This is a genomic window from Alteraurantiacibacter aestuarii (assembly GCF_039523595.1).
Lineage (GTDB): Bacteria > Pseudomonadota > Alphaproteobacteria > Sphingomonadales > Sphingomonadaceae > Alteraurantiacibacter > Alteraurantiacibacter aestuarii.
This window is the reverse complement of sequence record NZ_BAAAFP010000002.1, coordinates 501,296-558,966: the sequence shown is the minus strand read 5'-3', so window position 1 is coordinate 558,966 and position 57,671 is coordinate 501,296. Positions and strand designations below refer to the sequence as shown.

47 protein-coding genes and 3 pseudogenes (2 of these 50 running past the window's edge) are annotated in these 57,671 nt (G+C 60.0%); 18 read left to right on the top strand and 32 right to left on the bottom strand.

Annotation, left to right across the window (positions count from 1 at the left end; all coding sequences use genetic code 11):
• The 4 genes from ABDZ98_RS06430 to ABDZ98_RS06415 all read left to right on the top strand — a co-directional run.
• Positions 1–2,131 carry the 3' portion of a G8 domain-containing protein gene (locus ABDZ98_RS06430; RefSeq protein ID WP_160590128.1) on the top strand. Its footprint begins 326 nt before the window's first position, so the window shows 2,131 of its 2,457 coding nt (coding positions 327–2,457); its start codon lies beyond the left edge, outside the window; the stop codon is at positions 2,129–2,131.
• A gap of 377 nt (positions 2,132–2,508) precedes the next feature.
• Entirely contained in the window at positions 2,509–2,826 is a 318-nt protein-coding gene (locus tag ABDZ98_RS06425) for a hypothetical protein (protein ID WP_237437383.1), read from the top strand.
• A 104-nt stretch (positions 2,827–2,930) separates the two neighbouring features.
• Positions 2,931–3,257: a UrcA family protein gene (locus ABDZ98_RS06420; protein WP_160590130.1), complete on the top strand. Its 327-nt coding sequence runs from the start codon at positions 2,931–2,933 to the stop codon at positions 3,255–3,257.
• Between the two features lie 277 nt (positions 3,258–3,534).
• A complete protein-coding gene (locus tag ABDZ98_RS06415; RefSeq protein WP_160590132.1) occupies positions 3,535–5,100 on the top strand; it encodes a sulfotransferase in 1,566 nt (521 codons plus the stop codon).
• A gap of 101 nt (positions 5,101–5,201) precedes the next feature.
• Here ABDZ98_RS06415 and ABDZ98_RS06410 read toward each other — a convergent pair whose 3' ends face one another.
• From ABDZ98_RS06410 to ABDZ98_RS06390, 5 genes are all read right to left on the bottom strand, one after another.
• On the bottom strand, positions 5,202–7,559 hold the full coding sequence (locus ABDZ98_RS06410; RefSeq protein ID WP_237437384.1) for a TonB-dependent receptor: 2,358 nt from the start codon (positions 7,557–7,559) through the stop codon (positions 5,202–5,204).
• 234 nt (positions 7,560–7,793) lie between these two features.
• Entirely contained in the window at positions 7,794–8,798 is a 1,005-nt protein-coding gene (locus tag ABDZ98_RS06405) for a sterol desaturase family protein (protein ID WP_419866759.1), read from the bottom strand.
• Between the two features lie 333 nt (positions 8,799–9,131).
• Positions 9,132–10,058: a Vgb family protein gene (locus tag ABDZ98_RS06400; protein WP_160590138.1), complete on the bottom strand. Its 927-nt coding sequence runs from the start codon at positions 10,056–10,058 to the stop codon at positions 9,132–9,134.
• Positions 10,059–10,089: 31 nt separating this feature from the next.
• Entirely contained in the window at positions 10,090–11,103 is a 1,014-nt protein-coding gene (locus tag ABDZ98_RS06395) for an MBL fold metallo-hydrolase (RefSeq protein WP_160590140.1), read from the bottom strand.
• Between the two features lie 17 nt (positions 11,104–11,120).
• The gene (locus tag ABDZ98_RS06390) at positions 11,121–12,215 is read right to left on the bottom strand and encodes an MBL fold metallo-hydrolase (protein ID WP_160590142.1); all 1,095 of its coding nucleotides are present in this window, start codon (positions 12,213–12,215) and stop codon (positions 11,121–11,123) included.
• Between the two features lie 211 nt (positions 12,216–12,426).
• Between ABDZ98_RS06390 and ABDZ98_RS06385 the strand changes: the two genes are divergently transcribed.
• From ABDZ98_RS06385 to ABDZ98_RS06335, 11 genes are all read left to right on the top strand, one after another.
• A complete protein-coding gene (locus ABDZ98_RS06385; protein ID WP_160590144.1) occupies positions 12,427–13,512 on the top strand; it encodes a putative urea ABC transporter substrate-binding protein in 1,086 nt (361 codons plus the stop codon).
• A 42-nt stretch (positions 13,513–13,554) separates the two neighbouring features.
• Positions 13,555–14,370: an ABC transporter permease gene (locus tag ABDZ98_RS06380; protein WP_160590146.1), complete on the top strand. Its 816-nt coding sequence runs from the start codon at positions 13,555–13,557 to the stop codon at positions 14,368–14,370.
• Positions 14,367–15,185, top strand: a complete 819-nt coding sequence (locus ABDZ98_RS06375) for an ATP-binding cassette domain-containing protein (protein WP_160590148.1) — start codon at positions 14,367–14,369, stop codon at positions 15,183–15,185. Before ABDZ98_RS06380 ends, ABDZ98_RS06375 begins: the two co-directional genes overlap by 4 nt.
• A gap of 13 nt (positions 15,186–15,198) precedes the next feature.
• Positions 15,199–15,708 carry a CopG family ribbon-helix-helix protein gene (locus ABDZ98_RS06370; protein WP_160590150.1) on the top strand — a complete coding sequence of 170 codons (510 nt, stop codon included), beginning with the start codon at positions 15,199–15,201 and terminating at the stop codon, positions 15,706–15,708.
• A gap of 44 nt (positions 15,709–15,752) precedes the next feature.
• On the top strand, positions 15,753–16,526 hold the full coding sequence (locus ABDZ98_RS06365; RefSeq protein ID WP_160590289.1) for an urea amidolyase associated protein UAAP1: 774 nt from the start codon (positions 15,753–15,755) through the stop codon (positions 16,524–16,526).
• A 20-nt stretch (positions 16,527–16,546) separates the two neighbouring features.
• Complete coding sequence (locus ABDZ98_RS06360; RefSeq protein ID WP_160590152.1) at positions 16,547–17,182, top strand: urea amidolyase associated protein UAAP2; 636 nt, start codon at positions 16,547–16,549, stop codon at positions 17,180–17,182.
• Positions 17,179–20,778 carry an urea carboxylase gene (gene uca, locus ABDZ98_RS06355; RefSeq protein ID WP_160590154.1) on the top strand — a complete coding sequence of 1,200 codons (3,600 nt, stop codon included), beginning with the start codon at positions 17,179–17,181 and terminating at the stop codon, positions 20,776–20,778. Before ABDZ98_RS06360 ends, uca begins: the two co-directional genes overlap by 4 nt.
• Positions 20,775–22,541 (top strand): allophanate hydrolase, encoded by a 1,767-nt coding sequence (atzF, locus tag ABDZ98_RS06350; protein WP_160590156.1) that lies wholly within the window; start codon positions 20,775–20,777, stop codon positions 22,539–22,541. Before uca ends, atzF begins: the two co-directional genes overlap by 4 nt.
• Positions 22,542–22,819: 278 nt before the next feature.
• Complete coding sequence (locus ABDZ98_RS06345; protein ID WP_160590158.1) at positions 22,820–23,812, top strand: sterol desaturase family protein; 993 nt, start codon at positions 22,820–22,822, stop codon at positions 23,810–23,812.
• An 85-nt stretch (positions 23,813–23,897) separates the two neighbouring features.
• Positions 23,898–24,596 (top strand): hypothetical protein, encoded by a 699-nt coding sequence (locus ABDZ98_RS06340; RefSeq protein ID WP_160590160.1) that lies wholly within the window; start codon positions 23,898–23,900, stop codon positions 24,594–24,596.
• A gap of 88 nt (positions 24,597–24,684) precedes the next feature.
• A complete protein-coding gene (locus tag ABDZ98_RS06335; protein WP_160590162.1) occupies positions 24,685–25,002 on the top strand; it encodes a 2Fe-2S iron-sulfur cluster-binding protein in 318 nt (105 codons plus the stop codon).
• A gap of 334 nt (positions 25,003–25,336) precedes the next feature.
• Here ABDZ98_RS06335 and ABDZ98_RS06330 read toward each other — a convergent pair whose 3' ends face one another.
• From ABDZ98_RS06330 to ABDZ98_RS06275, 12 genes are all read right to left on the bottom strand, one after another.
• Positions 25,337–26,185 carry an acetoacetate decarboxylase family protein gene (locus ABDZ98_RS06330; protein ID WP_160590164.1) on the bottom strand — a complete coding sequence of 283 codons (849 nt, stop codon included), beginning with the start codon at positions 26,183–26,185 and terminating at the stop codon, positions 25,337–25,339.
• Positions 26,186–26,207: 22 nt separating this feature from the next.
• On the bottom strand, positions 26,208–27,167 hold the full coding sequence (locus ABDZ98_RS06325) for a fumarylacetoacetate hydrolase family protein (protein WP_160590166.1): 960 nt from the start codon (positions 27,165–27,167) through the stop codon (positions 26,208–26,210).
• Between the two features lie 2 nt (positions 27,168–27,169).
• Entirely contained in the window at positions 27,170–27,739 is a 570-nt protein-coding gene (locus ABDZ98_RS06320; RefSeq protein ID WP_337190160.1) for a cupin domain-containing protein, read from the bottom strand.
• A gap of 40 nt (positions 27,740–27,779) precedes the next feature.
• Positions 27,780–28,472 (bottom strand): glutathione S-transferase N-terminal domain-containing protein, encoded by a 693-nt coding sequence (locus tag ABDZ98_RS06315; protein WP_160590167.1) that lies wholly within the window; start codon positions 28,470–28,472, stop codon positions 27,780–27,782.
• Positions 28,473–28,474: 2 nt separating this feature from the next.
• Entirely contained in the window at positions 28,475–29,674 is a 1,200-nt protein-coding gene (locus ABDZ98_RS06310; RefSeq protein WP_160590169.1) for a cytochrome P450, read from the bottom strand.
• Between the two features lie 3 nt (positions 29,675–29,677).
• Positions 29,678–30,133: a hypothetical protein gene (locus tag ABDZ98_RS06305; RefSeq protein ID WP_160590171.1), complete on the bottom strand. Its 456-nt coding sequence runs from the start codon at positions 30,131–30,133 to the stop codon at positions 29,678–29,680.
• 5 nt (positions 30,134–30,138) lie between these two features.
• Positions 30,139–31,296 carry an alpha/beta hydrolase family protein gene (locus tag ABDZ98_RS06300; protein WP_160590173.1) on the bottom strand — a complete coding sequence of 386 codons (1,158 nt, stop codon included), beginning with the start codon at positions 31,294–31,296 and terminating at the stop codon, positions 30,139–30,141.
• A 4-nt stretch (positions 31,297–31,300) separates the two neighbouring features.
• On the bottom strand, positions 31,301–32,203 hold the full coding sequence (locus tag ABDZ98_RS06295; RefSeq protein ID WP_160590175.1) for a VOC family protein: 903 nt from the start codon (positions 32,201–32,203) through the stop codon (positions 31,301–31,303).
• Between the two features lie 18 nt (positions 32,204–32,221).
• Positions 32,222–33,340, bottom strand: a complete 1,119-nt coding sequence (locus ABDZ98_RS06290) for an FAD-dependent oxidoreductase (protein WP_160590176.1) — start codon at positions 33,338–33,340, stop codon at positions 32,222–32,224.
• A gap of 3 nt (positions 33,341–33,343) precedes the next feature.
• Positions 33,344–34,342, bottom strand: a complete 999-nt coding sequence (locus tag ABDZ98_RS06285; RefSeq protein WP_160590178.1) for an MBL fold metallo-hydrolase — start codon at positions 34,340–34,342, stop codon at positions 33,344–33,346.
• A 12-nt stretch (positions 34,343–34,354) separates the two neighbouring features.
• On the bottom strand, positions 34,355–36,934 hold the full coding sequence (locus ABDZ98_RS06280; RefSeq protein WP_160590180.1) for a TonB-dependent receptor domain-containing protein: 2,580 nt from the start codon (positions 36,932–36,934) through the stop codon (positions 34,355–34,357).
• A gap of 105 nt (positions 36,935–37,039) precedes the next feature.
• Complete coding sequence (locus tag ABDZ98_RS06275) at positions 37,040–37,957, bottom strand: LysR family transcriptional regulator (protein WP_160590182.1); 918 nt, start codon at positions 37,955–37,957, stop codon at positions 37,040–37,042.
• A 151-nt stretch (positions 37,958–38,108) separates the two neighbouring features.
• Between ABDZ98_RS06275 and ABDZ98_RS06270 the strand changes: the two genes are divergently transcribed.
• Entirely contained in the window at positions 38,109–38,426 is a 318-nt protein-coding gene (locus tag ABDZ98_RS06270) for a VOC family protein (protein ID WP_343806237.1), read from the top strand.
• A 147-nt stretch (positions 38,427–38,573) separates the two neighbouring features.
• Here ABDZ98_RS06270 and ABDZ98_RS06265 read toward each other — a convergent pair whose 3' ends face one another.
• The 3 genes and pseudogenes from ABDZ98_RS06265 to ABDZ98_RS06255 form a co-directional block, all read right to left on the bottom strand.
• A complete protein-coding gene (locus ABDZ98_RS06265; RefSeq protein WP_160590186.1) occupies positions 38,574–39,059 on the bottom strand; it encodes a hypothetical protein in 486 nt (161 codons plus the stop codon).
• A gap of 155 nt (positions 39,060–39,214) precedes the next feature.
• A pseudogene (locus ABDZ98_RS14990) lies at positions 39,215–39,442 on the bottom strand (IS6 family transposase); the annotation flags it as partial.
• Between the two features lie 396 nt (positions 39,443–39,838).
• Complete coding sequence (locus tag ABDZ98_RS06255; protein ID WP_160590188.1) at positions 39,839–43,870, bottom strand: chemotaxis protein CheB; 4,032 nt, start codon at positions 43,868–43,870, stop codon at positions 39,839–39,841.
• A gap of 266 nt (positions 43,871–44,136) precedes the next feature.
• Between ABDZ98_RS06255 and ABDZ98_RS06250 the strand changes: the two are divergent.
• Positions 44,137–44,530, top strand: a pseudogene (locus ABDZ98_RS06250) (oxidoreductase C-terminal domain-containing protein); the annotation flags it as partial.
• A gap of 383 nt (positions 44,531–44,913) precedes the next feature.
• On the top strand, positions 44,914–47,523 hold the full coding sequence (locus ABDZ98_RS06245; protein WP_160589536.1) for a G8 domain-containing protein: 2,610 nt from the start codon (positions 44,914–44,916) through the stop codon (positions 47,521–47,523).
• Positions 47,524–47,798: 275 nt separating this feature from the next.
• On the opposite strand, the pseudogene ABDZ98_RS14985 reads toward ABDZ98_RS06245, so the two are convergent.
• The 12 genes and pseudogenes from ABDZ98_RS14985 to ABDZ98_RS06190 all read right to left on the bottom strand — a co-directional run.
• Positions 47,799–47,897: pseudogene (locus ABDZ98_RS14985) on the bottom strand (IS6 family transposase); the annotation flags it as partial.
• A 73-nt stretch (positions 47,898–47,970) separates the two neighbouring features.
• The gene (locus ABDZ98_RS06240) at positions 47,971–48,450 is read right to left on the bottom strand and encodes an A24 family peptidase (RefSeq protein ID WP_160589535.1); all 480 of its coding nucleotides are present in this window, start codon (positions 48,448–48,450) and stop codon (positions 47,971–47,973) included.
• 24 nt (positions 48,451–48,474) lie between these two features.
• The gene (locus ABDZ98_RS06235) at positions 48,475–49,218 is read right to left on the bottom strand and encodes a tetratricopeptide repeat protein (RefSeq protein ID WP_160589534.1); all 744 of its coding nucleotides are present in this window, start codon (positions 49,216–49,218) and stop codon (positions 48,475–48,477) included.
• Between the two features lies 1 nt (position 49,219).
• Positions 49,220–50,200, bottom strand: a complete 981-nt coding sequence (locus ABDZ98_RS06230; RefSeq protein ID WP_160589533.1) for a type II secretion system F family protein — start codon at positions 50,198–50,200, stop codon at positions 49,220–49,222.
• Positions 50,201–50,202: 2 nt separating this feature from the next.
• Positions 50,203–51,204 (bottom strand): type II secretion system F family protein, encoded by a 1,002-nt coding sequence (locus tag ABDZ98_RS06225; protein ID WP_160589532.1) that lies wholly within the window; start codon positions 51,202–51,204, stop codon positions 50,203–50,205.
• 4 nt (positions 51,205–51,208) lie between these two features.
• On the bottom strand, positions 51,209–52,597 hold the full coding sequence (locus tag ABDZ98_RS06220; RefSeq protein WP_237437325.1) for a TadA family conjugal transfer-associated ATPase: 1,389 nt from the start codon (positions 52,595–52,597) through the stop codon (positions 51,209–51,211).
• Positions 52,594–53,784 carry a CpaE/TadZ family protein gene (locus ABDZ98_RS06215; protein ID WP_160589531.1) on the bottom strand — a complete coding sequence of 397 codons (1,191 nt, stop codon included), beginning with the start codon at positions 53,782–53,784 and terminating at the stop codon, positions 52,594–52,596. Before ABDZ98_RS06215 ends, ABDZ98_RS06220 begins: the two co-directional genes overlap by 4 nt.
• 7 nt (positions 53,785–53,791) lie before the next feature.
• The gene (locus ABDZ98_RS06210; protein WP_337190135.1) at positions 53,792–54,421 is read right to left on the bottom strand and encodes a TadE/TadG family type IV pilus assembly protein; all 630 of its coding nucleotides are present in this window, start codon (positions 54,419–54,421) and stop codon (positions 53,792–53,794) included.
• The gene (locus tag ABDZ98_RS06205; protein WP_160589529.1) at positions 54,418–54,918 is read right to left on the bottom strand and encodes a TadE/TadG family type IV pilus assembly protein; all 501 of its coding nucleotides are present in this window, start codon (positions 54,916–54,918) and stop codon (positions 54,418–54,420) included. Before ABDZ98_RS06205 ends, ABDZ98_RS06210 begins: the two co-directional genes overlap by 4 nt.
• The gene (locus ABDZ98_RS06200) at positions 54,915–56,432 is read right to left on the bottom strand and encodes a pilus assembly protein TadG-related protein (protein ID WP_160589528.1); all 1,518 of its coding nucleotides are present in this window, start codon (positions 56,430–56,432) and stop codon (positions 54,915–54,917) included. The genes ABDZ98_RS06205 and ABDZ98_RS06200 overlap by 4 nt, the downstream gene beginning before the upstream one ends.
• 25 nt (positions 56,433–56,457) lie before the next feature.
• On the bottom strand, positions 56,458–56,736 hold the full coding sequence (locus ABDZ98_RS06195) for a hypothetical protein (protein WP_160589527.1): 279 nt from the start codon (positions 56,734–56,736) through the stop codon (positions 56,458–56,460).
• Positions 56,726–57,671, bottom strand: the 3' portion of a protein-coding gene (locus tag ABDZ98_RS06190) for a type II and III secretion system protein family protein (protein ID WP_160589526.1). The gene runs 464 nt beyond the window's last position; 946 of the gene's 1,410 nt are visible here — the last part of the coding sequence; its start codon lies beyond the right edge, outside the window; it ends in the stop codon at positions 56,726–56,728. The genes ABDZ98_RS06195 and ABDZ98_RS06190 overlap by 11 nt, the downstream gene beginning before the upstream one ends.

Below are 57,671 nucleotides of genomic sequence, written 5' to 3'. Positions count from 1 at the left end.
GCTGAACCTGCACGGCAACCGTGAAAACAGCTGGAGCAAGCTCGCCCGCACTGCCGAGGCCGGCAGCAGCGAAATCGAGGTGCTCGACGCCAGTGGCTGGCGTGCAGGCGACGAGATCGTCCTTGCCTCAACCGACTTCAATCCCCGCCAGGCCGAGAGGCGCCACATTGCAGCCATCAGCGGCAACAGGCTGACGCTGGATCAGCCTCTCGAATACATGCACTTCGGTGAGATCACCTTCGGCGTGGACGAGCGCGGCGAAGTGGGCCTGCTGACGCGCAACATCCGCATTCAGGCATCGGAGGATTCCGAGAGCAATTACTTCGGCGGGCACATCATGGCGATGGTCGGGTCCGAGATGTACGTCGATGGGGTCGAGCTGACGCGCATGGGCCAGCACATGAACCTGGCGCGCTACCCGATCCACTGGCATCTGATCGGAGAGGGTCAGGGGCAATATGTCCGCAACGCGGCGATCCACGACACCTTCAGCCGCTGCGTGACGGTGCACGGCACCAACAATGTGCAGGTTGAAAACAACGTGACCTTCAACACCGTGGGTCACTGCTTCTTTCTGGAAGACGGGATCGAAACGGGCAACCAGTTCGTCCGCAACCTCGGCATCCAGACCAAGTGTCACCCGACACTGCCGTGCCAGCCGACAAACCTTGTCCTGGCGCATCAGTCCACCGAAGGGCAATCTGCCGAGCATATCCTGATCCCTTCGGACAATACCGTGTCCACTTTCTGGATCACCAATCCTGACAACATCTACCGCGACAACGTGGCCGCGGGGTCGGACCAGATCGGCTTCTGGATGGCCTTTCCCACACATCCGACCGGCCAGTTCGAAGGCACGGAGATCAGCGCCAACACCTGGCCCGGACGGACAAAGGTGCGCGAGTTCAGCGGCAATGTCGCCCACTCCAATTTCGATGGATTCCTGCTCGACCGCGGCCCCGGGCCAGACGGCAGGTTCGGTATCGCCGGACCCAACCTTACCAGCTACGCCGATCCAACCGATACGAACAGCGGGCTGGTGGTTTCGGTGTTCGACAATTTCACCGGCTACAAGAACCGCAACGGCGCCATCTGGGGGCGCGGCGAGTACCACTTGTACACCAATCTGAAACTGGCCGACAACGCCATCGGCTTCACCCATGCGTCCGGTATTCCGGGTATTGCCCCGTTCACCTCACGGGTAGTCGACTCGCTGTTCGTGGGAGAGAGCGCCAATATCGGAAACCCAAGCACGCCCGAGGAAGTGGCCTATGGCCGCAGCCTGCCGGCCGCATCGGCGGACTTCCCGATCCGCGGCTATGAATATTACGATTTCCACCACGAAGTGGTGAACACAACCTTCGTGAACTACGTATCCAACGACCTGCGCGATGCAGGTGCGCTTTCCTACCTGCTGTTCACCAGCTTCGGCATGAGCACCGATAACTCGGTCGAGGGCCTGACATTCGTCAACGCCCAGCCGGTCAGCTTCCCCCCGATCCAGCGCCGCTGGGCGTCCGACTATGGCCGCAGTGCGGCCTACCGAAGCGCGGCGTTCCGTGATCTGGATGGCTCGATCGGCGGCATTCCCGGTGCCTACATCGTTATCGACAACGGCATCGCGTCGGATGAGGAAACTTGCGAAATCAAGGCGAGCTGGAATGCCGCCATCTGCGATGCGGACATCGGCCGGTTCAGCATCGCCGGCAATTTCAGCGGGTTCGAGAGTGGCCCGATTACCGAACCGATCATCCTGCAGCGCAGGGGCAAGCGGTTCGAATATACCGGGGAAACCACGATCGGCTCTGACGCCGAAGTACGGGTCGAGACGTCGCGGGATGCGCTGTCCCTGACCCTGACCGAAATGGATGACGGCTCGTCGGTGATTTTCGAGTTTCCCGGGTTCAACGCCGCCACCGGGGGCGTGGAAAAGCCCAGCCTGGCGGCGCTGCGGGAGGCCAGCGAAACCTCCTGGTTCAAGGATGGCGACACGCTGTGGGCCAAGCTCGTAGTCGACAACGATGCCGGCCTGACGGCTGCAAGCGGGGGCAATGCTCCCCCCGGCTTCGGCGCCCGGGCTCTTCCCGTGGGTGCCCGCCTCGATGTCGGCAAGGAAGGCCTCGGCGGCTGAAGGAACCAGAGCCCCTGCGCAAGCCGGGGGGATGGGGTGACAGGGTGGCAGGAGCACCGGGCGACGGTTTGTGAAAATTCGCCCAGAAATCCGCGTGCCATGCCCGCTGCCGAATATTACGCTTGACCAATTTAGTGTTATCTGTAGCTTCGTCTCCAGGTTCTGGAGAACCATATCAATGGGAGAGTGTCAGCAAATAGCGCGCCTGTTTCAGGCGCGTTGTGAGGAGACTCTCGATGCAGCGCAGTGCAATCTACCGATCCCTTCTCTCGCAAACCCTTCAGCATATGCCCAAAGCGGCGCGAAGCCCTATTCTCCGCAAGCATGGGATAGTGCTGGCTGGCGCGGTCGCGATCTGCAGTGCCGCATCACCCGCATTGGCAGAACGTGAACCCAGCACGAAACTGGTGCGCTGCGGTGAAGAGAGCTGCCTGCAGATTTCCGGTTATCGCGATGATCCGGCATCGATCGTAAGGCTCAACGGCGAAGTCGTGACCGCCGATGGCGGGCAGGACTGGCAAGTTCGCCTGCCGATCGAAACAGTGCGGCAATGGTCCGCCCCCAATGCGCGAACGATCGAAGTCTCCCTGCTTGACCCGGAGACGGCGCAAGTCACCTCTGCCAGCACCAGCCTTCCGATCGGCCTTCTGGGCGATATCTCCAGCCTCGCTTTCCTGGAAGTCAGGTCTCCGTAAGCCCTTTTCTCCTGTAGTTGATCCTTGTCAGCCGACTGGCGCGTGCATATGTGATCCATAGCCGCCGCAGAGCGGTAATAAGTAAAACGCAGGAGAAAACGACGATGAAAGCAGGTCTTTTGGCCTTGGCTGCGTTCGCGATTGCGGCGCCGGCCATGGCAAATACTACGCAAGATCCCTTTGTTCAGGAAAGCGCGATGCTTCGGCTCGACGGGCTCGACCTCGCGACACAAGCGGGGCAACGCAGCCTCGCCATCCGTATGGACGCAGCCGCCCGTGCGGTTTGCGGCGATCGGCTCGAGAATGTGCACCTTTCCCTGGCCGCGAGCGCGCGCCAGTGCCGTGCAGAGGTTCTCGCAGACATCCGCGACCAGATCGAAACCCGGATGGCAGCGAACACCGCGCACGAACAGTTCGCCTCCAACCGCTGAGACCTTCGGCCGGGCAAATGCCCGATTGCAGGTTTGAGCGAGGTTGAAAACTGGCTCTTCAAACTTCCATGGTCCGGCGCAACCCCGCCGGACTATGGACGGTTTTGCCGCTCGCCGCCCGCCATCATAAGCGGGTCCGCGCGGGATATTGCGTTGCCTAACCGGCAAGGCGCAAATATGCTGGGCGAATGGAGCCATTCGCAGCCAGAACGCGGTCGCTGGACCAAGATCACACCCTGAAAATTCACCATCTGCGCAGCTTGCTGGCAAGTGCCTCGTGACGCTTGAAGCGCGAGCGAGGGCTGCACTTGGGCGAGGCGATTTTTCACTGGCAGCGGATACCGCCAAGTCTTTGATTCTTCAGGACAAGGATCAACCAGAGGGCTATTTCCTGTTGGGAATTGCGACTGCCGAGACCGGCCAGATTGGCAAAGCGGTGCCGCTTGTCCAGGCGGCGGCCGTGCGTGGGCCGAAGGCGGAATATCTGGCCCAGCTGGCCAGGCTGCTGATCCTTTTGCGGCGCGATGGCGAAGCCGCCGATGCTGCACGCGAGGCAATGGCGCTGGCGCCCGGCGATGCGCGGACTTTCGATACGATCGGCTGCGTTCTCACCCGGCTTGGTGACCATGAGGGTGCGATCAAGCCCTTTCAATGCGCGGTGGCGGCAGAGCCGGACAACCTCGATTATCGATATAATCTGGCGGCAGCGAGCAGCTATACCGGCCGGGTGGCCGAAGCCGGTGCGCAATATGAGGCCATTCTCGCCGCGGATCCCGGCAATGCGCGGGCGCATTATGCTGTCGCCATTCTGTCTCGCCAGACAGCAGATGCGAACCACGTAACAAGGCTCAAGACCGCCCTTGCCGAGGCCCGCGAACCTGGCGAGGCACTGCGCATCCGCTATGCGCTGGCAAAGGAACTGGAGGACATCGGTGACCCCGAGGCGTTCGGGCACCTGTCTGCCGCCAACAGCGCACACAAGCTCTCGCTCCGATACGATTTTGCCCAGGACGCCGCGATTTTCGACGCGATCGAGACCGTTTTTGCGCAGCGCAACAGTGCTTTGCATCAAGGCGGGGGCAATCCCGATGACGCGCCAATATTCGTGATCGGCATGCCCCGAACAGGCACGACGCTCGTCGACCGGATCCTCTCATCTCACCGCGATGTGGTGTCGGCGGGAGAGTTGCAGGCCATGCCGATTGCCGTGAAGAAGCTGGCGGGAACGCCATCGCGCACTGTCATCGACAGGGAGACGATCATGGCAAGCGCGGCCATCGACCCGGCCGCTATCGGTGACGCCTATCTCGCGCAGGCCCACCATCACCGGCCCCGGGGCACCGCACGCTTTACCGACAAGTTGCCGGCCAATTTCCTGTACGCAGGACACATCGCGCGGGCGCTGCCCAATGCCCGCATCGTATGCCTGCGCCGCAATCCGATGGACACGGTGTGGAGCAACTACAAGAACCTCTTCGCCAGCCGGTCCGCCTATTACGCCTATTCCTATGACCTCATGGATACGGCCCGATATTATGCGCGCTTTAGCCGCCTGATGGGCATGTGGGAGAGGCTGTTTCCAGGCCGCGTGCTGCAGCTGTCCTACGAACAATTGGTGGCCGATCAGGAAGTGCAGACCCGGCGCCTGATCGAACATTGCGGCCTTGGATGGGACGCGGCCTGCCTCGCATTTCATGAGAACGCCGCTGCGGTTGCGACACCCAGCGCCGCGCAGGTCCGCCGCCCGCTGAATGCCGATGGCGTGGGCAAGTGGCGTATCCACGAGGAGGCGCTGGCGCCGATCCGGGACTGGTTTACAGAGCAGGGCATCGCGCTGGACTAGCCGCTGTTTGCGCCGCTGTTTGCACCAATTTTGCACATGAAATGGGGCGCCTGCCGATGTCCGGCAAGCGCCCCGTTCCTGCTCAATGGGTAGTCAGCCTGTCAGAACCTCACGCGCCCTTCGATGCCAACGGTACGCGGAGTAAGCACCGCCTGCCGATAGTAGCGCACCGCCACCCCATCATTCACGCCGATCCGCGACCGGTCATTGGCGACCGACACGACCGCATATTTGTCGAAGATGTTGTTGGCGAACAGGCTGATACTGTAGTCATCCATGTCATAGGTGAGCGATGCGCGGTGGGTGACATAGCTGGGCAGCAGGTCGCCATAGGCACGGTCCCAGCCGATCCGTGAAACCACACTGCCGCGGTAGGTTGTGGTCCAGTTTGCGATCAGGTCGCCATCGGCAAGCGGTGTCATATAGGTCACGCCCAGACTGCCGGAATTCTTGGCAGAGCCCGGCAGGCGGTCACCTGACAAGGCATCAAGCTGGCTGAAGCGGTTGTCGTAATTATTGGGCGTCGTGCGAATGGTGATGATGCCCGGCACGTCCTCGGTCAGGATGGCGTCCGTGTAGGAATAGGTGCCCTGGATCGTCAGCTCGGGCGTGGGGCGCAGCTGGAAAGACGTCTCGAAGCCCTTCGACCTGGCCGAACCGCCATTCACCGTGATGCCCGTGGCACCGTAGAGCGTGGAGGAGTCGACCTGGATGCCCTGCCAGTCGATGTGGAACACGTTGAAGCTGAATGACAGCAGCCGGTCGAACAACTGTCCGCGAATACCCAGTTCGATGTTCTTGGTCGTGTCCGGGCCATACTGCAATTCATCCGGCAGAGCGCAAATGATCTGCTGGCCGGGCGTGATGTCGGCCGGACACGGAGCAACGCGGTTCGGGCCGCCGATGCGATAGCCCTTGCTGTACGTGCCATAGACCATCAGATCCGGTGAGAATTCATATGAGGTGTTGAGCTTCCACACCCAGCCATCCTTCGCCGCATCGCCACCGTTGGCAGGCAGGTCGTACGGGCTGAGCGGGTCACCCAGAACCGGCAGCGCAGCCGCCCCGGCAATGGTCGAGGTGTATTTGAAATAGCGCGCACCGGCAGTGACCTGCCATTCCGGCGTGACCTCCAGCGTGCTTTCACCGAAGATCGCCTTCTCGGTCACCTTGGAAGTGATGTAGCTCACATATTCCAGAGCTTCCGGGTTGGTCGTGGGATCGACCCAGGGATGGTTCGGGATGCGTTCGGCGTAGTCGCTCTGATACTTGTTCTCGTTGTAAAAGCCGCCGAGAACCCAGCTGACCGGCCCGCCATGCGCCGATACGAGGCGCATTTCGGCATTGTTCTGGTCCCGGTTTCTCTGGGAGTCGGTGTAGCCGGCGAAAGCCGGGAACAGCTCATAATCGTAATCAAGATCAAGCAGCAGATCGGTCACGTCGGCGCTGTCGTGGAACTTGACCTTGGTATGGGCGACGGTGGCCACCACATCGAAGATGTCGGCGACATTGGCATTGAGTTCGGCGCTGAAGAGATGCGCGCTGCGCTCCACCGGCTCGATAAAGCGGCTGGCGTTTTCATATCGTCCGGTTCCCAGAACGCCCGCACTGTTCGACTGCGCGCCATCGGTGGTAGTCCGCTGATAGGCATAGGTAAGCAGCAGTTGCAGGTCTTCGGTGGTCTGGAGCAGCATCTGGTTGCGCGAGGTGAAGGTGTGTTCGAAGTTCACATCATCTTCGCGGTGCAGGTTCGCTGCGTAACCGGCATCCGAAATGCTGGTGGGGCCGTCCGGCTGGGGCAGCGATACGCCCGGTTCATTGACCAGCAGCGGATAATCGATGAACCCCGCATTGGAATAATAGCCGGTGGCGGTTCGAAAGGCGATGTGATCGCGCACGATCGGCAGGTTGAGCATGCCGTCAGCCTGAAAGCCGATGTCACCGCTATGTGACATGAAATAGGTGCGGCCATGCGCAGCACCTTCGATATAGTCGGTGTTCGGACGGTTGGGGATATAGCGGATCGCGCCGGCCAGCGTACCCAGGCCATAGAGCGTACCCTGCGGCCCCAGCAGTGTCTCAACGCGAGCGATGTCGATCAGCTTGAAATCGTAATAGAGCGGAACTTCGCCAAGGTAGATGCCCAGCGCGTCATCGTAAATCGCTCCGCCGTCGCCTGTGTCGGATGCGTTCAGGCCGCGCATCACCACTGTGCCGGTCGATCCCGCGCCGGTGTCCGACACCGTCAGGCCGGGGGTGAAGTCGGCAATGTCGCGCAGGTCATCGATGCGCTGGCGATCCATCTCTTCTGAACCGAGCGCGGAAATGTTGATCGGCGTGTCCATCAGCGTCGTGGTGCGCCTTGTGGCCGTGACGAAGATGGCATCATCGGTCACGGCTTCGGTCGTCGCCAGTTCCTGGGCAAAGGCGGGAATGGCGGTGATGGCGCTGGTGAACATAGTCGCCGAGAGCATCCCGAGTCTTAGTTTTGCGCAATTTCTCATTGTCGTTAGTCCCTCATTTAGGTTGAATTCCCCCGCACCTCGGCACGCATGCCGAAGTCTGACGAATTCTATTTGTGGATGCTTTGAGCTGCCCGCTTACCGTTATTCGGGAATTACGCTCTCGTTTATGTATCTGTTGACGCGATCCCGTCTGATTATTTTAATTTGCACTCCTATGGCTGGCACTTCTCAAGTATCGGCCGATGCCGACTTGCTCCTTTTTGCATTGTATTTCTGGATCAGCGGCTGAAACGGGAACAGGAACTGCTCGTAGATTGTCAGCCGCCTGCGCTCATCCTGGCCCACAATCTCGGACTCACCTTCACGATAGGTGCCGAAGATCCGGTCGAGCAGGATCAGCGAGTTACCGTAGTTGCAACGCGTGTCCTCATAGCTCAGCGCCGTGTGATGCAGGCTGTGATGCCGGATCGTGGTGAAGACGTATGAGTAAAACACTGGCGGGTCCGAGCGGACATTGGCGTGCGCGAAGACGGAAATCACGCTGAGCACGTTGATGCCGCAGAACAAGGCGACCGTATCGAAATCGAACAGCGCAATAACGCTCAGGCTGATCAGGAAGAGTTCGATGGGATTGCCCACCGCCCCCTTCATCGCATTGAGCTGGGTAATGTGGTGGTGCGGCGCGTGGGTCAGCCAGGCCGGATACCAGTCGTGCATCAGCCGGTGCATCCAGTACTGACCGAACTCAATCAGGAAGACCACCAGGGCGACCTGCAACAGGAACGGCATGGCCAAAACCCAGGGCGTGGCAATGCCGAGCGATTCCTTGAGCGAGACAAGCGGCTGATCGGCGAAGGTCTGCGCCGCCCACGAGATCGCGGTGGCCATCAGAATGACGTAGAAAAGGTCGGTGGCGAATTCCTTGCGGTTCAGGCGCCAGCTCTTGTGGCGTTCGAGAACCTGCTCCAGGCCCAGCACGAAGAAGGTGATGGCTGCGCTGGCGACGACGAGCGACCATTCGCTTTCGGTTATCGACCTGGGAAGAAGCATCCAGCTCAAGACGACAAACACAAGCGTCGCAGGTGGCACCAGATTGATGAGGGTCCGCTTTAACGGACTTTCCCTGGCCTTGTCGGCCATGAGTTCGCTGGCTGAATTCTCGATGGAAGCCGACACAACCTCAGCAGCGCAGGCATCCTCAGGGGACGTATAGCTGGCCGACGGTCGATCCATAGACAATCTCCATATTAGGCCGAAAGCCGGCCCAATCCTGCAGATCCTCTTCCCCTGTTTCTGTCGTTCTCTGTGGCGACAAGGGAAAATGTATAGATATTACGGAATGCGTCAAGAGTATTAATCAGGCTTTTTGCTGCAACTGCGAATAAGCTTCGCAAGTGCGGGAATCATTGAATTTTTGGTCCTCTTTGGCGCTTCTTTGGCGCTGCATTCCGGCCATTCCGACATCCCCGTCATGCTCCCGCGTCATCCAGATGCAACAAGTGCAGGCGATGATTGTCGAATCATGCCCGGGGCCAGGAGACGCTGTCAGCTGGCCCCGGGGGTGCATCATTTCCTGGTCCACCAGGTCAGTGTTTGAACATCATGCGCGCTGGTCCAGATGCCGTCCGGCGTGTAGCGCAGCGCGCCGCTGCCCTCGGCGGCGCCGACACGCGCGAGGATTTCCATCGTCTCCGCATCGATCTCCACGAATGTCTGGTCATCGGTCGTGCGCAGCCAGACCTTGCCGCCGCCAGTATCGATATCGCCCCATTTAAGGTTTTCGCCGACGGTCACGCGATCGGTCACTGCGCGAGTGGCCGGATCGATCCGGGCAACCGTGCCTGCACCCTGCTCCTGCACCCAGACCGCGCCCTCGCCTGCGGCAAGGAAGCCGGGCATCTCGCCCAGCGATATCGTATCTGTCACGGTATTGGTTGCCGGATCGATCCGCTGAAGTGACTGCCCCTCTCCGCTAACGGCCCACACAACATCGAAGCCAAATGCGAGATAGGTTGTACCGGGTGCGACATCGATTGAGGCGACCACCGTATTGGTTGCGGGATCGATCCGCGAGATCTTGCCCGCCGCCTGATCCGGAGCCCAGACGGATCCCGCGCCAGCGACGACGTTCTGCTCCCCGCTCGGCCCGATGCCGGCGGGAATGGTTGCGACCACCTGCGCCGTGACCGGATCGATCCGGTAGACTTCGCCACCTTCACAATTGCCGACCCACAGCGAGCCTTCGGCCATCGCCATCGTGCCGCAGGGGCGGGCAATCTCCACCGCGGCCAGCTTGCCGTCGGTGGACCATTGTTCAATGCGGCCATCGTTGGTGGTCCACACCGTATCCCCGTCAACCAGCAGGAAATCGGCAAAGCCGGGCACCGCCATGGCGTTTTCGGTGAAGGGAAGCGGGGTGGCTTCCGGCACCTCCGGCGTTTCCGAAGAGCACGCTGCCGTACACAGCAAGGCGAGAGCAACGATCTGTTTCATTAAGGTTCTCCTGCGGCGAGCCTGCCTTGGCTCAACTGTAACGGTATGGATTGACATCGATGGTGGTCATGCTGCGCGTCTGATTGCAGAGGAACACGGTGCCGGTGAAATAGATGCCCGGCTCGGTAATCGTCTTGGCATAGTCATATGCCTCGCGAAGTTGCTGCAAGGTCATTTGCACCGGCGCCTCGTCGGGCTGATAGGTGACCCCGTAGGGGTAGTCCTCGCCGTCTTTGCTGATCTCCACATGGCAACCCATGACATGGGTCACGGGATGGGTATCAACAAACTCGATCAGCCGCGTCATGCTGTCGAACCACGGTTCCCAGAAGCTGATGTAGCAGCGCCCGCGATAGAACATGTCGCCGGTGTAGAGGATCTGGGTGTAGCTGTCGTAATAGGCGAATTCCGAGACCACGTGGCCGGGCGAACCCCAGATAAGAATCTCGCGCCCGCCCAGGTCGAGCGTCACACGCTCCTCCGGAAAATTGGTCATGCCCCAGAAGCCGACCATCTCCTCATGGGTCAGGCCCATATAGCGCGTGCGGGGACGGTCCGCGAACTGGTTGGTGGCGGCATAGTGGTCTGCGTGAAGGTGGCTGAAGGCGACCAGCAGTTCCATGCTGGCAGGGTCGCGGCCATTTCGCGCGCACCACTCGTCGATACATTCGTCGACGACGCCGCGCAGATCCCAGTCGTTGCGCAGCTGGGTAAAGCCTTCGTCGAGCAGGAGTACCCGGTCATTGCCGAAATAGAGCGGTGCGAACGGCGCTTCGTAGCTGTAGGCCTTGTTCTGCCTCAGAATGGCGGTGTGCGCATTGTACCAATGGACGTGAACGGGCGGATCGGTGTTGTCCATGCAGGACGACGAACCGCATATCCACCGGTCGGGGAAGCTTCCGGGTGCGGGCAGATTGCTCTTGAAATCGATGTCCTGGGCGCGCGTGGCGGCCATTGCTGCTTCGCTTCGGGTCGTCAGCGCTACGCCTGCCACCTGAGTGACGGCGATCGCCGCGTTGTATGAAATGAAGGCACGACGGTCCATGATGGTCCTTTCAGTCGTCAGAAGGGTCGGGGCGCTTCAATATTGGGCACACCCTCGGGCCAAACCTGCGACCTCTGATCGGGGCTGACACCATTGAAGAGCACGAAATCGGGCCGGATCAGCATCGTCTCTTTCCCGGCGATCTCACGCGCGTGGTGCAGTGCCTCTCCAATCAGGTCGGGCGTCATTTCCAGCACCCGCTCATAGGGTTTGAAGTTCCTGAAGCGCGGGTAGTACTTGCCCGGCAAGAACATCATGTCGATATGACCGCCGAGCAGCCATTTGACCGGATTGCGCGCGGCAAAGGCAGTCAGCCGTTCCAGCGACGCCACAAAGTCGCGATCATTGCTGATGTTGATCCGGCCCGGAAACAGCAGGTCGCCGGTGAACAGGAAATCACAATAGGGATCGTAGAAGCTCACCCCGTCCTTGTGCGAGCCGGGTGTGGGGATCACTTCGATCACGCGGTCGCCCAGATCGATATGGCCACTGCCCGAAGGCCAGCTGGCGCTGACGCCATAATGCAGCTTCATAAGCTCCAGCGGCTTGGGAACGATCATGGTGTCCGGCCGACCGGCAAACTGCACCAGCCCCTGGTTCTGCGCGATATCCTCGGCCGATGTCAGCGCAACAGTCAACGGCACGCTTGTGCGTCCGCGTGCCTGACCCCAGCGGGTGACGATCGCATCCACCGTCTCACGCAGCGGATAATGGCTGGCATTCGCGGTCGCGCCGGTATCGATCAGCAGGGCGCCATCGTTGCCGAACAGCAGATAGGTGAAAGGCGCTTCCCAATGCACGCAGACGTTCTGCCGCATGACGAAAGTGTCCTCATTATATTGCACCACCTGCACCCGCGGATCGCGATTTGTGGCCGCGACGTTGGAGCCATATGTCCAGCGAAAGGAGAGACTGCCCGCCGCCGCCTCTTCGCAGGCATAGTCATGCACCACAGGCCCGGCGCCATGCAGCGGCACGGCGGAATCGGTGTTGCGTGCGCCGACCGGGTTATATCCCAGAACCGGATTGCCATTGGGATAGCTGCGCGATGTCGCGGATTGCGAGTTACCGGACAGGGCCGGATTGTAGCTGGATGTGGGCGACTGAGGCATCGAATACTCCGAGCAAGGCCACCAGATCGGCGGCGCGCGTAAGCCTTCTATGCAAGCCCTCCCAGGCGATTCGTGGTGCTGGCGCAACTGCTGCCGCCCACGCGAACAACTGCCTTCATATGGATATTACGAAAAATAACAATGGTAATACATTTCCGATGGACAATGCGTTGGTTTGCGGCAATGCTGCAAGTGCGAAAGGAAACCAACCATGCTCAACAAGATCCGTCGCGCGGGGGCAGTAGCGATACTGGCATGCGCCTTCGTCATAGCGTCTTGCTCACCAACAGCCGAGGAAACAGCAGCACCACGAACCGAGTTCAGCATCGGCTGGTCGATCTATGCCGGCTGGATGCCCTGGGCCTATGCCGATCAGGCCGGCATCGTGAAGAAGTGGGCCGACAAATACGGCATTGAGATCAACATTGTGCAGGTCAATGACTACGTCGAGTCGGTGAACCAGTATACCGCCGGTCAGCTTGACGGCGTGACCGTTGCGAACATGGACGCCCTCACCATCCCCGCAGCGGGCGGGAAGGACACCAGCGCAATTATCGTCGGCGACTATTCCAACGGCAATGACGGTATTCTCCTGAAGGGCTCCGACAGCCTCAGCGCAATCATGGGGCGACAGGTCTATCTGGTCGAGCTTTCGGTATCCCACTATCTGCTCGCCCGCGGGCTCGAATCGGTCGGCATGTCCATGACTGATGTCAGGACCGTCAACACCTCGGACGCGGATATCGCCAGCGCCTTCACCTCGCCCGACGTGACCGCCGCAGTCGCCTGGAACCCGCAGCTCTCGACGATGAGGCAGACACCCGGCGCGAACGAAGTGTTCAGTTCCGCTGATATCCCGGGCGAGATTCTTGACCTTCTGGTCGTCGACACGGCGACGCTCCAGGCCAATCCCAACCTCGGCAAGGCCCTGGCTGGCATCTGGTACGAGACGACCGCATTGATGCAAAGGCAGGACGAGCAGGGCAGAGCGGCACGTGCGGCGATGGCCGAGCTTGCCGGTACAACGCTCGAGAATTTCGAGGGCCAGCTTGCAACCACTTATCTCTACACAGAGCCGCAGGCGGCAGTCGCGGCCACTTCGGACGCGGCGCTGATCGAGACGATGACGCGTGTGCGCGACTTCAGCTTCTCGCAGGGACTGTTCGGCCAGGGGGCAAGTTCTGCCGATGCGATCGGCATGGCGTTTCCGGGAGGCAAGACCCTGGGCGATCCGGATCACATCACCCTGCGTTTCGACGAAACCTACATGCAAATGGCCGCAGATGGGGCCTTGTGACCTGCTGAAACTGGCTGACAGCAAGATCCTGATCGGAATGTTATGCGCTGGGTGAACCGTAACATAGGGCGCCGCAACAGCCTGCTCCTCGGCGCCATTCCGATCCTGGTCCTGTTGATGGTTTATCTGGTGGTCTCTGCTGATCGCCACGCGATCAATCCCAGCGACAAGATTTTGCCCATTCCCGGCGCCATGGTGCAGGCCATGTGGGGGCTGGTGTTTGAACCGGATCGCCTGTCTGGCAGGCTCCTGTTCTGGGCAGACACGTTCGCCAGTCTGCAGCGTCTTGGCCTGGGGATAGCCATCTCCACGCTGGCCGCTCTGATCGTGGGGATATTGCTGGGCATACTGCCACCTGTCCGCGCGACCTTTTCCACGCTGGTGACCGGCATCGCAGTTATCCCGCCAATCGCATTGCTGCCGATACTGTTCATTGCCTTCGGACTTGGGGAGACCGCCAAGGTGGCGCTGATCGTCATCGGCGTGGCGCCCTTCATGATCCGCGACATTGCTGCCCATATGGCCGCCTTGCCCAGAGAGCAGATCGTCAAGGCGCAGACACTGGGCGCAAGCACCTGGCAACTGATCCTGCGGGTCGCCCTGCCCCAGGCCATGCCGCGGCTGATCCAGGCAGTGCGCCTGTCGCTTGGTCCGGCGTGGGTCTTCCTGATCTCGGCAGAGGCGATCGCCTCCGATATCGGGCTTGGATATCGCATCTTCCTGGTCCGCCGCTATCTGGCGATGGACGTGATCCTGCCTTACGTGGCGTGGATAGCGCTGCTCGCCGCGACGACGGACATTCTTCTGAACTGGTCCAGTCGCCGCCTGTTCCGCTGGGCTCATGGAGCAAACCATTGAACGCGCTGCTCAGCCTCCAGAACGTTTGGGTCGAATATGGCGACAAGGTGGTCCTGGAGCGGATCAACCTCAATATCGAGGCGGGCTCCTTTGTCTCGATCATTGGCCCGTCAGGAGCAGGCAAGAGCAGTCTGCTGCGCGTGCTGCTGGGGCAGGAAGCGCCGACCAAGGGGACCATCCTGCTCAACGATGAGCCGCTCAAACCCCAATGTGAGCCTGACCGCGGCGTGGTGTTCCAGCGGTATTCGGTGTTTTCCCACCTGACGGTTCTGGGCAACACCGTGTTCGGTCTCGAATGCGCGCAGGCTCCGCTGACTGCACGATTGTTCGGCGCGCGCCGCCGGGCTGCCGAAGCAGAGGCGGAAGAGATGCTGGCGGCTGTTGGCCTGAGCGACAACCTGCATCTTTACCCGGCCCAGATGTCTGGCGGTATGCAACAGCGTCTGGCAATTGCCCAAGCGCTGATCAAGCGGCCCAGACTCCTGCTGCTGGACGAGCCGTTTGGCGCGCTTGATCCCGGCATCAGGGCCGACATGCACGCGCTGATAACGCGCTTGTGGAGCGATTATTCGCTGACCGTCGTGATGGTAACCCACGATATCGGCGAGGCATTCTCGCTCGGCACGCGCGTTTTGACACTGGACAAGGCGCGCCATGATCCGCACGCTCCGCACCGTTACGGTGCCACCGTCGTTTACGACCTTCCGCTCAAGAAGCAGGCCACCGTCGAGGCCGGAACTTGCGTTGACAATGGCGCTGAGAACGGCCCGGAAGTCAACTGCATTATTACAGTTGACGAAACTCGTAATAATTGAGAGGAGGAACAATATGGCTACCGAACCCACCAGTCTCGCCAGGCTCAGCATGAGTCTTCCGGCAGAGCTTTCCCGACAGCTTGACGTGATGGTTGAAGAGCGCGGCCTGCCGTCCCGTTCGCAGCTGATCGCCGAGCTGATCCGTCATGCGCTGGCGGACCATGAGGCACTGACCCGCCCCAAAGGCACGCTGGCCGGGACCATTACGCTGGTTTATCGCGGAGACCGCGCAGGCGTGCGGCAGCAACTCGCCACAACCCAGCTTCACTATCTGAAGGAAGTCATCTCCTCGCAGCACGTGTTTCTCGAGGACGACCAGTCACTCGAAGTTCTGCTGGTACAGGGTCCGGCTGTCCGGCTGGAGGCTCTGTGCGATGCCTTGCGCGGAATTCGCGGCGTCCATCAGCTGCAACTCGTCACCACGACCGCCCTGCTGCCGCCGCTGCACGAGCAGGATCAGGCAACCGGCAAGGATGACGAGGCCCCGGGCAGGGACCGATCCCGCAAGGGCATGGCTGCGTGACAGCACTCGCCGATCCCAAAGCGGCACGCGATCATGCCCGCGCGATGGGGGGCACGGTCGTCGAAGCCATGCCCGCGCTGCCCCCCGTGGCCGACGACCTTCCCGCCGATGTCGATTGCGATGATCTGCTGTGGGAAGAGACTGTCGCGGCAGGCGGTTATGCCACGCGCAGGCTGGCGCGCGGCACCCGGCTGCGGATGATCGACCTGGCAGGCGATGCATGCGCCTCGCTGCTGGTCTTCAACGCCGAAATGCCGAGTGAGCGCCTGAATGTCGCGGATACGGTCAAGGTCCAGTGGAATGCCTATCTCGGCGCGGGCAAGCTGTTACTGTCCGACATGGGCCGCGTGTTGCTGAGCATCGTGGAAGACGACGCACAAACCCACGACACTTTTTGCGGCACCTCCAACGCTGCGACCAACGCAGCCAAATATGGCGAAGGCAGTAACAGCGGCGCCTGCCCCAACGGCCGCGACCGCCTGCTGCTCGGGTCCGCCAAGCACGGGCTGCAACGGCGCGATGTCCACCCTTGCGTCAACCTGTTCAAAGGCACGCGGATCGAAGCGGACGGGACCATCGTTCCGCTTGTCGGCCCCTTCGCTGCCGGGCGCACCGTGCTGCTGCGCGCCGAAATGGACGTGATTATCGTGATCGCCAATTGCCCGCACGTCCTGGATCCGCGCGAGGCGTGGACCGTCACGCCCCTGCGCCTTTCTGCCTGGCGCGGCGCCGTGACAGGCGAAGACGATCCCATTCGCACCGCAACGCCGGAGGGGTTGCGTGCCTTCCAGAACGTTGAAGACTATTTCCGCCGCTAAGTAGGAAGACTGACCCAGAAATGACTGCCGCACCGGGATTACAAGGGCTTTCAGACACTGTTATTCATGACGAGGTCGTGCCCGCCCGGGCACCTTGGCTTTATCATATCGCCGCCGGTCAATCCCTCCGCATTGTCGATCTGGAAGGCAATCAGGCGGTCGACTTCCTGCTCTATTGCGCCGCCGACGATGCCGAACGCTACAGCGCGCAGGACACCGTTGCGATGCAGGGCAATCTGTTCCTGCGCAAGGGATCGGTGCTGCGGTCGAACGAAGGGCGCGCGATGATGACCATCACCGCCACTTCGGTCGAGTATCACGACACAATTGGCGGGGCTTGCTCCTGCGAATCCAATATGCTGCGCTACGGCCATCACACCAAGTCGCAACATGCCTGCGTCGAGAACTTCCTCGAAGCCAACCTGACTGAGGGGCGCAGCAAGCGGGACATTGTCTCCAACATCAATTTCTTCATGAATGTGCCGGTCATGGAAGACGGTTCGCTGGGGATCGTCGATGGCATTTCGGCCCCGGGGCTTACGGTCGATCTGCGCGCCGATATGGATGTGATCGTCGTGGTGTCGAATTGCCCGCAGATCAACAATCCCTGCAACGCCTTCAATCCAACCAAAGTGCGGATGATCGTCACGGCATGAGTATAACGACGGTACTGGTCGCAAACCGGGGGGCAATCGCCACCCGGATTATCCGCACTCTGCGCAGCATGGGCCTGCGTTCGGTGGCCGTTTATTCCGAGGCCGATGCCGGTTCGCTGCATGTGTCGCAGGCGGATGTGGCCGTTTGCATCGGTCCCGCACCGGCGACAGAGAGCTATCTTGATGTCGCTGCGATCATCAATGCGGCGAGGGAAACCGGCGCCGGCTTCATCCACCCCGGCTATGGCTTTCTGGCCGAGAATGCCGAATTTGCCGAGGCCTGCGAAGCCGCCGGCATCGTGTTCGTTGGCCCCACGCCCGAGAACATGCGCACCTTTGGCCTCAAGCACAGCGCCCGCGCGCTGGCGGCTGAACACGGCGTGGCACTCGCACCCGGCACGGGACTGTTGACCGATGCCGACAACGCCGCACAGGCAGCCAATGAAATCGGCTATCCGGTAATCCTGAAAGCCACCGCTGGCGGCGGCGGCATCGGCATGCGGATCTGCGAGGACGAAGCCGCCGTGCGCGAAGGCTTCGCCGGTGTCGCGCGTCTCGGCGCCGGAAATTTCGGCGATGCAGGCGTGTTCCTCGAACGGTATATTTCCCGCGCGCGCCATATCGAAGTGCAGATTTTCGGCGACGGGGATGGCCGCATAATGCCGCTTGGCGAACGCGATTGCTCATTGCAGCGACGCAATCAGAAGGTGGTCGAGGAAGCCCCCGCCCCGCAACTCTCCCCGGCAGTGCGCGAAGAGCTGATCGCTGCGGCTGTCCGCCTTGGCGAGGCTGCCCGGTATCGCTCTGCAGGCACTGTCGAGTTCCTGTTCGATGCCGAACGTCAGGAATTCTTCTTTCTCGAAATGAACACACGGCTTCAGGTCGAGCACGGCGTCACTGAGGAAGTGATGCGCATCGATCTGGTCGAGTGGATGGTCCGCGGGGCGACGGGTGACTATTCGTTCCTGAATGGCGAACCGCCGGAGCCGCGCGGGCACTCTATGCAGGTTCGCCTGTATGCCGAAGATCCTGCACTCGACTATCGCCCGACCACCGGCACGCTCGTCGCACTCCATTTCCCCGAATCCATCCGTGCGGAGACCTGGTGCGAGGCCGGCAGTGCGATCAGCGCATGGTACGATCCGATGATCGCCAAGCTGATCGTTCACGGCGAAACGCGGGACGCAGCCAAATTGGCGATGCAGGCGGCGCTCGACGAAAGTCACCTGGACGGTATCGAGACCAACCTGCGCTGGCTGCGCGACGTTGTGCGCAATGAGGATTTCGCGTCAGGGCAGGTTTCCACCAAGCTGCTCGAGACGATCGAATATAATCCCCGCAGCGTCCGGGTGGTCTCCGGCGGCACTGCCACCACCGTGCAGGACTGGCCCGGCCGGCAGGGCCTGTGGGCGATCGGCGTGCCCCCCTCCGGTCCGATGGATGATCGCTCCTTCCGGATCGGCAATCAGCGGCTCGGCAATCCGGAGGATGCCGCCGGGCTGGAGGTTACCTTCACCGGACCGACCCTGTATTTCAACGCGCCAGCACGGATATGCCTTGCCGGCGCCGATTTCGGTGCCCGACTGGACGGCGAGCCAGTTGAACGGGGCATCCCTGTTGACATCGGCGCGGGTCAGACACTCTCGCTCGGGCGCGTTTCTGGCGGCGGCATGCGTGGTTATATCCTGTTTGCAGGCGGGCTTGAGGTTCCGCCCTATCTCGGCAGCCGCAGCACCTTCGAGCTCGGCCAGTTCGGCGGCCATGCGGCGCGGCGACTGCTCGCCGGTGACACGCTTCACCTGGCGGCAAACGACATTGGCACGCCCGCACCCGTGGAAGCGGCGCCGGACTTCGGCAATCGCTGGACGCTGCGAGTCCTCTACGGCCCGCACGGCGCGCCGGACTTCTTCACTGAGGAGGATATAGACGCGATCCTCAAGGCAGAATGGCAGGTGCACTACAACAGCAACCGCACCGGTGTGCGGCTGGTCGGGCCAAAGCCGCAATGGGCGCGCACCGACGGCGGCGAAGCTGGCCTGCATCCGTCGAACATCCACGACAATCCATACGCCATCGGCGCGGTCGACTTCACCGGCGACATGCCGATCATCCTTGGCCCGGACGGCCCGTCGCTCGGCGGTTTCGTCTGTCCCTTCGTGGTGATCGCGGCGGACCGCTGGAAGATCGGGCAGCTCGCCCCCGGCAACCGCCTGCGTTTCGTACCCGTCACATATGATGATGCCATTGCGGCCGACCGCGCACCGTTGACGCAGATTACGCAGGAGCCTGCCGCCGCTGCGCCGGAACGCGCGATCGCCGCGCTTTCGCCGATCCTTGCCGACACACCGGCGCAGGGACTGCGTCCGCGGACCGTCTATCGCCAGCAGGGCGACCGCAATATCCTGGTTGAATACGGGCCCATCGTGCTCGACATCGAACTGCGCATCCGCGTGCATGCGCTGATGACCGTGCTGGAAAGCAAGGCCCTGCCGGGAGTGATCGACATCGTGCCCGGCATACGCTCGCTGCAACTCCATTTCGACGATGACGCGCTCGACCAGCGGGGCGCACTTGCCGCGCTGATGGAGGCCGAGAACGAGCTTGGCGATCTGGAGGATTTCACCATCCCGTCGCGGATCGTCCATCTTCCACTCAGCTGGCGCGATCCGGCCACCATCGAGACGATAGAGAAGTACATGGCGGCGGTGCGTGATGACGCGCCGTGGTGTCCGGATAATATCGAGTTCATCCGCCGCATAAACGGCCTGACAGACGCCGATGCGGTGGAGGATGTGATCTTCGATGCCAGCTATCTGGTGATGGGCCTGGGTGACGTTTATCTGGGCGCGCCGGTGGCCACTCCGGTCGATCCACGTCACCGGCTGGTCACCACCAAGTACAATCCCGCCCGCACCTGGACCCCGCCCAATGTCGTGGGGATCGGCGGCGCATACATGTGTATCTACGGCATGGAAGGCCCCGGCGGTTACCAGCTGTTCGGTCGCACCATCCAGGTGTGGAACACCTATCGCCAGACCGACGCCTTCGTGGAGGGCAAGCCGTGGCTGCTGCGCTTCTTCGACCAGATCCGTTTTTTCAAGGTGAGCGCGGAAGAGCTGGTCGAATGGCGCAGGGACTTTCCCAATGGCCGCCGGTCGATAGAGGTCGAGCACTCGGAATTCCGCCTGGCGGACTATCGCGCCTTCCTGGCCGAAAACGCCGATTCAATCTCGGCCTTCCAGAAACAGCGTCAGGCCGCTTTCGATGATGAACGCGCGGAATGGCAGCGCAACGGCGAATTTGATCGCATTTCGGAACTCGCCGATGATCCGGCAGCAGGCACTCTTGCCGCCCCCACGATCGAGGTGCCCGAAGGTGCCGACGTGATCGAAGCGCCCTTCGGGGGAAGCGTCTGGAAGTTGCTGGTTGCCGAAGGTGACGAGGTCCAGGCGGGCCAGATCATCGCAGTAATTGAGGCAATGAAGATGGAATGCCCACTGGAAAGCCCCGGCAGCGGGACAATTTCCGCGCTCTACATCAGTGAACGCCAATCGATAGAACCGGGCGCTCCGCTGCTGGCGCTGACGCGCTCATGACGGCACTGGACCGGCAAAGCGCAGGCGCGATCGCGGCACAGGTAAATGGCGGCAAGACCACTGCGCTCGCCGTGGCGGAAGAAGTTCTTGCCCGCCTTTGCGCCTATGATGCGGTGCAGCCGCGGATCTGGATCAGCCGCGCCGCGCCAGAGGACATTCTCGCCGCCGCGCGCGCCGTGGACGCGCGTATTGCGCTGAAAGAACACCTCCCGCTTGCGGGCGTGCCCTTTGCCATCAAGGACAATATCGACGCGGAAGGGTTCGAGACGACTGCAGCCTGCCCGGCCTTCGCCTATACGCCAGCCGCATCTGCCAGCGTGGTCCACAAGCTGGTGGAAGCTGGCGCGATCTGCATTGGCAAGACCAATCTGGACCAGTTTGCCACCGGACTTGTCGGCGTGCGCAGCCCATATGGCATTCCGCGCAATGCCTATAACCTCGCTTATGTCAGCGGCGGATCAAGCTCGGGTTCGGCGGTCGCCGTCGCGGCGGGCCTCGTCGCATTCTCGCTGGGAACCGATACGGCGGGATCGGGCCGGGTGCCTGCTGCCTTCAACCACCTGGTCGGACTGAAGCCGAGCAAGGGGCGGTGGAGCACGCGCGGCCTGGTCCCCGCCTGCCGGACGCTGGATTGCATCACCGTATTTGCCGACAGCGTGGCAGACGCGCGCCTGGTGGACAATGTAATCGCCGGTTTCGATCCGGCGGATCCCTTCTCGAAGCCGCTATCCGACCGCCCGCTCCAGCCCCGGCGCATCGGCGTGCCGCGCCGCGATCAGCGCGCATGGTTTGGCGACAGCCAGTCCGAATATCTCTACGATGCGGCGCTCACCCGGCTGGGCAAAGATGCGCAGATCGTCGAGCTGGATATCGCGCCGCTGGATGAGGCGGCGAGCCTGCTGTACAGCGGCCCGTGGGTGGCCGAGCGAACCGCAGCCATCGCAGAGCTGCTGGGCAGCGACCCGGATGCCATCGATGAAACTGTCCGCCGCGTGGTTGCGCCCGGAGCAGACATCACGGCGGTGGAATTGTTCAACGGCATCTACCGTCTCGCCGAACTGCAGCGCCATGCGGATGAGATGTGGCAGCAGGTCGACATGCTGGCCTTTCCCACCACCGGTACCACGTACCGGGTGGCGGAATTGCTGGCCAGCCCGATCGCGCTGAACAGCAATCTTGGGCGCTATACAAATTTCGTCAACCTGCTCGACATGGCCGCAATTGCCGTGCCGACCGGCGTCCGCAGCAACGGCACCGGCTTTGGCATAACGCTGATCGGCCCGGCCAGTACCGACATCGGCCTGATGTCGGCAGCCGAAACCTACCTTGCGGCGGCGGACCTGCCCGCTCCGCCCCCACTCGATTTGGAGGGAAGAATGGAAAGCGTGAAACTTGCTGTCGTTGGCGCGCACCTGAAGGACATGCCGCTGCACTGGCAGCTGACTTCGCGCGATGCACGCTTCATCGGTGCGTTCCAGACCGCGCCCACCTACCGCCTTTACGCCATGGCCGACAGCGTGCCGGCCAAACCGGCGCTTGTCCACAGCGAGGACGGGTCCGGTATCGCAGTCGAAGTCTATGAGCTCGACGTTGCCGCCTTCGGAAGTTTCGTTGCCGAGGTTCCTGCGCCACTGGCCATTGGAACGGTCACGCTGGCCGATGGCAGCAGCGTGAAAGGCTTCGTCGCGGAGCCTCGCGCGACGGTTGGTGCAGAGGATATCACCGATCTTGGCGGGTGGCGGGCCTACATTGACAGGGGCTGAGGCCGTGCCTGACGCTGCCGGGCGCAATTTTGGCACTTTAAGTTCGTTATTACTCTTGACGCGTTCGTTAATATCGATAGCCTGACCAGCAACAGAAACATAAGAACACGTTTGCCGGGAGAGATTCTTTAGGAGACCGGGCCGATTGTCGGTCTGGCCATACGGAGTCCGCCGATGAATTACGCACGGAACGACGACACGAGGCTCGCAAATTGTCAGCCCCCCGTCCTGCGTGCGACGGTTCGGATCTCCAGACTCTCGAAAGCGGGGTAAGGACGATGGACGGTGTTCTGGTAGGCAAAAGGATCATCGGGGCACAGGCTCCGGTAACCATTGGCTGGGAAAACATTCCGCGCGTTGAAGGCGGTCCGGTGAAGCGCTTTATCTTCACCTATTTCCAGCCGGTCATGTTCTTCGCGGCAATCCTGTTCTGGTATTACGCGCCCAATTCCATCGCCGTGGCATCAACAGCGATCGGCATTGGCATCGCCTTCAGGGTGCTGTTGCTGGCGCTCGAATGGGTCAACCCCCGCCACAAGAGCTGGACCCTGACCTGGAAGGAACTGATTACCGACCTCTTCTATGTCGGCCTCGGCTACACCGTCCTGCGCATGGTCGATGCCTACATTGGCGATGGCGTGATTATCGATGCAATCCTGAGCTCCTATGACTGGAGCAAGCTGGACTGGTTCACCAGCATGCCGCTGCTGCTGCAGGCGATCCTGATCTCTTTCATGTTCGATTTCGGCCAGTACTGGATGCATCGCGGCATGCACAACTGGTATCCGCTGTGGGCGACCCATGCCCCCCATCACTACATTACCCAGTTGAACATCAACAAAGGCGCAGTCGGCAATCCGATAGAGCTGTTCCTGATCGGTTTGGGCATCGGCGGATTCTTCGATTTCCTGCCGCGGGCCGTACTGCTTGCAGGCGCATTTGGCATGACTGTCAGCATTTACCAGCACATCAACGTGCGGTTCAACACACCGGCCTGGTGGCGCTTCCTGTTCAACACGACCGAGCACCACAGCGTGCATCACTCGCAGGACTATGAAGCGACGCGCAGCAATTATTCCGGCACCTGGATCATAATCGATCGCATGTTCGGCACCTGCATCGATGGCGAGGCGGAGCTGCTGGGGATGGAAGGTGGCCGGCGCATGCCAGTCCACGAGACGATGCTTTACACCCCCAGGGAATGGTACCGGGCCGGTCGCAAGTGGCTGCGCAAGCGCTTGCCCCAGCCCACTGCCGTTCCTGCCGAATAGGCCCAGGCCGCACCTCGACCAAGCCCCTGTAACGCGTTTGCCAGCCGCTTTTCCCGCTCCCTGAGCGCGGAAAGCAGGCTGACGCATGCCCGGTAACCTGCTGGAGAATGTCCAAGTGAAACTACCCCTGATCGAACGGATCTGGCATGTGGACGGCTCGCTGGAGCTTGATCCGCCCCGGTCTGCGGCAGATGCGTTCGACAGGCTCAGCCCGCTGCTGGAGGCGAGCGGCACGACCTTTGAGATCGACGGCGATACGCTGACATACACCAAGGAAAATCCCGCAGCGCAGGACAAGCTGGCGACCTTCACCCGCGGTACGCTGCAGCTTGTCGAGCAATCCGGCAGATCAAAGCTGTTCTACAAGCTGTCCAGCCCGGCATTGCTGATGTGCTTTCTGGCCCCGTTGCTGTTCCTCGGCTTTGCCCAGGCCATGATCCTGATCAACGATCTGGAGAAGCCTGCAACCGAAGCCAGGGCGGATGCCGCCGAAGAGGATGAGCAAGAGGACGAAGTAAAGCCACTACACCCGCTCGATGTGTTCCTTGGCGCGCCCGCGCCCGAGAAACCTGAAGACAAGAAGGAGGAGGAAGAGGACGAAGACAAAGGCCATTCGCCCACTCCTGCCTATGTCTTCGCCGCGCTTTTTGCCGCACTTTACGTGGTAGGCCGCATTCTCGAGCCGTGGCTTGTGCGGCGGCATTTCAGCAAGGCATTGTCCGGCAATCCCGAATTCAGCGATGCGAAGAACACCCAGCATACCGGGGCGCAACACCCCAGTTGATCCACCCCTTCCACCCATCACGAAAACCGCGGACCCGGATCCGCCCCAATTGCAGCGCGGCCAGTGCCAGCTGAACGGAGACTATCAAATGATCACCCTGCACATCGAAGACCTCAAGGGCGAAACGCGAGCCATCACAGTATCGCCGGAAGGATCGCTGATGGAGGCCATCCGCGACAACGGCTTTGAGGACTTGCTGGCTGCGTGCGGAGGCTGCTGCTCTTGCGCCACCTGCCATGTGGTGATCGATCCCGCGTCCGTTCTTCCATTGCCCGCCATGGCCGCCGACGAGGACAGCCTGCTAGATGGATCGGATCATCGGCAGGAAAGCTCCCGCCTGTCATGCCAGATCCCGTTGAGCAGTGAGCTTGACGGACTGAAGTTGCGCATCGCGGAAGCGGATTGAGCGGCGCGAGGCATTCCGCCCACGCGACCTTCACAGCCGGGATTGGCATGCAAGAAATCCCCCTGTCGCCCCGTCAGGAGTTCGTGTGCCTGATCGCGAGATTCGATTACATTTACTTATCAGCAACTTAAATGGTGGAGCTGTCAGTCTAATCGCAAATCGTCTCCGATCGGCGCAGCTATCGCTAGGGCGTCAGACCTCAGGCCATGAGGTTCTGCCACTCGGCCAGGGCGAGCGAGTGGCAGGTCTTGCAAGTTCGTCGGTCGACGAGGTGGCGTTGCGGGCTGGTGGGTTTGCGAGTTCTGGGCATGACAACTGCCCTGCCCTCGTCCGCTCACTTTTCAATCAGGTGCGTTTGGTCTGACAGCGCCGGCACCAGCCTTGCTTGCCCGCTGCCGTCTCCTCCTCCGGATGACATTACCCTCGTGACCGGTCCAAAGTCCTCCAATGGCAGCGAGGCAAGTGCGTTTACGATCGGATATTGGGTAGGCATCTGTTCCCAGCTTGCACCGCGGAATTCAAACTTCCCTTCACCTCTCTCTACCGACCGGATTTCCGTATCCGGGCCATCGGATGCTGTAATCGTGAGGTAATGTGCATCCGATGCCTGGGGATCACCCGTGGTGGGAACATATTTTTCAAACACCATTGGCATTGGCGATGGTGCCGAGGCTGCCTCTTCGAAGGCGGCAGCCTGGAAATCGAAGAAGCGGTGGCCATCCCAGGATGCCGTGCATCGCCATTGCTCATCGCGTTCGGCAGATACCGAAATATCGGCAAATATCTTTGACCAACCCAGCTCTTCGCGCCCCGTGATGATCGGGTCAGCCATGTTCTCCCACACCACGGGGACGAAGTAACCTGACTGCTGTTTCTGACGCTGCATCCAGCGTGCTGGTATCCGCACCATCAGGATGTCATATCCACGCCCCGCAAGCCATCCGATGTTGTGGAAGCTCATGACGCAAACTTCGAGGCGGGCTTCTTCGCCGAGCACCAGACCTTCAGGCAGGAATTGCGCCAGTTGATCCGGATCGGTCCGAGCGGACATGGTGCAGGCCGCAATCTCCTTTTCGTAGCGGCGGTGGCGCTGGTGAACAGGAAGGTTGCGAGGGCCGGGAGCATACCCGAAGCATCGCGGCATGCGATATTTCGGGTCAAGGCCTTCATCCTGTTTCGGCATCAGTGCTCAACCCTGTTTGGCCTCAAGACTTCTTGCTCGATATTGCGACCACCTGCTGATCGATTGCGCCAAATGGCGCTGCACCAGAGGTTGCGCGCGCTTCCATCCGCACCTTGTCACCAAAGCGCATGAAGCCGGTCTTGGCCTTTCCATCTGCGATCATCTCGATTGCGCGAACTTCGGAAATGCAGCTTGACCCGACTTCGGCATAGTTGACGTTGGACACTGTTCCAGATCCGATGATCGTGCCTGCCACCAGATCGCGGGTCAGGGCAGCATGGGCAACAAGCTCGTGAAAGCCGAATTGCATCGCCCTGCCGTTGGCGTGACCGAATGCCTTGCCATTCCATTCTATGTGCAAATCCAGCCCCACCCGCCCGTCTTGCCAGGCTGAACCCAGCACTTCAGGCGTGACCGCAAAGGGCGCCATCGAACACGCGGGCTTGGCCTGTACCCAGCCAAAACCTGTCTTCATCTCGACCGGGGCGATCGCGCGCAAGGACCAGTCGTTGATCTGAACGATCAGCTTGATGTGCTTCAGCGCATCGTCTGCACTGGTTCCCATCGGGACATGGTCCACAATCACGCCGAACTCGCCTTCGAAATCGATGCCATCATCCTCGCTTGGGAGGGGCACGTCGTCGGTCGGGCCATAGAAGCGATCGGACATGCCCTGATACATCAGGGGCCGATCGGATTCGATCGGATCGTGGCCAAGAGCGATCTGCATCAGGTCGGCATGGGTCGGGAAAACGGAACCATCGAGCCATTGCCATGCCCGCGGCAACGGTGCGGTAAGCGATGCCGGATCGAGCAGCTGAGGAAAGTCACTGACTCCGGCGGCGGCCTCTACGAAAGCCGGCCAGTCCTCAATAGCTTGCTGCAGGGTTGGCAGAGGTGCGGCAGCAAAGCGATCATATGCGGGAGACACCAGAACAAGGCGCCCGTCCCGCGTCCCGTCGTGCAATGTAGCAAGGATCATCGTCAGCCTTTCAGCGCGGGATCGAATTCACCATCGATCAGGATGAAGGCGATGCGGCAATTCTTGTCAGAGCGATTGGCCCAGCCATGGTTGGTGCCGCGCTGGATCACGATGTCACCCGGACGAACGGTGGTTTCGCCCTCGTCCATGATCAACACGACTTCGCCTTCCAGAACGATGCCGTAATCGATCGTCTCCGTACGATGCATATGGGCATGGCGAGATTCCTTGCCGGTGAAGGATGATGCATCGGCCGCACCAATCTCCGCAAAATGCGCCTTGGCTTCCTCGGGCGTCATATCCTTGAAGCTGTCATCGTCCGGCGGAATATCCAGCACACGAATGCGCGTGCCGTTTTTTGGCGCGGCGAGCAGGATGCCGTCTTCGTCTGGCTCTCCCGATGAAGCGTCTATCGGAGCAGGCGTGGCGCGTGTGTTCCATACCTCATGGAACACCGGCCCGGTTGCACCGCCAACCTGTTTGTAACGCGGAACCGGGCCATCCTCCTGGATGATCGCTTGCCCGCTGGCGTCATGGCCGGTGACAATGCGCCGGGTTGGTCCTGTCATCATGGTTTCATCCTCTCGATGTGCTTTTACCGCGCAAGCGGCTTCATGTCTTGGGTGCGGGCGGCGGCGTGAAGAGGAGACCGCGCGCTTTGAGTTCTGCCTGCGCCTCTTCCTCGCGCGCCAAGGCGGCCTGGGCGCAGGGCCTTTGCGAGGCGCATACATAATGTTGCTGCAGCGCCGGATAATCATCTGCTTCGAAACCTGCACCGGTTATACGGAACCATATCCACCCAAGATATGCGTCAAGGATCGACCATTCCTCCCCCAGCATCCATGGCTGGCCAGCCAATCGCTGCTCCAGCGGAGCAAGCTGCATTGTCAGACCCTCTTCCGCTTTCGCCCGGATGCGCGGAGCATCTGCAGGGTCAGTCGATATCATCGGCGACATCACGAAGCGGGTGACCAGCGGGTGCAGATCGCTGGAGCAACGGAAAAGTTCGGTAAGTATGCCTGCTCGTCCGGCGGCATCATCTGGCTGGGGCAACAGACCAGCATCGGGATAAGTCTGCGCCAGATAGCTGAGGATCGCGCCATTTTGCACGATCACGCCATGCTGGGTTTCCAGCGCAGGAACCTTGCCCGAAGGGTTCACTGCCAGAAATTCCGGCTTGCGGTGTTCGCCCGCCATGAAAGCGATGAGGCGGGTTTCGAACGGCAAGCCGATCTCCTCCAGCGCGGTCAATGTCACGCGGGCGCAGGTTTGCGGCGCGAAGTGGAGGATGGGCGAAGCGCTCACAGTCATTTCCCAGCCACTTCTACCGGCAGGCTGGAAATCGCCCACAGCGTGTTGTTTAGCCGCCTGACCGGCTCTCCTGCAATCCGAATGGAACTGGCTTGCCGGGCAAATTCGGCCGCTATCAGCTCACCCTCCAGCCGGGCGACCATCTGGCCCAGGCACTGGTGGATGCCGAAACCAAAGCCGACATGCCCGCCTGCGGGTCGCTCGATCCGGAATTCATCGGGACCGTCCCATTTGCGGGGATCGCGATTGGCGGAGGCGAGGAAAAGCAAGACCTTGGCACCTTCGGGAATAGTCGTGCCAGCAACGTCCACATCGCGGGTTGCGGTGCGGAAGAAAGTCTGCACGGTCGAATCCCAGCGCAGGCTTTCCTCAAAGGCGCGCGTCGCCAGCTTCGGATCGGCGCACAGCTTGGAAAATTCTTGCGGATACTTGCCCAGCGCCAGCATGAGGTGGCTAATACCGTTCACCGTCGTATCGACGCCTGCGCTGAGGAAGGAGCGGACCAGACGAGGCGCATAATCCGGCGGCAAGCCAGCCTCGGTAACGGCGTCATACACCGCCATGCCCCAACCACCCGGCTTCAGATTCTCGCGCTTGCAGGCCTCTTCCACCCAGGCGATGGAATCTTCCTTGCCGATCAGGCTCTGCTCGAAAACACGGTTGCGCGGTCCGAACCCGTTGAACACGATGGTGGCATATTCGATCAGTTTTTCGCGGCCTTCATCCATCAATCCGATCGTGTCGGGAAACACCTGCATGGGGAATACTTCGCCCAGGTCGGTTGCCGCATCGAAGCGGCCCCTTTCCACCAGGCTTGCCACCAGCGCCTGCGCCTTTTCCTGCCATAGCGGCCGCAACTCCTTGAGCGCTTTGAGCGAAACGATCCTGCTCATCAGCTTGCGTGTCTGGCTATGCAGCGGCGGATCGGTTTCCAGCAGTAGCGAGGGCGCGCGGAAAGGCTCTTCCTTGGCAAAGTCGGCAAGACCCACTCCGCGCGCTGAGCAGAATGTCTCATGGTCGCGCAGCGCCGCCTGCACCTCTTCAAAGCGCGCCATGGCATAGACCTGGTATTTCTCGAGCCACACCACGGGGCCGGCATCACGCAACCTGCCGTGATGAGCGAAGGGATCTGCCAGAAACTCTTCGTCGAAGGGGTCGACTGTGAGGTGCGGAACGGAGGCTTCGAACAATCCCATTGCTTAACCCAACATCGCTTGGATGCGGCTGCGGGTCACCAATGCGCCAAGCACGCCGCCATACAGCACCTTGAGGACAAATGCAGGAACGGGGGCAAGGATTTGTATACCACTCAGCCACAATATCGCGGCCCATATGCCCGCACCGAGGACCATTATGATCAAGCCTAGCAGGATGGCGCGGGTAAGCAGGCTGCCGGTGCTGGCAACATGTCCCAATGCAGAAGTGACCTTTCCTGCAAGGATCGCCTTTTTCGTCAGAAGTGCAGGCACCAGGCTGGCAAAGAGAGCAACAGCGAAGCTCTGCGGCAGGAAGTCGAAGGCATAATTACCGATACCCCAGACTGGCACGGCAGCCCCAAAGCCGAACACGCCAAGGAAGAAGGCGGCACTGATGGCTGCATTAATGGCTGCGCTGATGACCGTTTCACGCGCGATATAGAGGCTTGGTGAACCCACGGCCGTCACGAGGTGTGAGTGTCCAAAGTCTCGGCAAACCAGTCAGAGATCAGGTCGCGCCCATAACTCATATTATCCGCACCGACATGCTCCACCCCGCCTTCGCGCGCGGTGAAAATCACCTTCTCCCGGCGCGGCGAATTGGTCAGCTGGTCATAGAGATCATCTGCATAGGACGGGCTGATCTGCCGATCATTTGCGCCGTGCGTGACCAGAAACGGCACGGTAATGCGGTCCATGTGGCCGTTCAGGTTCATGCCCGAAGACTTTTCGAGGAAGTCGTCCATATCCTCGGCCCCGAACGCCCAGAACACATGCGCCCAGTAATGCGGCACGGGATTCTCTCCCTCGCGATCCCGGCGCTTGTCCTGAACTTCGCGCCAATTGTGGTTCGCGCCCCACACAGCCCCGCTGGCAAAACGCGGTTCATAGGCGACAGCGCGAGGAGCGAAATGGCCGCCAAGGGAGATACCGGTCATCCCGATCCTGGCGCTGTCTACTTCTGGTCTGGTTTCCAGCCAATCGACCGCCTTGGAAGCCCAGCTCTCTGAATGCGGATCAACCGGCAGGCCCTGAAGCCGCAAAGCTTCGCCAGTGCCCGGCTGGTCTACACATAGCGTGGAAATCCCGCGCCGCGCCAGCTCTTCGGGAAGCCGCGTCCAGTAGAGCATCTCCTTGTTGCTATCGAGGCCATTGCAGAACACCACGGCAGGCTTTGCGCCTCCGCCCGGTGCCCGCGTCCACAAGGCTGGCATCGTGCCGTTCACAAGGGGGATTTCGACCCGCTCGCGATTGAGCTTGCCCAGTTCGGTTGAGCGATCGAATGCACCCCGTGCGCGAGCGAAGGTTTCCGCGCGGCCGGGATGGCCATGGCCCTGCATGCGCTCGCCCACGAACATGTAGAGCGATGCACGCTCAAGCTTGTTTGAAGCGGAAAAATTGCGGCCCTTCGCCTCATCCTCATTTGCTAGTTCGATCAGCTTTTCGGCCATGGCGACCCATTGCTTCATGAACTGCGGCGTGCCTGCATCGGCGCCGCTGTCAGCAGCATCCTTGATCGGCTGGCACATATCGACGATTTCACCGATCTGCCCGCCGCTCTCCAGCGCGATGGCGACCGAGAGGTTCCAGATGTAGTTGGGGAAGTATTCAAACAGGGCCATGCGTTCAAACCTCTGCCGGCTTGAACAGGCATGGATCGGGCGCGGGTTTGGGCATGGTCTGCGGACCGCCCTGGCCAATGCCCCACTGATCCATGACCATCGGTGCAGGCTCATGCACGATGCCCTGATGGCTTTCGAAATCGACGTTTTCCAGTTCGGAAGTGTACTCCACTGCAAATCCGGCGGGCGTAGTGAAGTATGTGAAAGTGTTGTTGCCCGCCGTGTGGCGCCCGGGTCCCCAGCGCAGATCAGTGCCGCGCTTTTTGAGGCGGCTAGCACCGCGCATCATGTCATCCAAGCTCAGCATGTCATAGGCGACATGGTTGAGGCATGGAGGACCGGGCAGGATTGCCAGCCGGTGATGCGCCTCATTACAGCGCAGGAAGCACATGAAATCACCCAGCCAGTCGCTGACCTTGAAGCCCAACACATCGGTGAAAAACTTTACCATCGCCTGATGATCGGGCGAATGCAGCACGATATGGCTGATCTTCACCGGCATGCCTTCCCAGCGCTCCATGGCACGCTTTTCCAGCTTCTTCACATCGGCCGAAATTTCGAACGGCAAGCCGTCAGGCGAAAAGAAGCGGAAGCCATAGCCGCCGCCGGGAGCGTCCAGGTCGCGCGGGGCGTGAATGATCTTGCAGCCTGCATTTGCCACCTTGCGATGCAGATCCTCCACATCAGCGCGGCTAGCCGCTGCCAGCGCGATCACTTCTACGCAGTCGGTGGATGACTTGTGCAGGCGAACAACGTGGTGCTCGTCGTGGCCATGGGTCTTGAACCAGGCCATATCATCTTCGCTGGCGACTTCGACAAGTCCCCAGTCATCAGCATAGAACTTACGCTCGGCATCGAAGTCCTCGACACCGTACCCGACATAACGAATTTCGCTGACGCGGCTCATAGCTTATTCCTTGTATCTTCAGATGGGTTCGGCGGTGACTGCGAACATTTCCGCAGTGGCCTTGGCATTGTCGACCGGCGGCCCCTTGCCCAGCTGCCCGTGGCAGATGGCAAGCGAGCTTTCGACGATGTACTTGCAGCGTTCGAAACGGCGATCACGATAGGCCATGAAAGCATCTTCGGGCGTGTCGTGCGCGGCAATTTCCTCGGCCAGCACGATGCTGTCCTCGATCGCCATGCCAGCGCCTTGCCCCAGATGAGGCGTGGTTGCGTGGACAGCATCGCCCAGCAGGACCACGCGGCCCGAATGCCAGGCGCCGTAGAGCATCATCGCCTCAAGCGGGCGGTAGACCACGCCGTCATTGTCGGTGATCTGTGCCGCCAGTTCGCGGATTTGCGGTGCCGTATGACCGATAACCTTCTCGCGCATGCTCTGCGCAAGCTTATCGTTGTCATAGCGCGGTTTATCCGGCTCCGGCGTGGTCACGTACATATACATCAGGTCTTCATTGATCGGCACCAGACCGGCACCTATCGGACCATTATAGGCATGCAGCGCGTCGAGATCGGCAGGCCGCGGGAAGTTGTAACGCCATACGGCCTGTCCGGTAAATTCAGGGCGCGGCGCATCGGGCATGATCTGCCCTCTCGTGTCGGAATAGACGCCGTCAGCGCCGATCACGAGGTCGTAGCTGTCTTCGCTATCGTCGGAGAAGCGGACCCGCACCTGATCGTCGCGATCGTCGATCTCTTTCGCAGTGATCCCCAGCCGGACCTCGGCACCATCAGCAACGGTGCGTTCGCCCAGGATCTTGTGCAGAGCCGGACGGCCGATGCCCATGCTGGCAGGGTATCCCTCGACCAGCGGCGGTATCGGAATAACCGCCACCTGCGTACCATCCGGCATATGCACGGCCACCTTGTCGAAAGGCACGCCGGACGCGACATAGTCCTCCAGCAGATCGAGCTGCTTCATCGCTCGGATCACATTGGCCTGCTGGATGATACCGACGCCGTAGACGGCCCAGTCGGGGTCCTTTTCGATGACCGTCACATCGTGCCCGTCACGCCGCAGCGCGATGGCCGATGTCAGGCCCCCGATGCCTCCGCCGATGATGAGGATTTTCAGCTTCTTCATGGCTCAGAACGTGTCCAGATCGTTGGCGATAACCACCGGACCGTCAAAATTCTCGGCAATCTGACGCAGATATTCGAAGTGCACCGGATCACCGCGTTCGCGGCCGGAAAAATGGGTCACAACAACTGCCCCGACACCCGCTCTGCCGGCCATTTCCCCGACATCACGTGGCAGCAGGTGATGGTCGCGCAGATGACTCTCCATTCCCATCAAGACCGGTTCCGGCATATTGGGCGCATCACGCCGTAGAAGCCTGATCGTCTCGTCGACATCCATCATTTCGGCGACGAGCAAATCAGCGCCCTGGGCCAATTCTTCCACCGCTGTGCTGGGGCCGGTATCCCCAGTGTAGACAATGGAACGCCCAGGCAGGTCAAAGCGGTAGGAAAGCGACTCAAAACGCTCGGCCAGTCCGCTATCGGGCGCAAAGCTGTAATGGGTATTGTTGCGGGCGCTTATGGTCATGCCGGCATATTGAAGACTTGCGTGATCGCGCAGTTCGACGACCTCGACCATGCCCGCAAGGTCCCGCGTAGCTGCTCCCGCTACGCCATAGCCAGCGGTATTGCCGGGGACCATGGAGGCAAGCAGCCCGTCAACCAGATCAGCGGTCCCAGGGGGGCCGTAAACAAGCAGCCCGTCCGGCGCATTCGTCTGGAGGCGAAGACCAAGAATACCAGCCAGACCGGCGGTATGGTCAAAATGCAGGTGAGTGATGAAAACGGCATCCAGCCTGTTCGTTGGAAGGCCCACTTTGATCAGTTGGCCGGCACTGCCATCACCCACATCAACAAGGATGTTCTTGCCGCCGGCAATCAGCAGATTGGCAGGCTGAGAGCGGGTGGAACTGGGCACCGGGCCGGCTCTTGTACCCAAAGTGATCCAGCGGCCGGCATCGGCAACCACTGCCTCGTCTGCAGCCGCTTCGCCATGATGTTCAGCGTGGAGGGGCATACTGGCCAGCGCGAGTGCGCTGGCCAGTGCGAGATTACGAATATGCATAATTCATTCCGATCAGAAAGTTACGCGGGCCCGCAGACCATATGTTCTGGGCGGTTGATAGACACTGGCCACAACATTACCCGCACCGGTCTGCACGAGTGACGTAATCACTTCATCAGTCAAATTGCGAATGTAGGCGGTTAGCGACCACGTCTCGTCAATGTCAGAGAATGTCAGTGCCGCATCCATCGAGAAATCACCGCCAACCCTGCTTGCAGGAATATAGTTGAAGCCGACTTCCCTGCTGCCACGATAGCGCCCGTCAACGGTGCCGATCAGCAGGAAATCGCCGATCTCAACGGTCTGGTTGATACCGAAATTCGCTGACCATTTGGGCGAATTAAGCGCCTGCTTGCCCGAACAATCAATATCGAAAGAACGGTTCGGGTCTGTTGGTCCGGTGGCAATCTGGGTTGAAGTACAGCCCGTTACCGGACGCAGGAAGTTGAGCGGATCTTCTTCAGGGTCTGAAAGGTCGACCTGATTATACAGGAAGCTGTCATAGGTTGCGTCCAGGTACTGGACACCGCCATGGAAAAGCGTGGTCTCCGTTGCCAGGAACTGGAAATCAATATCCACGCCCTTGATTGTCGATTTGCCGACATTGCGGGTGTAAAACGCGTTGTTGCCATCGCTGTCCAGACCCAGCGCAGCAAGCTGCTGACCATCATATTTCCAGTAGAACAGCTCGACATTGAGTTCGAGCCGGTCATCGAAGAAGCGGTTCTTCGAACCAATCGTGAAGGCGTCGATAAACTCGGGGTCATAGGTTTCCTGACCACGAGCAATGTTGAAGCCACCGGCGCGGAAACCGTTCTCAAAGCTGGCATACAGAAGACTGTCTGGCGTGATGTCATACTCAACGGCCGCCCTAAAGGTAACCTGACTGTCGCCGTCCGATGCATTGATCGTGTTGGGGGTGATGATCAGCAGTGCGCCCGGTGTAAAGGGTGCGACCAGCGGACCGTAAGGGAAGACCTGGCCCACGCCGTCAGGGCCATCGGGATTGAATGCGGCAATCGGCTTGAGCGGGAATAGTGACGGATCGAGCTGGCTCAGGGTATCTTGCAGCGTCAGGCCAACAGGCAGGGTCGGAACCTGTGGGCAGAAAGGTGCCCTGCCCACCGGCTCTTCCAGGCAAATACCTGCTGTGGCGGTCGCCGATGCATCGAGTGAGCGGCTTTCATCCGTATAGCGGATGCCGCCCACAAGTCGCAGGCTGTCGGTCAGGTGAAAGGTCGTGCGCCCGAACAGCGCGAGCGATTCAGTCTGGGAATCAAACGAGTTGTGCGAGACCGTGGCGAACTGGTTGAACGAGTTTACACCCACCACCTGTTCATCGAAGTAGAACATACCGGCGATCCAGTCGACCGGACCAGCTGAACCAGACAGCCGCGCTTCGATGCTATATTGCTCGGCCTTGTCCTTGTTGATCGCAGCCTTGAAAGGCGGTCCGTTGAACTGGTTATCAAGTTCCGATCGGCGATAGGCAGGTATGACCACCAGATCCACTGCGCCAAGATCAAAATTCATCTCGGCATTGACGCCGAAATAGCTGTCATCGCGTGAGGGATAGGCATAGCCAACGAACGGTGAATGGAGCGGCGCGCCAGCGACACTGCTGGCGAAGGCCAGAGTTTGCGGCGCATGCAGGCCGGTAAAAGGGGCGGACACATCCGCCGGGGCAGCAATGAAATTCCAGCCCGGAACAGGAAGGTCATTCCTTCCCGGCTGGAATGGCGATGCGAACCCGTAATTGCCAAGAACCGTCGTACCAGGACCAATGCCCTTCTGGGTGGAATAGTCCACCGCCAGGCGTACATCGACACTGTCACTCAGTTCCGCAAAGATCTGACCTCGCATGGCCACATCCTGCGCATCATTGGTCCCGTCCGAATAATAGCCATCACGGTCGCTGATCGTGCCAGCCATACGAACGGCCACATTATCAGTGAGCGAAGCGTTCAATATGCCGGTGAGTTCGAACGCATTATAATTGCCATATCCAGCCGAGATGGAACCGCTGTTTTCACCAAGCCGGGGCTTGTTTGGAATGACGTTGATTGCACCGCCGGTCGCGTTGCGCCCATAAAGCGTGCCCTGAGGGCCTTTCAGGATTTCCACGACACCCACATCGAGGAACGATGCAATCGTCGACGACGGGCGACCGATATATACGCCGTCAATATTGAAGGCGACAGCGGGATTGGTGTAGCCATTGTTAGTGAAGTTACCCACGCCGCGCACGAAATAGCCGGCATTGGCGCCGCCACCCGATGTAACGTAAAGTGCAGGAGCAACCTTGCCCAGCGCTGTGGCATCTGCAACGCCCAGCCTTTCAAGCTCGGTTCCCGTGGCTGCATTGATGGCGATGGCAGCATCCTGCAGCGATTCTTCACGCCGCTGCGCCGTCACGGTGATGGTGTCCAGACCGCCAGACTTTGGCTGTTCGGAGTTCTCGGCTTCGGTATCGCTTGCGCTGTCCTGCGCCAGCGCAGGCTGGGCAAACATGACCAGGGCGACCGCTGATCCGACCAGAAGTTGGGTTTTCATTAATCCTCTCCCATTTTTTGATTGCCCACTTATGAGCACAATCGGGAGTATCTGAATAATGAATTGATTGAATTGATCCTATTTGAAATACAAATTCGATAAGGTGGAGCATGGTTTCTCGCCCTGGAATCGACTGGCCTTTTCCTACCTATCCGCCTCACTCATCTCAGCCGCTTCTTCGCGCAGAAGGCCAAGCAACCAGGCGATCCCCCCATCGTTGCGGCGCAATTGATGCCATTGCGCGAATTCGCTGATCCCCGGCCCCGGAACAGGCAATGGATGGCACGATAGGGGATAGCGACGCTGACAAAACTTCGCGTGCCGCCTGTGCATCAGGGCGATCCTGTCCGTGCCGATCACCGCACCAGGCAATGCAGAGAAGCTTGGCACCTCAATCGCAGTCTTGAGATCAAAATTTCGTTCGCGAAAGTACAGATCGACAGTGGCCGGCCGGCGCTCCTCTCCAAAAACAGCCTTTGCAAAATCCGCCTCGAGGAAACCCTTCTCGTCGATAGTGTCCCTGAAACGCCCCTCCGACCAACAAACTACGGAATCCACGTCTTCAAAAAGTATCTCGGAAGGGTGATCCGGGGCCAAATATTGTGGAACGGTAATCATCAGGTCAATCTCGCCTTTCTGAAACAAACGGCCACCAGTTGGGCCGGTCAGCGAAATTTCGAAGCGAAGATCAGGTGCGATCCTTGCCGCCTTCGCAAGAGCAGAAGCCAGGAGGACATCGAAAACGTAATCCGATGCCAATATCTTGAAGCATCGGTGCGACGAGGCCGGATCGAACCCTTCGCCCTGAATGATCCGAAATCTTGCAACGTTGAGAAGTTCCGTCACTGCTGGCGCAAGCTCTTCGCCAAGAGCCGTGGGCACCATCTCGCGCCCGACATTCATCAGCAGATCATCTTCGAAATAATCGCGCAGCCGGCCAAGCGCAGCGCTGATTGTGGGCTGGCTCAGGTTCAACCGCCGCGCCGTTTCTGTAGTGCTGCGGCATTCGAGCAGGACCTCCAGCGCGGCAAGCAAATTCAGATCAAGCCCCTCAAAGCGCATTCGTCATTCCTCCTCCGCTCCTTCATCAGTCTATTACAAAATATTATATTAAATATTTAATCAATTCATTTTTCGAATTTGTTAGCGCGAAATATTCTTCGGGTCCGGAGGCAAGATACCTCGGCGGACCAACGGAGAGGGACAAGGGCCAATGCAAATCGACGCCATCCATCATCTGAAATTCGCCGTCGCCGATCTGGATCGGCAGGCAGTTTTTGCGCACGACTTTGGCCTGATTACGGCAGAGCGGACAGACGAACGGCTGGTTTTGCGGACGCGTGGCGGCCCACAACAGGATCGGGCTCGGCACGATAGCACCAATCGGGTGCTGTCAAAGCAAATGCACTTGAAGGCAAATGGGTGTCGTTTGGCCATGTGCCAACTTTTGAAATTGGCGCAAGACTGCGATTCTGAACCTGGTGTCAGCAGGTCAATGAGGCTCAAATCGGGTTGGGTGCATTTGCTTTGACAGCACCGGCCGGCCGGTTTGCGAGGTCTGGGCATCACCCTGCCCTACCCGATCACGCGCATTTCGCTAGCCGGTGCATTTGCTCTGACAGGACCGGCGTTGGGGAAGGCAGGAGGCCGGACGGTATGCGCCTTTAATTCCGATCAACTAAAGGACATGCTCGCGTAGAAATTCAATAGGAGAAGTATTTAACCTTGTCGAATTTCTGATCGTTAAATAAGAAATTCTGAGCTGACAGTTTTGAGAATGATCGAGGTTAGCCGAACCTTCGACAGAATAGACACCGATGATTTGCTCAATCGATGGTAGCGGAGAGATTTGGTTGGGCAGAAGCTTGCCGGTGATTCCCAAGCTTTCTAGCTCCTCACCATCCTTGCTGGGCGAAAAAGAAACCACGAAGGTCGGCGGTTGGCCGATTTCGAAGTCCTTTGGTTTGCACCTCTTGGAAATTAAATCGAAAGTGTATTCCCCATTACCTAGATCGTAGACAGCTACATAAGCAGCGAATTGCTCTTCGCTAATCCAGCATTTGCTCGGCTCGCCATACGAGCGATAGGAATAAGAATTCCCCGATCCCGAACAGGCTAAGAGCATAGCGGAGAGGCCAAGCGCGAAAGTGTATCCGTATCGCATCAGAAGGTGCTGTCAAAGCAAATGCACTTGAAGGCAAATGGGTGTCGTTCGGCTAGGTACCAACTTTTGAAATTGGCGCAAGACTGCGATTCTGAACCTGGTGTCAGCAGGTCAATGAGGCTCAAATCGGGTTGGGTGCATTTGCTTTGACAGCACCGGCTTGCCCGCTGGCGCTGCACATCGGCTGCGAACAGCGGACCGAACCGGTTCCACCAGTGACGCACGGCCTCATGGCAGATGTCGATACCCCGCTCGAACAGCAGGTCTTCCACGTTCCGCAAGCTCAGCGGAAAGCGCACGTACATCATCACGACCAGGCGGATCACCTCAGGTGAAGAGTTGAAATAGCGAAACGGACTGGCTGCTTTCTTGGGTCTGGGCATCACCCAGCCCTACCCGATCACGCGCATTTCGCTAGCCGGTGCATTTGCTCTGACAGGACCATTTTTCCCTGTAAATTCCCATAAAACAGGGACACTCAACCGATGGCGATTGGCGCAGAGACGCAGGCTCCAAACCCGGCCTGAAAGGCGCGGAGACGACGCTGCCACAACTGCTGAAGGACGGATTGGCCTGGGCAAACCCGCGCACACCGCGGCCTTGCGCGGAGACCCTATAAACAGAGAATGGTGCTGGGGGTGGGTGGCGGTGCTGTCGGTCTAACCGCAACCTGTCTCTGATTGACGCAGCTGCGTGTTGATCCCGTAAGTCGTCAAGGTCACGAACGGATCCACTCCAGTATGGAATGCCATCCAGGCGACCGCCCTTTGGCGACCCTGCTAGTTCGGGGACAGCAAGCTGAGGATCTCGTCCCGCAGTTCATTGCCACCGGTCGGCTTGAAAATCAGTGCGACACCTTTGCTCTTCAACTTTGCAGAATCAAGCCCGGTGTCACCAGATATCAGAATGGCAGGTATCTCCGTCCCCAGGCGGTTTCTGGTATCGGCGATGACATCCAGACCATTTTTCTTGTCCCCGAGATGATAGTCGGTGACAATGACATCTGGTTCCTTTGGCGACATTTCATCCAGTACTCTTGAAGCTTCCTTTGGCGATGAAGCTGTGTGGACTTCGATACCCTTCTGAAGCGCCAGCCGAAAGCAGGTTGACCTGAGGACCGCTGGATCATCATCCACCAGAAGGATAATACCTTCGCCGTCCAGTTTGACCGCATTGTGATCTTTTTCAGTTCGGGGCTGCGCCAGCAAAACGTTGCTCAACGGAAGTCTGAATGAGAATACGCTGCCTTTCCCGTCTCTGGATCTCACTTCTATCTGGAAGCCCAGCTTTTCAGCAATGCGTTGGGAAATGGCGAGACCAAGCCCCAGCCCGGCATTAGCTTGCTGCGGATCACGGCCAATCTGATAAAATTCATCGAAAATCTTGCTGAGCTGGTTCTTGGGGATGCCGATACCGGTGTCGCGTATCTCAATCGCAATGTCGGAACCGACCAGCGAGGTGGCGACCGTGATGCTGCCCTCCTTCGTATAGCTGACCGCGTTGCTGACCAGATTCTGGAGAATCTGCCGAAGCAGGTTAGGGTCTGACCTGACGACGCGATCATGCACCTCGATTATTAACTTCAGGTCCTTCTTCGCCGCTTGCGGCTGACAATCCGCCACAACCTTCTCGACCATCTTGAGTAGGTCGACATCACCGATTTCCGGCTTCACGACATCGGCATCAAGTTTGGAAATATCCAGCAGGGAATTAAGCAGGCTTCTCATATTTTCGAGAGAGGCAGCTTGTTTGGAAATCAGATCGACCAGCTCGGGATCTTCGGTTTTAAGCTGCAATGCTTCGGTCAGCATGGTCAGTGATTGCAAAGGCTGCCGCAGATCGTGGCTCGCGGTTGCCAGAAACCTCGATTTTGCCGCCAGGGCGGATTCCGCCTTCTCCTGCGCTTCCTCAACGGCGTGCATGGCGTGCTGATGCGCTCGAATATCCCGGATCGAGGCGCAGATCATTCGATCGTCGCCCGTCGACACCGGACTAAGGCTGACTTCTATCGGCACTTCATCACCGTTTTTCAGCAATGCCCGCAATTGCAGGCCCGAACCCATAGGCCGGACCTTGGCGTCTACGAGAAATTTCTTGCGATGAGCCTGGTGTCGCTTTCGAAGCGCGGGAGGAAGCAGCTTTTCAATATTCATCCCGACAAATTCGTTCCGGTTGTATCCGAAGAATTGCAGCGCCTCCGAATTGGTCAGGACAATCTCTCCATCGCCATTCACCATGATTAGCGGGTCGGGAGCGTTCTCGACCAGCGTGCGGAACCGTAACTCGCTTTCGCGCAGATCCCGTTCGCTTTGCAGTCGCTGAGTGATATCGACGAACGTCACCACAACACCGCCGGATCGCTGTTTATCTGCCCGGTACGGCACTATCCGCATTATGTAAGTTGCGCCGTCTTCGGCCAATACTTCCCGTTCGATGGGTTTGAAGGTCTGGAAAACGGCATCAACTTCCGCAAGGAATTTGTCATCGGCAAACTTTTGCCTGATATCGCCGATTGGTCGGCCCAAATCGGTCTCGATCAGATTGAACAACTGCTTCGCTGCTGGAGTGAAGCGGCCGATTTTGTGCTGTGAATCCAGCATCAGCGTTGCAATACCCGTGCTCGAAACAAAATTGGCTAGGTCGTCGTTCAGTTCCGCAAGTTGCTCAACCTTGTCCTTGAGCTGATTGTTTACCGTCGACAGCTCTTCGTTCATCGCCTGGAGCTCTTCCTTGGAAGTTTCCAGTTCTTCATTCGCAGATTGAAGCTCTTCATTGACCGACATCATCTCTTCATTGGATGCCTGAAGCTCTTCGTTCGTAGATTCGAGTTCCTCCAGATTGATCTGGAGGTCTTCCTGCGCATCGCGAAGCTTGTTTTCCAGTTCGCCGATTGTGGAATGTTCGGTCACTGCCTCAAACACACTCTCGGGTGCAGCGGTTTGCGGTTGTTCAATATCTTCAAAGGTTACAATCAGAAGCCTGTCGGACTGGCCAGGGGCAACCAGCGGCCGGATCGAAATCCTGATGCTCTTGCGCGACAGCCCCTGCTTGTTCGAGACATTGTCGATTATCACCGTTTCAGATGAATCCAGCGCTTTCTCGATACCGTTGCGCAGGCTCTTGCGGAGTTCGGGCTGGGCCAATGTGAGGAGGTCTTGCGTCGGCAAGCCCGATGGCTGCTCGAGATAGCGTCCGGTTGGCCCCATGAAATAGAGCACCTGATGCTTGGCATTGGTCAGCACCGAAGCCGGGGCATAGTTGCGGAGCAGATGTTGCTGCATCAGTTCGCGCAAACGAACGGTCTCCTTCATCCGCAGATTTGGTGCCGGACCGGCCAAGGTCGCGCGCGAAAGGACGCCGCTCATCGGGAAACTTGCCACCTGGTTTGGGGTGTTTTCCAGCCTGCGATAAAGCCGCGCATTCTTGTCGACCGGTTCGAACAGCCCACTGAGCTGGCTTATGCTTTCTGACCTACCGAGAAACAGATAACCGTTTTTGCGCAGAGCGAAATGAAAGTAACCGATGATCCGATCCTGCAGCTTGCCGCTCAGATAGATCAGAAGATTTCGGCAGCTGATCAAATCGAGCCGTGAAAACGGTGGGTCGGAAATGACATTTTGCACCGCGAACGTAACTGTCTCGCGCAGCTCTTTGACTATCTGGTAATCCTTCCCGTGCTGCACAAAGAACCGTTGCAGACGATCAGGTGAAATGTCGGCCACCAGACTCGCCGAATAGACACCCTGCCGCCCTACTGCGAGAGCGGCCTCGTCCAGATCGGTGGCGAAAATCTGGACTGGGCAGCTCTTTTTCGTTCGTTCCCGCTCTTCGATCATCAGCATCGCGATCGAGTAGGCTTCCTCACCGCTTGCGCAGCCAGGTACCCAGATGCGGATATCCTCATGTTCAGCCTTGCCGCGCACGATATCAACAATCGCTTCGTTGCGAAGCGTCTCGAAGACATCCGGATCACGAAAGAAGGAGGTCACGCTGATTAGCAGGTCTTGATACAGTTTCCTGGATTCGTCCGGATCCTCTCGCAGGTAAGTCAGATAGTCGGACACTTGGTCGATATTTCGAAGACCCATTCGCCTCGCAATCCGGCGGCCCAATGTTCCCGTCTTGTAGCCGTGAAAGTCGATTCCAAGCTGTGCCTGCAGAACCGCAATGATCGAATTGAGCTTTCTTTCATCCGCGAAAAGATTGGTTTCATTTTCCTCACTGCCCAAAGTCCGAACAAAATCGTGACTAAGGTAATTGCGAATTTTCGGGACCATTTCCGCAATAGAGCAAATCACATCGACCTGTCCGGTCGCGATTGCCGATCGCGGCATCCCATCGAACTGCGCAGTCTCGGGAGACTGGACAAACACGACTCCGCCCGCCGCCTTGAGTTCGCGCAACCCCAGACTTCCGTCACTGCCGGTACCTGACAGGATAATGCCGACGGCCTGCTGATGCGGTTGTGCCGCCAGAGAACGGAAGAACTTGTCGATCGGCATCCGCACACCGTGCTGAAGCACCGCTTCGCCCAGTTCGAACTTCTGATCGTTCAGCGTGGCATAGCGATTCGGCGGAATGACATAAACATGATCGCGCTCCACCTGCATTCCGTGCTGGATTTGGACGACCGGCATCTTGGTGTGCCGAGTCATGATCTCTGCAATCATGCTGGAATGCTGGGGGTCGAGATGTTGGATGATCACAAATGCTGCACCCAGATCGGAAGGCATCGCATCAAAAAAGGCCTCAAGCGCGGCAAGTCCACCAGCCGAAGCGCCTATTCCGATAATTGGGCAAGTCGCAGTCATGGTATCCAATCTGGCACAGGTCTGTTACCACGGCCAAGCTCCAATTTGACCGGCGGAAAACATTCTGAGGGGTGCAGTCGGCCCCAGAACAGCCAGTCCGCCGCTGTCAGCAGAGCCGCAACTTGTCTCCGATCGGCGCCGCGGTGTCTTGATGACGCCAGTTTCAGGCGATGACGCTCTGCCATCGGTCAGGGCGACCGACCGTCAAGCTTGCAAGACCTGTCGCTCGCCCACGCACTTTTCAATAAGGTGAGTTTGCTTTGGCAGCACTTCACGCCAACAGGTTTGCCGACGGAGAGTTCATCAGGCTCGAAAGCGTGCAGAACGTCCATGACATGGCAACGACGGCAGCCAAGGCAATCTGCGGTATGGATGAGCCTTACTCGGCAACCCCCTGGTTCTGGTCAAACCAGTTTGATCTCAGACTGCAAACGGTGGGACTTGGGCAAGGTCACGATCAAACGGTTCTTCGCGGCGATCCCTCCATCAGGAGCTTCTCGGTCATTTGTCTGAAAATAAGGCCGTATCCTTGCGCTCGACTGCGTCAATGCGACGAAGGATTGTGTGCAGGGCCGAACTCTCATTGAAGCAGGAGTATCTACACCTGAGGACCTACCCCGAAACCAGACTAGGTCGCTCAAGGATCTTCTCACCGTATGATCCAGAAAAACATGTTTCGACGATATTACATCAATCGCATTATCATGCTGCAATTTGAACGGCGGACTTTGAGCCGACAGGAGACCGTCCGGTTTCGGTGACGGAATGCAGAAAGCCACCATTCGGCATGCGATCCCAGTTGCCGACATTTGCCTGGAAAAGGCGAGTTTCGTAGCGAATGCGACGAAGACTGCGCCGGCAAGCCTGACCGTCATGCGCACCACGTCAGGGTGTACGAGTTTCTGCCCCGGGCAGAAACCATTACGACTTCTTCCGCCTTTTGCCGCCGGACCGCTTGGCAAAGGAGATCACTCGTCTCATAATCCTCCGCAAACCAGGAATATAAGAGGGACTCGTCGTCCCCGGAGAGGGAAAATCCAGTCATGCGCAAACAGTTTCACCTGTTCCTTTACACTCGCCTCGTTCCTGCCTCCGTGCTGCTCGCCATGGGTACGAGCATCGCCGCGCAGGATAGCGCGGATCACGCCAGCATGGCGATGGACGTGGCCGCCCCTTCGGCAATGACGCGGACCGTGAAGTGGTCGGACGCCTCGGCATGGCCCTCAGGCAAGGTGCCTGTGGCTGGCGAGGAAGTGACCATTCCGCGCGGTACCGAGATGATGCTCGACGTCAGCCCGCCCGAACTGCGCGGCCTGACCGTGCAGGGCAAGCTGACCTTTGTCGACGAGCGTGACCTGGCGCTGACCACCGAGTGGATCTACGTCCCCGGCGGCGAACTGCAAATCGGCACCGAGGCCAGTCCTTTCCAGCACAACGCCACCATCACGCTGACCGACAACGTCCAGGGTGAGGATATCAACACCATGGGCGATCGCGGCATCATGATGCTGCGCGGTACGCTCAACATGCACGGCAACCGCGAGCATACGTGGTCGAAACTTTCCGCCACGGCTGAGGCTGGCAGCACCTCCTTCACCGTACTAGATGCGAGCGGCTGGCGCGCGGGTGACGAGATCGTGCTCGCCTCTACCGACTTCAATCCGCGTCAGGCAGAGCGCCGCACCGTTACTGCTGTCAACGGCAACACCGTCACCATCGATGCGCCGCTGGAGTATATGCATTTCGGCGAGATCACTTTCGGCGTCGACGAGCGCGGAGAGGTCGCCAATCTGACGCGCAATATCCGCATTCAGGCCTCCGAAGATGCGGCGACGAACTTTTTCGGCGGTCACATCATGGCGATGGCCGGCTCTGAAATGTATATCGACAGCGTCGAGCTTTCGCGCATGGGCCAGCACCTGACGCTGGCGCGCTATCCGATCCACTGGCACGTGATTGGCGAAGGCCACGGCCAGTATATCCGCAACGCCGCGATCCACGACACCTTCAACCGCTGCGTGACGGTGCACGGCACCAACAACCTGCAGGTGGAAAACAACGTCACCTTCAACACGGTCGGCCACTGCTTCTTCCTGGAAGACGGCATCGAGCACGGCAACGAATTTATCCGAAACCTGGCAATCCAGACCAAGTGTCATCCGACATTGGACTGCGTGCCCACCAACCTCGCCGCCAACGGAGAGAACAACTACACGTATGCAAATCGCATGACCGTCAGGCAAATCAGCTTCTCCGGCGGGGCCACCCTGCTGCCTTCGGACAACACAGTGTCGTCCTACTGGATCACCAACCCGGACAATAGCTACATAGACAATGTGGCGGCCGGTTCCGATCAGAACGGTTTCTGGCTGTCTCTGCCCGAACACCCTAATGGTGCTCATCTGGGAACGGAGGTCAGCCTCAACACCTGGCCGCGCCGAACGCCGTTGGGCGAATTCAGAGGCAACGTGGCCCATTCCAACTTCGACGGGTTCATGTTTGACCGCAACATCAATGAAGACAACACCTTCGGCCTGGCCGGCAACGCATTCATGCCACGGGAAAATCCAGCTGACCCGGAAAGCGATTTCGTGGAAACGCTCATCGAGGATTTGACCAGCTACAAGAACCGCAATGGCGGCCTCTGGGGCCGGGGTGAACTTCACATATTCCGCAACCTGAAACTCGCGGACAACGCCATTGGCATGACGCATTCATCCGGTGATTTCGGCAGCCAGAGGTTTACCTCACGATTGGTTGATTCACTGATCGTGGGCGAAACCGACAATATCGGCAATCCCACAACGCCAGAGGAAGTCGCCTATGGCCGCAGTCTGCCAAAGCCCCCAATTCCGGATTTCCCGATCCGCGCCTATGAATACTATGACTACCGTGATGAAGTGGTGAACACGACATTCGTGAATTTCCAGGACAACGACAGGCGAAAAACAGGAGCGCTTTCCTGGCTGCTGTTCACCAGCTCGGGGGTCACTACCGCAAGCACCATCGAGGGTGCTGAGTTCGTCAATGCCAAGCCTGTGTATTTTCCGAATATCGAACCCAGATTCGACAATGATAACCGGGGCGGCGTGGCATATCGGACCCTGTCGATCCACGATCTGGACGGTTCGGTGACCGGCATCGCCGATTCCCATATCATGCTCCACGACGGCGAGAATAACAGCGTCGCCACTGACGACAGCTGTGAGATTCATCCCAGCTGGAACGCATCTGTCTGCACAGGTGATGTCGGACGCCTTTATCTTGCGCAACGAAATGGGAGAATCGGCGCTCAAACCGCTCCGGCGGAGCAACCCATCGCGCTTGTTCGCAATGGCACGGAATTTCACATTACGGGCAACCAGAGCACGGTCCGTGCCGGCACCGAGATACAGGTGGTGACCGAAAGGCAGGAGGTCTCTCTCAGTGTGAGTGAAATGGACCAGGGTTCTTGGGTCATATTTGAACTGCCGAGTTTCGCAAACGCAGTCTCCGGAACGCAGCAGGACAGCATGAACGCATTGCGCAATGCGAACGAGACTTCCTGGTTCAGCGGCGAGGACGCCCTCTGGGTCAAACTGGTAGTGACCGAGGCTCCGGTCATGCCGGTTCGTCCACTGGATATGCAAGCCAATATAACGGTCAGCAGATAAGTCCCGAGGCCAACCCCCACACAAGCAACGCGACGGCGACCTGCCGGAGCCGGCGCTGCGCTGGCGCGAGGAGATCGCTTCCGGCGACCGTAGCGGACCGAGCATCTATACTTCGCTGCAAAAGCTGGACGGGCCCGATGCCTCCAACGCGATCGCAAGCGAGGACGATATCTCTCCCGCGCTCGATCGGCTCACGCAGACGTAACATGGTACGAGCATGCCATCTGGTCCGGCAAAGCCAACTAACTGTACTGTGATGTCCGCTTTCCACCCAAAAGCGGAAACCGGACGTACATCAGCACAACCAAGCGGATGATCTCGGGCGAGGAGTTGAAATAGCGGAACGGATTCGCCGGTTTTCTGGGTCCGGGCATTGGTGTCGCCGACCCTGGCCTCCTTACCTTTCAATCAGGTGCGTTTGCTTTGAAAACGCTTGGGTAGGAGCGGTCAGGCAGCGTTCGCCAGCATCGCGAAGGAAATACACGCTCCCAGCGATATAGCGAGGCCATAGGGCAGTTTGGAAAAGGCATCGTCGCGCTCGGACAGCGGACCTGCGGGCTTCTTCACCTGGCGGGCCACCAGCCAGACGGGGATCAGCACCAATCCCGCAAGCGCCACGCTGACGAACAGAAACAGGGCGTGGTCAAGGCCGAACCAAGCTGCGAGCGCCGCATAGAATTTTGCGTCACCCCCGCCGATGGCCTTGGCGGCGAACAGCCCCATACCTGCCGCCAGCGCTATTGCGGCGTGCAGCAGCGCGCTGCCAGCGGCCTCGAACCCTCCCAGCGCAAAACTGGCCGCGATGCCAGTCAGGAAGGTTACCGCGCTCAGCCAGTTGGGCAGTACACGCCTAACCACATCGAGATAGCTCGCCACGAGGCCGATCATAACGAGCGTGACCAGCAATCCTGTCTCCGCAGGTGACATACAGCGTTCTCCCTACCTACCGGATCAGGGCCAAGCCCAAGCTACGTGCCCGCTGATAGCCGGACCTGCCGCTATGCGCACCGGGCCATCCTCGCCAGCTGGCAGGCCAACGTGCACCCGGGAACTGCCGCCGCCATTGGTTAGATGATTGGGCCAGCCGAACTGCAGGTGTACCTGCATGCCGTTCACAGATGGCTCTGCAACCATGGCCGAGAGTTGTACTTGAGCGGCATCTATCCGCACCAGTTGCTGCTGTGACTGCGTGACCGTTAAGCGAGGCGCGGCGCCGCCCGTCGGCAGCATCGCCGTCCCCGATCCGGCGCGCACAACCATGGGTGTGGGCACGTAGCGCGCGTCAAAGGCGAGCGTTGCCGCCTGGCTGGCGGCCTTCTGGCCAGCCTGCTGCAGCCGGAGCAGGTTCGCTGCAAAACGCGTGTCGGCCGGGTCAGCCATTGTCGCCTCGCGGAAGTAGCGTTCCGCTAGGTCCTCGCGGCCCAGCCGGGCATAAGCGACCGCCATGCCGTTGAGCGCAGGTCCAAGCAGCGTCGGTTCAGCGCGCGCATGACTGAATTCGGCGATCGCGGCGGCGTAGTTTCCACTCGCCAACGAATCACGCCCGGATTCGAACTGCACGAAGGCCTCGGCATCGCCTGGCAGGGTCGAGAGCGCCTCGATATGTGCGCCTTTGTGACCGATCCCAAGCAGCGCACAGCCATTCAGAAGGGCAGCGGCGCCAGCCAGCACCAGCAGCCGTGAAACAATCCTCATCTCAACCTCCTTGCAACATTGCGGGGATGACATCGCGCACCATGCGGATGACCGCAGGCAACATCAGTACACCGATCATCGTGGGCAACATGCACACGACCAGCGGTATCGAAATCAGCACCGGCAGGCGATACGCGCGCTCCTCGGCGCGCAGTTTGCGGCGTTCGCGCATCTCGCTGGCGTAGACGCGCAGGGTTGCGGTGATACTGGTGCCCAGTTTGTCCGACTGGATGAGCAGCGTGGTGAAACTGCGGACTTCCTCGACATCGGCAGCCTTGCCCAGCTTGCGAAAGGCCTCGTCGCGCGAGGCACCTGCGCGCAGCAGCAGGGTGGTCATTGAAAGCAGTTCTGCAACGCGCGGATGCGAACGCACCATTTCGCGCCCCACCCGGTCAATCGCCGCTTCCAGCCCCAGTCCCGATTCCACGCACACGATCAGCAGTTCGAGACAATCGGGAAAGCCGTTGCGGATTGCCTCACGCCGCCGCTCAATGCGCGACTGGACGAACAGATTGGGGAGGTACAGGCCGATGACCGCGAGCAGCGCGCTGACGATATAGGCGCGCATGAATCCGGGCGGATCGCCGGTCCAGTAGTCGAGCAGCAGGTAGGCGATCGGCAGGGCGAAGACCAGCAGCAGTCGCACCAGCGTGAACACGCGCGGTGCCGCAGTCGAGGTGTAGCCTGCCAACTGGAGATGTCCCGCCAGGCGATCCTGCCGCGTATCACTGAGGTCAATGCCCGCTGCTTCCACAGCCGCTGCCAGCCGCGACCAGGCACCATCGTTCGCCAAACTGCGCAGGCTGCGCATGCCTGTGACCGCAACCGGCTCGGCTTCGTCGATCTCATGCAGACGGGTCAAGCGAGCCTGCCGGTGCAGGTAGATATTTGCCGCGAACAGCACCGCCCCCAGCACGGCGGCGAAGATGACCGCGAGCACGATCAGCCGGACTATGGTGTTGGCGGCGATGAATTCGAGCATGGTCACACCTTCAGGTCCGTTAGCCGGCGGATCCAGTAGACACCGCCGAGAAAGAGCAGGATGAGCACGGAAAAGCCGATGATGAAGATCGGATCGCGTGCGGTTTCGAGGTAGAATGAGGGGTTAACCAGGAACATTCCGACAAGCGTGAGAACGGGTAGCACTGTCAGCATCAACCCCGTCAGGCGACCCTCGGCACTGAGGGCACGCACCTTCATGTACATTACCGCCCGGTCGCGAATGACAGCGGCGAGGCTTTCGAGGATTTCGGCGAGGTTGCCGCCGGTCTCCTTCTGCACCGCCAGCGAGACGACAAACATCCGCATGTCGGCATTATCCCAGCGGTCGGCCATCTCCTGCAGCGCGTCCGTCAGATCGGCACCATAGGCGACCTCGTCGGCGACAATGCCGAACTCGCTGCCGATGGGGTCCTCCATCTCTTGCGTCAGCAGATCGATTGCAGCCGAGACGGGATGGCCCGAGCGCAGCGCGCGCACAAATACGTCGAGTGCGACGGGGAATTGTTCCACCACCCTTTTGCGGCGCGCCTGCGCCCGCATGTTCACCCAAGCGAGCGGGAATGCCACGGCGATGCACGCGGTGATGACCAGCAACAGGAAGACGACACCCAGCGACCAGCCGAAGCCCGCCATGCCCGCCGCCAGCAGTGCCAGTACGAAGACGATCGCGAACAGTACCGCCATCACCAGCAACAACTGCCGCGCGGTGATCGGCAGGGCGGCAGCGAACATCATGCGCTGCAAGTCTTGTGCGGGTGCAGCCAGCAGGCTGGGCAGCGCAAAGTCGGTCGAGGGCGCATTCTTGCGCAACCGCGCGGTTACTTCCTCGCGCTCATGCCCGCGCGCAATCAGTTCGAGCCGCCGGTTGACCGCGGCAAACTTCTGACGGTGGCGCCAGGCGAGGCCCGCCAGCACCTGCGTGAGAAGGAAGGCCGAGGCGAATACGCCGAGCAACACGAGGATGCGGATCAAGATTTCAGTCATGGCCCTACTCCAACGCCCGGTCGGGACGGAAAAGATCGGGGCTGAGTGAGATGCCGTAAGCTGCGGTGACATCAAGGAAGCGCGGCCTGATGCCAGTCGCCTCAAACCGGCCCAGCACCTTGCCCTCGTCCGACATGCCACTGATCTTGAAGCGGAATATCTCCTGCATGGTGATCGTGTCGCTTTCCATGCCGGTAATTTCCGACAGGCTGACCACGCGACGATGGCCGTCCACCAGTCGCTCGATCTGGACCACCACATTCATCGCCGAGGCGATCTGCGCCTGCGCCGCGCGCGGCGAGATTTCGACGCCGCTCATGCCGATCATCTGCTCGACACGGCTGAGCGCATCGCGCGGCGTATTGGCGTGGACGGTGGTCATCGAGCCGTCGTGGCCAGTATTCATCGCCTGCAGCATGTCGAAGGCCTCGCCAGATCGCACTTCGCCCACGATGATGCGGTCGGGGCGCATCCGCAGCGCATTCTTGACTAGGTTGCGCTGCGTGACCTCGCCCCTGCCCTCGATATTGGGCGGGCGCGTCTCCAGCCGCACCACGTGGCGCTGCTGCAATTGCAGTTCGGCCGAATCCTCGATCGTAATAATCCGCTCACGGTGTCCGATGAAGGACGACATGGCGTTGAGCAGTGTCGTCTTGCCCGAGCCAGTGCCGCCCGAGATCAGGACATTGCGACGAGTGCCCACGATCGCCTTGAGCACCTCTGCCATGGCCGAAGGTATCGTGTCGAGCTCGACCAGACGGTCCATGCTGATCCAGTTGCGGGCGAACTTGCGGATCGACAGCGCCGGTCCGTCGATCGCCAGCGGCGGGATGATCGCATTCACGCGGCTCCCGTCGGCAAGGCGCGCATCGACGTAGGGAGAGCTTTCGTCGACACGGCGGCCGACTGCGCTCACGATCTTCTGGATGATGCGCAACAGGTGCTTGTCGTCCTGGAAGCGCGTGGGCACCGCTTCGAGCAGGCCGCGGCGTTCGACGAATACCTCGTCGTAACCGTTCACGAGAATGTCGGTGATAGTGTCGTCTTGAAGCAGCGGTTCAAGAGGCCCCAGGCCCAGCAGTTCGTCGAGCACTTCGGTCACCAGTTCCTCGCGCTCGCGGGCGTTCAGTGGTTCCCCTTCTGCATTGAGCAGTTCGGTTACGATTTCGGCGATTTCGCTGCGGATCTGTTCGCGGCTGAGCTGGTCGAGCGCGGCGAGATTGAGTTTGTCGAGCAGTGAGCGGTGAATCGAGACCTTCAGCCGCAGGTTGCGGGCGATGGCCGGATCAAGCTCCGGCGATTCTTCGAATGGATCGGGCAGCAAAGCCGGATCGCGTTCGACCTGCCCTTCAACCATTTTCCCAGGTGACTTGCTTACGTTCCACATGCTCATCGATAATCCTCCGCCGGGCCCAGCAGAGCATTGCCAAGCACTGCTATCGCTTCCTCGAACTTTGTGCGCCGACGCGTATCGAACAGCAGCAGCCCCTCGTCCTGCGCGTCGGTCATTTCGTGCCCGGCATCTGGCAAGGCAGCGATGAAATTACGGCCCAGCGCCTCTGCCGCGTCATCAAGGTCGAACGACTTGAACACCTTGTGCTCGACCCGGTTCGCAACAAGCTGCAAACGATCGCTGCCGATGCCGACCTGTTCGAACAAGTCGAGCCGCCGCTTCGCCTGGCGCAAGCTCGCAACAGACATGTCGGTGACAAGTGCCACAGCGGTGCAGGCATCGGCCACTGACAGCCCCCAGCTCGTCCAGTCGGTCGGCAGATCGACCAGCACCAAAGCGTAACGGCGCCGCAGAATAGCAAGCATGTTCAGCAACTGGTCCACGTTCACCTCATCGAGAGGCAAGACCTTCTCGGGCGCGGCGATGATGGCAAATCCGTGTCCGCTGTCGATCACCGCGCTGGATATCAGATCCTTGTCAAGACGGTCGCCTGCGCTCAGCAGCGCCTCAATGGTGATGCGCGGCGTATGGCCGCAGTAATAGGCAACCTCGCCAGACTGCACGTCAAGATCGACCACGCAAGTATCGAGCGCCCTTCCACGTGCGACATGAGCCGCGAAATGCGTGAGTACGGTGGTCGTGCCGCTACCACCCACACCGCCAACCATCGCGATAAGTGGGGCGATGCCCGACTTGTCGGGTATCGGAGCCAGCCGTGCATGTGCCTCCTCGAGACAAGACACAAGTTCGTCTGCTTCGAACGGTAGTTCGGTGACATCGAGAATGCCCTGATGCACCAGCATGCGGACCGCAGCGACATCCATCCCGCGCAGCGCCGCAATGACGGGCAGTGCACGGCGCTGACTGCGGATCGCGCGGATGCGCTGCAACGAGGCAGGCTTGGCGGTATCGACCTCAAGAACCAGCAGCCGCGCCTCGGAGAGGACGTCGGCGGGCAGCGGATCGTCAGGGGCCAGTCGGCATAGTCGGACCCCGGCGAACCGGCCCGCCGTATCGGCAGCCACCAGGCCGTCGATCTCCGCCTGGCTGGCGGCGATGACGAGGCCCTCAGGCAGACCCGCCGAAGGAGCGGCAGGATCGATAGTGGAAGTGACGAATTCGCTCATGATGCCATCAGTATCCTATAGTTCCGCTGCCATCCTCGAGCGTGAGCGACGAACGCACCTCGGGCATGTCGACCGTACCACCGAACAGCAGCATCGCGCGCATCTCCACTCCGCTGATCGCAACGGTGACCAATGGGGCGATATCGCTCAGCGGACTGCCGGTGTCGCTGACCGCAGGATCTCCGGCAAAGCCGATGCCCGAGCCAGAGTAAGTGACCGAAACACGCTCGGCACCAACCGGGGCAAAGCGCCTGACGCGCGTGACGATGTTCTGGAAAGCGGCGTTGTTGGTTGCGCCCAAAGGCGGGCACGGGCCGCGCGTGCAGCTGCAACCCGATGCGGTACAGGTAACCGTCCCCAACGCTTCGGCGCAGATGCGGTCGGACACTTGCAGCGGCGCGCCGCCGCAATTCAGGCCGACGGTGTTGTAGCTGTTGAGGCCGTTGGGGACGATATCGGTCACCACGGCATAGCGCACGCCTTGCTGCGCACCCTTCTCCAACTGATTGACCAGCCAAGCGTAGCGGCCCGCATCGATAATGCCGAACAGGAACAGTAGCGCCAGCGGAATAACCAACGCGAATTCCGCTGCGCTGGCACCGCGCCGATCGGCGAGCAAGGCGCGAAACGCCCTCACAGCCCGGTCACCGCGCTGCTGGAGCGTGCGGTCATGGTCAGATCGGGATCGAGCACGCCCAGCTCGCCGAACAGTGAGGGATAGGCAACCGAACGCGCCGCGACGGTAACGATCGGGCCGGCGGTATCGAGGTCGTGATAGATACCGGTATCGACGAAGGCGGCACAGGCTACCTCGACATCGACCTCCTCATCACTCCAGCCGGGCACCCTGACATGGCCGCCCGGTTCGAGTTGGCCGGTGCGCGTCACGCGGCGGATCGCCGCAATAGTGTCGGCCCCGGTCACGGGCGCGCCTGCGATGCAGTAGGACTCAACCGGCAACCGCGCGGCAAAGCGCGCACCATCGCGAACCCCCTCGGTCAACTTGTGCTGCGTCCAGATGAAGTGTCCGGCCTCCATCCCGCCGAACAGCAGCACCAGCAGCAGCGGCAGTAGCAAGGCCAACTCGAAAGCCGAGGCACCCGAACGGTCGGCAAGGAAGCTGCGCGCACTCACCGGATCAGCACTGCACGGTTGCGACCGAAATACTGGAAGGTCGGCAGGTTGTCGGGCCGCAGTGCTGGACCAACGATCTCGGAATGGATGGTCTCCGATCCATCGGCGGGCTGGGTCAGGAATACGTCCAACCAGCCCAGGATGTTTACTGCCGAGCGGCCGGTCAGCCCGGTGCAGTCAACCGCAGCCACCGACAGCAAACGGCGATCTTTCTGCGTATTGCTGGGCACCACCGGGCTGGCGAATTGCGGCTGCGGATATGAGCAGCGATTGGTAAAGGTGTGCTCGTAATTGCCGCTGTTGCCGCGCCGACGCGATTCCACAGTTGACGACACGAGACGCGGCGGCATCCGGTTGGCCGGATCTTCAAGCTCCCATCTGTAGACTTCGTAGCGTGAGCCCTGCGAGAAGATTGCCGGGCTGACGCCGGGATGATTGCGGGCCAGATAGCCGGCAATGTCCCACTCACCATCACCCATATAGGTGCAGCTTCCGTCATCAAAGCAGCTGTCACGGGTGAAGGTGCCAGCAGTTGCCACCTCGGCCTGGGTCATCGGCTCCCAACTGCGCGAGCGGTTCTGGTAGCTGCCGCAGGTCGGCGGCGGCGGAGGTGTCGACGAATTGGTCGTGATCGTGCTTTGCTCGACCAGCACCGAATTAGCACGCACGTTCTGTGCAGGGCAGAAGTCGCCGGTCGATGGATCGCAGGACAGCGGATTGCTCTGTATGTCGAACCGGGTATTGAGCGCCCGCGTCTCTGTGGCGCGAAAGCCCGGTTCGGTGGTTACGTTCTCAATCGCGCCGCACTCGCCATAAGGCTGGTTTTCACCCAGTTCATATTGTGAATCGTGTGTGCCATAAAGGTCAAGGAAGCCCACGTTGCCCGGTGCCAGTGCATCGACCGAACTGTCGAGCCAGCGCATTCTCAGGCCGTCGCCTTCAAGCGTGGGCAGGAAGAAGTCGCTACGCTCGATGCAAACCATGATCGGCGGCAGGTTGCACACCGCGCGTTCGAGCATTGCCATTGCATCTGCCTCGACCCCGCCAGAAGACAGTGCCCCGACGACGGGCGTCAGCGCATAGAAGACCTCGCGGTCGTTGACCGTCACGCGTACCACCTTGGCGCGCGCACCATCCGCATCGTTGGCGAGCAGTTCGCCCGGTTGGTCGTTTGCGTAACCGTCGTAAAAGGTGAAAGTCAGTCCGGTAATTGCGGAGCCCCCGCCATCATTCGCTACGCGCGTCTCGTTGACATAAGCGCTGGCTGCGCTGGCGAAGGCGGCGTTAGCGGCGGTGCGCGCGCGCACCATCGCATCATCGGCCCCATTCAGCTGCGTTGCGGCGGCCAGAGCGGCTTGGTCGGCTGCATTCTGCAACTCGCTCTGCATGGTCACCAGCCGACCATAGTCCAGGCCGATGCCCGCGATCGCGATCAGTCCAAGCAGCGCGACGGCGTAAAGCGCCGAAATGGCTGCGGCCGCATCCTTGGCGAAATTGCGCGATGCCCCGGCCATATCAGACGCGAGCCTCCTCTCTTGGTCAGTTGCCCGAGCTGGGCGTGGTGCTGGGCGTGTGGATCGGGGGTTTCACCGCATCCTGCTGGTAACGCTCTGCCGCCTGCGCAGCATGCTCGGCACTGGTGACGGGTACAGTCGTGTCATAATGCGGCTCGGGATTGACCACTTGGGAGGCCATTGTCTGGCGGTTGTACTCACCAAACTCGACCACAGGTTTCCCGCCGGTCATCATACCCTGCGTACAGCCCACAAGCATGAGCGGCAGCGCTGCCATCGTGCAGGTGCGGCGATCAATATTCATAGTCGGATTCCTCTGCGCTTGGGTCGCTGCCCGCATCGTCGGCGGCACGTGGGTGATAGCCCTCCCCGTCGATCAAGACGTCGAGTGGCTGCGGCGGATCGATCCGATCGGTGGGCAGGCGCACTTGGTCGGGTCGGATCGGCGCTACGAGGTGCGGGGTTATCACGATCAGCAACTCGGTCTGACCTTGCTGAAAGCTTGTTGAACGGAACAGCGTGCCGAGGATCGGGATCGAGCCGAGCAGGGGGATCTGGCGCACCGTGGTCTGGAAGTCCTCGCGCAGCAGCCCGGCGATGGCGAAGCTTTCGCCGTCACGCAGCTCCACCGTCGTGCGTGCCCGCCGCGTCTGAAGGCCGGGAATGGTGATGCCGTTGATCGAAACCGTCGTACTTTCGTCGATCGAGGACACTTCCGGCTCTACCATCAGGCTGATCACGTCGTTGCCAAGCACCGTAGGGGTGAAACTGAGGCTGACACCAAAGGACTTGAACTCGACGCCGAGATTCTGTTGCCCCGTCTGGCCGACGCCGTAATTGGCGATCACGGGGATCGGGAATTCACCGCCGGCGAGGAAATTGGCCGGTTCGCCCGAAAGAGCGACAAGTGTCGGCTCGGCCAGAGTGCGCGACAGGCCGCGCCTTTCAAGCATGTCGAGCGTGGCATCGATATCAAGCCCGCCGAGGCTGAAGGCATGGCTGAGAATGCCGAAGGCATCGGTGATCGGTCCGGTCGTGGGCGTACCGGGATCGCCGAGCGAACCGGCGCCCAGCCCCGCGCTCGATCCCAGCACGGCGCTGAAATCGCCGCCTCTGGACAGGCCGAAACCGCTCGCGCCCAGCCGCTCGCCAATCGAACGATCGACCTCTGCAAAGCGGACTTCCAGCATCACCTGTTGGCTGCCGCCCATGCTGAGCAGGTTGATCACCCGCTCTCCA

Bases quoted from the DNA above. Each gene is read 5' to 3' on its own strand.
- ABDZ98_RS06365 (WP_160590289.1), top strand. From the start codon at position 15,753: ATGGGGGGCACGGTCGTCGAAGCCATGCCCGCGCTGCCCCCCGTGGCC.
- ABDZ98_RS06220 (WP_237437325.1), bottom strand. From the start codon at position 52,597: ATGAGCATGTGGAACGTAAGCAAGTCACCTGGGAAAATGGTTGAAGGG.
- ABDZ98_RS06395 (WP_160590140.1), bottom strand. From the start codon at position 11,103: ATGGACCGTCGTGCCTTCATTTCATACAACGCGGCGATCGCCGTCACT.
- ABDZ98_RS06370 (WP_160590150.1), top strand. From the start codon at position 15,199: ATGGCTACCGAACCCACCAGTCTCGCCAGGCTCAGCATGAGTCTTCCG.
- ABDZ98_RS06230 (WP_160589533.1), bottom strand. From the start codon at position 50,200: ATGCTCGAATTCATCGCCGCCAACACCATAGTCCGGCTGATCGTGCTC.
- ABDZ98_RS06320 (WP_337190160.1), bottom strand. From the start codon at position 27,739: ATGATGACAGGACCAACCCGGCGCATTGTCACCGGCCATGACGCCAGC.
- ABDZ98_RS06285 (WP_160590178.1), bottom strand. From the start codon at position 34,342: ATGCATATTCGTAATCTCGCACTGGCCAGCGCACTCGCGCTGGCCAGT.
- ABDZ98_RS06200 (WP_160589528.1), bottom strand. From the start codon at position 56,432: ATGGCCGGGGCATCGCGCAATTTCGCCAAGGATGCGGCCGCAGCCATT.
- ABDZ98_RS06195 (WP_160589527.1), bottom strand. From the start codon at position 56,736: ATGAATATTGATCGCCGCACCTGCACGATGGCAGCGCTGCCGCTCATG.
- ABDZ98_RS06330 (WP_160590164.1), bottom strand. From the start codon at position 26,185: ATGCCGAAACAGGATGAAGGCCTTGACCCGAAATATCGCATGCCGCGA.
- ABDZ98_RS06345 (WP_160590158.1), top strand. From the start codon at position 22,820: ATGGACGGTGTTCTGGTAGGCAAAAGGATCATCGGGGCACAGGCTCCG.
- ABDZ98_RS06400 (WP_160590138.1), bottom strand. From the start codon at position 10,058: ATGAAACAGATCGTTGCTCTCGCCTTGCTGTGTACGGCAGCGTGCTCT.
- ABDZ98_RS06265 (WP_160590186.1), bottom strand. From the start codon at position 39,059: ATGCGATACGGATACACTTTCGCGCTTGGCCTCTCCGCTATGCTCTTA.
- ABDZ98_RS06335 (WP_160590162.1), top strand. From the start codon at position 24,685: ATGATCACCCTGCACATCGAAGACCTCAAGGGCGAAACGCGAGCCATC.
- ABDZ98_RS06420 (WP_160590130.1), top strand. From the start codon at position 2,931: ATGAAAGCAGGTCTTTTGGCCTTGGCTGCGTTCGCGATTGCGGCGCCG.
- uca (WP_160590154.1), top strand. From the start codon at position 17,179: ATGAGTATAACGACGGTACTGGTCGCAAACCGGGGGGCAATCGCCACC.
- ABDZ98_RS06325 (WP_160590166.1), bottom strand. From the start codon at position 27,167: ATGATCCTTGCTACATTGCACGACGGGACGCGGGACGGGCGCCTTGTT.
- ABDZ98_RS06225 (WP_160589532.1), bottom strand. From the start codon at position 51,204: ATGACTGAAATCTTGATCCGCATCCTCGTGTTGCTCGGCGTATTCGCC.
- ABDZ98_RS06410 (WP_237437384.1), bottom strand. From the start codon at position 7,559: ATGTTCACCAGCGCCATCACCGCCATTCCCGCCTTTGCCCAGGAACTG.
- ABDZ98_RS06380 (WP_160590146.1), top strand. From the start codon at position 13,555: ATGCGCTGGGTGAACCGTAACATAGGGCGCCGCAACAGCCTGCTCCTC.
- ABDZ98_RS06405 (WP_419866759.1), bottom strand. From the start codon at position 8,798: ATGGATCGACCGTCGGCCAGCTATACGTCCCCTGAGGATGCCTGCGCT.
- ABDZ98_RS06390 (WP_160590142.1), bottom strand. From the start codon at position 12,215: ATGCCTCAGTCGCCCACATCCAGCTACAATCCGGCCCTGTCCGGTAAC.
- ABDZ98_RS06275 (WP_160590182.1), bottom strand. From the start codon at position 37,957: ATGCGCTTTGAGGGGCTTGATCTGAATTTGCTTGCCGCGCTGGAGGTC.
- ABDZ98_RS06255 (WP_160590188.1), bottom strand. From the start codon at position 43,870: ATGACTGCGACTTGCCCAATTATCGGAATAGGCGCTTCGGCTGGTGGA.
- ABDZ98_RS06215 (WP_160589531.1), bottom strand. From the start codon at position 53,784: ATGAGCGAATTCGTCACTTCCACTATCGATCCTGCCGCTCCTTCGGCG.
- ABDZ98_RS06235 (WP_160589534.1), bottom strand. From the start codon at position 49,218: ATGAGGATTGTTTCACGGCTGCTGGTGCTGGCTGGCGCCGCTGCCCTT.
- ABDZ98_RS06290 (WP_160590176.1), bottom strand. From the start codon at position 33,340: ATGAAGAAGCTGAAAATCCTCATCATCGGCGGAGGCATCGGGGGCCTG.
- ABDZ98_RS06340 (WP_160590160.1), top strand. From the start codon at position 23,898: ATGCCCGGTAACCTGCTGGAGAATGTCCAAGTGAAACTACCCCTGATC.
- atzF (WP_160590156.1), top strand. From the start codon at position 20,775: ATGACGGCACTGGACCGGCAAAGCGCAGGCGCGATCGCGGCACAGGTA.
- ABDZ98_RS06245 (WP_160589536.1), top strand. From the start codon at position 44,914: ATGCGCAAACAGTTTCACCTGTTCCTTTACACTCGCCTCGTTCCTGCC.
- ABDZ98_RS06310 (WP_160590169.1), bottom strand. From the start codon at position 29,674: ATGGGATTGTTCGAAGCCTCCGTTCCGCACCTCACAGTCGACCCCTTC.
- ABDZ98_RS06295 (WP_160590175.1), bottom strand. From the start codon at position 32,203: ATGAGCCGCGTCAGCGAAATTCGTTATGTCGGGTACGGTGTCGAGGAC.
- ABDZ98_RS06240 (WP_160589535.1), bottom strand. From the start codon at position 48,450: ATGTCACCTGCGGAGACAGGATTGCTGGTCACGCTCGTTATGATCGGC.
- ABDZ98_RS06270 (WP_343806237.1), top strand. From the start codon at position 38,109: ATGCAAATCGACGCCATCCATCATCTGAAATTCGCCGTCGCCGATCTG.
- ABDZ98_RS06385 (WP_160590144.1), top strand. From the start codon at position 12,427: ATGCTCAACAAGATCCGTCGCGCGGGGGCAGTAGCGATACTGGCATGC.
- ABDZ98_RS06300 (WP_160590173.1), bottom strand. From the start codon at position 31,296: ATGGCCCTGTTTGAATACTTCCCCAACTACATCTGGAACCTCTCGGTC.
- ABDZ98_RS06360 (WP_160590152.1), top strand. From the start codon at position 16,547: ATGACTGCCGCACCGGGATTACAAGGGCTTTCAGACACTGTTATTCAT.